Below are 56,600 nucleotides of genomic sequence, written 5' to 3' on the forward strand. Positions count from 1 at the left end.
CGCCAGAGCCGGCAGTTAATCAAATATCGGGAGAGTTTTGAGACGCTCTGCCTGATGTTCGCGGCCGGATACACCTCCATGGCGCGCCATGTCCGCCGGGCGGGTTCTACAGCTTCATCGGCCTGGGCTTCGGCCGGCGATGGGGCAATGCGGCTGCGATGGCGGCGATCGTTGGCTACAATGCCATGCAGATCGGGCTCTACGGTCTTTTCGGCGTGGCGGCCGCCTCGCTCGCCTCCGATCTTCTCGGCCTCGACCTGCCCTGGTGGCTGTGGTCCTTTCTCGCGCTCGCCAGCATCGCCTTCTTCGGCTACCGGCAGGTCGACCTGCCGGCCAAGGTGCTGGGGCTGGTCGTCGCCGGCGAATATCTCGTCGTGCTCCTGCTCGACCTCTTCATCCTGAAGGGCGCTCCGGCCGGAAACATCACCGCCGCGCCCTTCACCCTGTCGGCCCTGATGTCCGGGGCGCCGGCCATCGGCATCCTGTTCTGCTTCGCGAGCTTCGTGGGCTTCGAGGCCACCACGACTTATAGCGAAGAGGCGAAGAACCCCGAGCGCACCATTCCTCTGGCCACCTATGTCTCGGTGCTGCTGATCGGCGGGTTCTACGCCTTCTCGACCTGGTGCCTCGTCGTCGGCGCGGGCGCGAACGAAGTGGTGGACCGCATCGCCGCCCTGCCGGATCCGACGCTCTTCACCTTCGAACTGGCCGAGGATTTCGCGGGCCCCTGGGCGTGACTTCCTTCGCCGTGCTGCGCTTCTTCGCCCGTGTGCCTGACCCGGCGGTCGGCCCGCTGCGCCGCTCGGTGCTGCCGCTGGTGTCCGGCGTGGCGCTCGTGGCGGTCTTCGCGCTGGCGGTGGCGAGTTTCGACCTGCTGCTCGGCTCGGACGGGGCCCTGGCATGGATCCTGCCCGCGTTCATCCCGCTTGCCGCGCTGATCGGCTTCCTGCGGCCCGCCGAAAGCCTGCCCGACGCCCATGCTGCGCTGATCCCCGCCCCCCGAAATCCAACGACAGGAGCATCCCATGAACGTGACCAGAACCCGCATCAGCGACACGATGCGCAAGCTCGACTCTCGCAACTACTACACCGCCACCAAGAAATACGATCTCGCATTCCCGCGCCTGACGGAGGATCTCGACGCCGATGTCGTGGTGATCGGCGGCGGCTTTTCCGGCATCAACACCGCGCTGGAACTGGCCGAGAAAGGCATCACCAACATCGTCGTGCTTGAGGGCCGGCATCTGGGCTATGGCGGCACCGGCCGCAACGGCGGACAGGTGATGAGCGGCATCGGCCATGACATCGGGGCGATCTGCAGGCATGTCGGACCCGAGGGGCTGGAAATCATCTTCAAGATCGCCAACCTGGCCGCCGGGATCATCGCGGAGCGCGTGGCCCGCTACGGCATCGACGCCGACCTCTGCCACGGCTATGCTTACATGGCCTTCAACAAGCGCCAGGAAAAGACCCTGCGCCAGTGGGAGCAGGAGTTCCGCGCCGCCGCGCCCGAGGCGGAGATCGAGCTGCTGACCGGCCCCCGCGTGCGCGAGATCATCGGCTCGGACGCCTATTGCGCGGGGCTGAATACCATGGACGGCGGCCATGTCAATTCGCTGAACCTGCTGCTGGGCGAGGCGAAGGCGCTGGCGGGCCATGGCGGGCGGATCTTCGAAAACAGCCCCGTCATCTCTGTCGACTATGGCGAACGGATCACCGTGCGCACCAATGCGGGCAAGGTCACTGCCTCCAAGCTGCTCTGGGCCTGCGACAGTTTCCTCGCGGGGCTGGAGCCCGAGATCTATGGCCGCACGATCAACACCTTCGCCTTCCAGATCGCGACGGAGCCGCTGCCCGAGGATATGATCCGGCGGATAAGCCCGATCCGCGGTGCCTATTCCGACATCCACCCGGTCATCGACTATTACCGCGTGACGAACGAAAACCGGCTGCTCTTCGGTTCGGCCACCCGGATGGTGGATTACATCCCCGCCGATCTGGCGGGCTGGAACCGGGCGCTGATGCTGAAGATCTTTCCCTATCTCGGGGATGTGCGCATCGACATGGTCTGGGGCGGGCCGATGGCCTGTTCGGCCAATCTCTTCCCCCAGATCGGCACGCTCTCGAACCGGCCGAACGCCTTCTATGTGCAGGGCTATTCGGGCTTCGGCGTGACCCCCAGCCATATCGTGTGCAAGGTGCTGGCCGAGGGGATGAGCGAGGGCTCGGCTCGCTATGACCTCATGGCCTCGATCCCGCATGTCAACATTTTCGGTCGGGATCGACTGCGCGGCGGCGTGATGTCGGTGGCCAAGACCTGGCATCAGTTGTCGGGATATTTCAACGGCCGGCGCTGACGCAGACCCGGTGGGCGGAATCCCCAGATCGAAAACTGGAAGGGCCGTCCACCGGCGTCGATGACGTAACCGCCCGCCGGGATATGCCAGGTCGGCGCGTGCCCTGCCTTCTTGCCTGAGGATGCTTTTGGCCGATTTGGTCCAGACGAAGGGCTTTCGTTTGGTGTCGTGCAGGATCAGGCAGTCGTAGATCGCGCGGTTTACAGACCGCCCGGTCGATTCGGCGCAGGAAGGTCAGAAACTCCTTGGCCCGGTGTCGGGGCATGCAATCTTCGATCACCATGCCGGATTTCACGTCGAGCGCGGCGAACAGCGTGGACGTGATGGCTTGTGATCATGGGTCATGGCGGCCGCGCGGCCCTTCTTCAGCGGCAATCCGGGCTGGGTTCGGTCAAGCGCTTGTACTTGTGACTTTTCATCATCGCAGCGCACAACCGCCCGCTCGGGTGGATCGAGGTAAAGGCCGACGATCCCGGTGACTTTCTCCTAGGCGCGTCAGGCAGCCGGGGCGACGGCCACCGCCCGGCGATGGATCCTGCTTTTCGCCTTCACCGCATCAGTCTTTCCTTGACCATGGGTCCGACGGCGCCGAAATTCATCTGACCGGCATGGCGGTTGCGCAATTCGGCCATGACCCGCCCCATGTCGCGCACCGAAGCCGCGCCCAGTTCGGCCACCACCCTGTCCACGGCCTCTTGCGTCTCGGCCTCGGTCAACTGGCGCGGCAGATAGCCCTGGATCAGCAGGATCTCGTCCTGCTCGGCCTCGGCCAGTTCCAGCCGTCCGCCTTCCTCATAGGCACGGGCCGATTCCTGGCGCTGCTTGACCATTTTCGACAGGATCGCGGTCAGATCGGCGTCGCTCAGCGCCGCCTCCTCGCCCGCCTCGCCGCGCAGCGCGATCTCGCGGTCCTTGATCGCGGCGGAAATCAGCCGCAAGGTCGAAAGCCGAGCGCTGTCCCTGGCCTTCATCGCATCCTTGGTGTCGGCCGAGATCCGGGCGCGCAATCCCTGATTCTGAAGCATCTTGTCCTCGTGCATGGGTTCCGGGCCGCTTGAACCCGGCTTCGCGGCACAGGTCAACCCGGCACCGCGCCCAAGGTTCCCGGCTTGACCATCGCGGGCCATTTCCTTAGGTTCCCGCCGATTTACTCGGAGAAATGACCATGGCCCAGCATCCGGCGCCGCTTACGGCGCAGAAACCGACCGCATGTCTTGCGCTTGCGGACGGGACCGTGTTCTACGGCCATGGCTTCGGCGCGACCGGCGATGTGGTGGCCGAACTGGTCTTCAACACCGCGATGACCGGCTATCAGGAGATCATGACCGATCCCTCTTATGCCAGCCAGATCGTGACCTTCACCTTTCCCCATATCGGCAATACCGGCGTCACCACCCAGGATGACGAGGCCGCCGACCCGCATGCCTCGGGCATCGTGGTGAAATGGAACCCGACCGAGCCGTCGAGCTGGCGCGCGGCGGGCGATCTGGTCGAATGGATGCAGCGTCATGGCCGCGTCGGCATCGGCGGCATCGACACCCGCCGCCTGACCCGCGCGATCCGGCAGCAGGGCTCGCCCCATGTGGTGCTGGCCCATGACCCCGAGGGGCGCTTCGACATCGCCGCCATGGTGGCCCGCGCCCGCGAGTGGAAGGGCCTGGTCGGGCTGGACCTCGCCAAGGATGTCAGTTGCCGGCAAAGCTATCGCTGGGACGAGGGGCTGTGGTCCTGGCCGGGCGAGTTCGGCAAGGCCGATGAGACGAGGCCCTTCCGCGTGGTGGCGCTGGATTATGGCGCCAAGCGCAATATCCTGCGCTCGCTGGCGCAAAGCGGGGCCGAGGTGATCGTGCTGCCCGCCACCGCCACCGCCGACGAGGTGCTGGCGCATGAGCCCGAGGGGGTTTTCCTGTCGAACGGCCCCGGCGATCCGGCGGCGACCGGCGCCTATGCCGTGCCGATGATCCAGCAATTGCTGGACCACGACCTGCCGATCTTCGGCATCTGCCTGGGCCATCAGATGCTGGCGCTGGCGCTGGGGGCCAAGACGGTGAAGATGGGCCACGGCCATCACGGCGCGAACCATCCCGTGCGCGACGTAGAGACTGGCAAGGTCGAGATCACCTCGATGAACCACGGCTTCGCGGTCGATGCCCAGACCCTGCCCCATGGCGTGATCGAGACGCATGTGAGCCTGTTCGACGGCTCGAATTGCGGGTTGCGGATGCGGGATCGCCCGGTCTTCTCGGTCCAGCATCACCCCGAAGCCAGCCCCGGCCCGCAGGACAGCGCCTATCTGTTCCAGCGATTCACCGAGGCGATGCGCGCGCGTCGCTGACCCTGCCAGCCTGGTTAACCGCTTCTTAACCCTGCCATGCGATCAGGGACGAAAGAATGCGGGAATCGCCATGGCCGGACATGCTTTGCTGAAAACCCTTCCGGGCCGGTCCTTGCCGGCCCCCGCAACCCGTCCCAAGACACCGACCCAGGACAGCGTGATCACCGCGCGCGACAATCGGCAATTGGGCCAGATCCTGCTTGAGGATGGCGCGGTCGATCCGCGCAACCTTCTGAAAGCCATCGTGATGCGGCAGCGTCAATCGGCGCGCCTGGGCGAAATCCTGCTGGCCCAGGGCTGGGTTCAGGAGGATGCGCTGGTCCGCGCCCTCTCGCGGCAATGGCGCAGCAGCAGCATCGACCTGAAGGCCCTGCCCCCCGATCCCCGGCTGATCGACGCGCTTGGCGCCAGCTTCTGCCTGGCCGAGGGGCTGGTGCCCTGGCGCCGGGTCGGAGGCGTCACCTATATCGCCTGCGCCCGCCCCGATGCTTTCGATGGGCTGGCCGAACGCATGCCCCAAGAATACGGCACCCTGCGCATGCTCCTCTGCTCGGAAACGGACGCGCGCGAAGCGATCCTGAAGAACCGCCGCACCCACCTGATCCGCCAGGCCGAACTGCGCGTCCCCGCCGCCGAAAGCTGCCGCACCCGCAACGAACGCCGATTCGGCCGTATCGCCGTCGCAATGATGGCGGTGGCGGGACTGGGGGCGCTGCTGGCACCCCTGGGGGTGCTGGCGGTGCTGACGGCCTGGTCCGTGCTGACGCTTCTGGCCTCGATGCTGCTGAAATTGCTGTGCTTCCAGGCGATCCTGCGCAAGTCCGGGCAAGAGCGCGCATTAGAGCGCGCCATCGCCCAAGGCATCGTCGCCCGACCCGAGATGAAGGCGCCTCTGCCGGTGATCTCGGTCATGGTGCCGCTTTTCGCCGAGGCCGATATCGCGGACCGGCTGATCGGGCGCCTTTCGCGGTTGGACTACCCGCGCGAGTTGATGGACATCCTGCTTGTCGTCGAAGAAACCGATCGCATCACCTGCACGGCGCTTGAAGATACCCGCCTGCCGCGCTGGCTGCGCGTGATCAAGGTGCCGGAAGGCCCGATCCGCACCAAGCCCCGCGCGCTGAACTATGCGCTGAACTTCTGTCGCGGCGGCATCATCGGGGTCTGGGACGCCGAGGACCGGCCCGAGCCGGACCAGCTTCACAAGGTCGCGCGCGGCTTTCATTTCGCCGCCCCCGATGTGGCCTGCCTGCAAGGGGTTCTGGACTATTACAACCCGCGCACCAATTGGCTGGCCCGCGCCTTCACCATCGAATACGCGGCCTGGTTCCGGGGCACGCTGGCGGGCGCCGCCGCGCTGGACCTGGTGGTGCCGCTGGGCGGCACGACGCTGTTTTTCCGTCGCGACCTGCTGGAACAGGTCGGCGCCTGGGACGCCTGGAACGTGACCGAGGATTGCGACCTGGGCGTGCGCCTGACCCGGCGTGGCTATCGCACGCAGATGCTGGACACCGTCACCCATGAAGAGGCGAATTGCCGCCTGCTGCCCTGGATCAAGCAGCGTTCGCGCTGGCTCAAGGGCTTCGCCATGACCTGGGGCGTCCATATGCGCGATCCGCTGGGCCTGTGGCGCGACCTGGGCACACGGCGCTTCCTGGCGATGCAGGTGCAAATCGGGGTCTCGGTCTCGCAATATCTCCTGGCGCCGGTCCTGTGGAGCTTCTGGCTGTTGAGCCTGGGCTTGCCCCACCCCATGCGCGAAATGCTCGAAGGGCATCTGGGCGGCCATGCCATACCGGCGCTTTTCACGCTGTTTCTGGCCTCGGAATTCCTGAACTGGGCAATCGCCGCATGGACGGTGCGGGGGGCGGGCCATCGCCACCTCATGCCCTTCGTGCCCACGATGCACCTTTATTTCCCGCTGGGCTGCCTTGCGGCCTGGAAGGCGATCTACGAGGTCGTGGCCAAGCCCTTCTACTGGGACAAGACGCAGCATGGCCTGTTCGATCAGCAGGCCGAGAGCACCTTGCCCGAAACCGCGCCCGCAGCGGACGCCCCAGCCCTGCGCCAATTCCACGACCTTACCCCGGAAAAAGTCGATGAGACCGCGACGGTGCTCCGGGCATCTGAATAACCCCATGTTGCGTGGCCGCCTTCTTGGCTAATTTTGAGGCAAGGAGGGGCCATGACGGACGCAGGCCCTTTCACTGACGATCTCAAGCGCGCTGCTGTCGCGCAGATCACGCAACGGGGCTATGCGGCGAAGGAGGTTTCAAAGCGGCTCGGGGTAAGCACGCAGTCGCTTTATGCCTGGACGCGCAAGTTCGCGAAGGCGGTGTCGGGCAAGCGCGAGAAGGACGCCGAGATCCGGCGGCTGAAGCGGGAGTTGGCGCGGGCCTCCGAGGAACGTGACATCCTGAAAAAGGGCGAGCCATTTTCCGCCGTTGGTCCGAGGAACATGGCAAGCGCGTATTTCGCCAGGGATGCAAAGTGAGTGGAGCCATTGGAGCGCCATTGGTTCGAGCCCAATGGCGACGGCGTTTGTGGCCGAGCATCGGGGCCGGTTTTCGGTGCGGGCGATGTGGCGCCGCCTTCGCATCCAGCCGAGCGGATTTTAGCCCCTTCAGCACGGCGCTGATGTTCTGGCGCTTGAACTCGACCGATCCCCCGGGCCTTTCGTTCAAAAGCGGCAGAAGCCCGCGCCGGTGCTCGGCCTTGTTGTAGGGGCGGCCAGAAACGTCGTCTGCCAGCATCGCGAAGTAATCCGCGACGATGAGGTCGTTCTCATGATCTGTCCAAGGCCCGTTCGACATCGCGCCAGGCTATGGGCCGAAACTGCGTTTATTATCTTCGCGAACACCTCGCCCCAAAAGGCGACATCGTTGATGTTGGTTTGCACCATATGCAGGAAGAACGCGTTCTTCTCGCCGCCCCTCAGGCTTACCGCCGTGATCTTGGCCCGGTGGTGCAACTCTGCGCCCTTGCGAGCCAGGGCCTCCAGAGCGCAGATCTGTTCCTCATCATCCATGTCGTCACCTCGGAAATATCGGCCCGATCACGGGGCCAGGCAGAAAACGGCGACGAGAACCGCCGTCAGGCAAAAGCAAAGGGTGGCGAGGAAATCGCCCATGGCGCTGTCGTTCAGCCGGTCATGACCGGCCTTGAGCCGCTGCCAGCCCGCGCGAACCAAGGGGAGGCGGCGCGGGCTGGCGGGCTCACGCGCTGCAACGGTGGCAGCCGGAGCGCGGAGGCGGGAAAAAATGCGGGCGATCATGCTGCACCTTGGCGAACCGAGAAAATGCGCGCCCGCACAGCGTCCTGATCGCCGTAAACGGCCACCACCTCGTGCAGCGGGAATTTCTCGTCTATGATCTCCTGCATCCGCAGGCTGACCGCCGCGCGCACATTCGACAGGTGGTCGCGCGCATGCGGGCCGCGCAATTCGGTCAGGATTTCCGTCATGAAAGCGGCGCGCTTGCCCTCGGGCATGTCGTTCAGCGCCGAGCGGGCGATTTCAGCCAGGTCGAAGCGGGAATGCGGCATCATTACTTCCCCCCTTCGATCACCCGCAGGCCGGATCGCATCAGGCTGATTGCCGACTGGCTGCGACCCGTGACGCGCGAAATTTGCGCCAGAGACAGGCCCGCCCGGATCAACCGCAGGATTTTCTGCCGCTCTGGATCGGATATCGGCGTCACCGGCTTGCGCTTGCGCTTCGGCAGCGTCTGCTGTGTCCGCAAAAGCTGGTTTTCGGCCTGCAACAGTTCGATCAGGCGGTCGACGCTGATCTCATGCATCTGCGGCTCGCCGCCGGGCAACTCATAACGGCCGTGGCTGCGCAGGGCTGGCAGAACCTCGGCTGTCACCCATTTGCGGAACCGCTTGGCGGCGGGCTTCCGGCTGGTCAGGATCAGCGCATAGAGGCCGCTTTCGTTGATGACGTTGGTAGGGCGCCGGATACCCTCGATAGTATCGAGGGTGGTGTCGGCAATACCGACGCCACCTTTCCGGCTACCCTCATTAGTAATGAGGGTAACTTCGTCCTCGTCCAACCGCGCCAATGCTTGGCTGGGATTCCCGATTTCCAGAACCCGGCACACATCGGGGGCAACAAACCACGGCGCATCGTCGCGCATCACGATGCGGACGGCCTGCTCTTCGAAGTCAAAGGGGATGTTCGCGGTGGACATCAGGCGGCCTCTTTTGATTTTGGGGGACGGGGAATATCGCGCGGCCAGGCGAGGTCGGACGGCCAGCGGTCGGCGAGGAAGTCGATCAATCTCTTCGCGGTGCGGAGTGTGCAGCCGCCCCCCTTCTCGATCCGGTCGAAGAACTTCCCATCGTTCACGGCATATGCCGCGACGGTTGAAAGCTTGAGGCCAGAGTGGTCGGCGTAGGTCTTCGCCATCCCTGCGAGTTGATCAACGTCCATAGCACCCTCATTAGGCAATGTCCCAACACTATAATTAGGATATTTTCAATTTGTTAAGTTGGGTATTTTTGGGCAATCTCCCAACTTCAAGCAGGCAGGCCCATGGACTTCGCAGAGATTGTTCTTCGCCAACTGAAGGCGCTCAACCTGAACATAAATCAGGCTGAATTGAGCCGTGGCTTACCCCAAGGCTACATTCGCGGTGTCGTTCGAGATGATGACAAACGGGCTGTCCCGAATGTTCAGAAAGCAGAACAGATAGCGAGCGCACTAGGCATGGAATTCTACATCGGCCCACCGCGCGAGATAGGATCGGTCGTCACTACTGAGATCAGCGGGACGAACTACGTCGCCATCCCACGCTTCGATGCGCACCTGTCGGCAGGGTCCGGCATAGAAAATGGTGAAGCCCCTGCCATTGGCAGCATCGCGTTCCGGCGGGATTGGGTCGAGCGCGAGAACCTGTCCGCTTCGCAGACCATCGCCGTAAGCGTCCGGGGCGACAGCATGGAGCCCACGCTGTCAGATGGCGATCTGGTGTTGATCGACCAGCGCAAGCGAACACCGACGGGGCGACGGATCTACGCTCTCATCGGTCCCGAAGGTGAAGCTTTGGTGAAACGCCTGGAATACCTGCCGGGGGCCTTGCTCCTGCACTCGGACAACGCCTCGCACCCGACACAGATCATTACGCCAGCCGATGCCGAGCGGGTCAAAATCCTCGGCGAGGTCGTCTGGTGGGGGCATAAGGCAAAAGAGTAACCAACCTCTCCTGCAATCCTGCCAAGCTCGGTGCCAATAGTCCTCGCTGACTTCGCGTTGTGTTCCTGATATGTTCTTTCTATCCCGTTACGAACCACAGGAACCGCCATGCTCACCACCATCGCCCCGACCTCGCCTGTCGCCCCTTGGCTGGGCGGCAAGCGTAACCTCGCCAAGCGCATCTGACGCCACGCCCTGCGTCACATATGCCGAGCCCTTCGTGGGCATGGGCGGCATCTTCCTGCGCCGCTCGACCAGACCGCGCGCCGAGGTAATCAACGACCGGGGCCGCGACATCGCCAACCTGTTCCGGATCCTGTAACGCCACTATCCGCAGTTCCTCGACTGCCTGCGCTTCCAGCTGACCACCCGTGCCGAATTCGAGCGCCTGGTCCGCGTCGATCCCGAGCCCCTGACCGACCTCGAGCGCGCCGCGCGGTTCCTTTACCTCCAGCGCACCGCCTTTGGCGGCAAGGTCTCGGGCCGCAATTTCGGCGTGACGAAAGAGCGGCCGGGCCGGTTCAACCTGACCACGCTGGAACCGATGCTTGAGGATCTGCACATGCCGCGCGGCAGATCCTTCGGGATCGGCGCACCGGCTGCGGCGGTGTGACCGATTCCGAACGTCCACACTCCAACACCGTCGAGATAGGGGCCGGGCACGATGCCCTCATGCGCAACCAGAAAAGCTACGCCCTTGTCGGAAACCTGCATGATCACACCTCGAATTCATGGATTCCGGCCAGCAGGATCGAATCCTGTCCGGCGGTCAGCAGCACGCCCTGCGTGGTGGCGGTGACGGCATAGGCGCGCGCGCCCAGATCCAGCACGTCCAGCCCGGCGTCGAAGCCCAGGATGGTGTCGGCGCCGTGGCCCTCGCGGAAAATCAGCGTGTCCAGATCGCCGTCCCCCTCGGCCGCCGCGCCAGCCCACCAATCGCCGTTCGCGCTGATCAGATCGTTGCCCGCGCCGCCGGTGATGGTGTCGCGCCCCTCGCCCCCTTCCAGCGTGTCGTTCCCGCCGGTTCCGGTCAGCACGTCATCGCCCCAGCGAGTGTTCCAGACCATGCCGGTGGTGCCGATGACCTTCGCCCCGGCGCCGCTAACCGTGTCCTGGCCCTCATGCGTCCAGCCCATCTCGAAGCCCTGGAATCGCAGGGTGCTCTGCGCGCCGCCGATGTCGGTTTCCGCGCCGCCGACCATCGCCCCGTCCGCGCGGACCCGGTTGACATTGACCGCGACACCGCCAGAGTTTTCCCAGCCGTCCTTAATCCAGACGTTGATCAGGTCCGACCCGGCGCCGCCGAAAATGGTGTCGTTTCCGACGATCTCATCGAAATTTCCCTGGCCCCAGCGGATATTGTCGTTGCCCGCGCCGCCATAGATCAGGTCGTTGCCTGTCGAGCTTTGGACGAAATCATCGCCCAACCCGGCGCGGATCGTGTCGTTGCCGGAACCGCCGTCGATGAAATCCCCCGCGCGCGAGCCGATGATGTCGTCGTTCCCGCCTCCGGCCCAGATCGACAGGCCATAGCGGTCCACGGCGGCGGCACCGGCCCGGATCATGTCATTGCCGTCGCCCAGGTGGATACGCTCGGTCCCGTCGAAGACCAGCGTGCCGGATGCCGCCCGCGCCACGCCATCCTCGGTGCTGGCGAAGATGAGCTTCACGGCCTCGCTGATGATCAGCCGGTCGCCGCCGGTTTTGTCCATGTAGACGCTTTCATCATAGGATTCGTCGGTATCGCCGCCGTGGATCGTGGCCGAGCCGCCGGCCCAGGTGAACTCGTCGGCCCCGCCGAGGCCGAAGGTCTCGGTGCCGGGCGAGATGCTGATGATGTCGTCGGATTGCGTGGGCATGACCCCTCCTTTGCAATAAAAAAGGCCGCCCCGAGGGACGGCCTGCTAATTTTTGCATATACGTTATTGCCCCCGCCGGATAATTAACGTATATACATTCCATGATAATCGTATGGGACGAACCTAAGCGCCAAGCCAACCTGTCCAAGCACGGGATGGACTTCGCCGATCTGGACGTGGAGTTCTTCGCGACGGCAACCATCGTCACGGCGAAGAGCGATCGCTACGCCGCCATCGGCTATCTGGCGGACGGGACTGTCACCACGATTTTCGCAACCTTGGGCGCGGAAGCTGTTTCGATCATTTCGATGCGCCGGGCCAGCAAGAAGGAGAGGGCGACGCATGAGCAAAAGGTTTGACCCAAAACACGCCGCCGCGCACGGCTACACCCGCGCGGACTGGGACGCGGTGGAATCCCCGGAACTGACCGAAGACGAACTGTCCAAAGCCAGACCCTTCGCCGAGGTCTTCCCGGCTATTGCCGAAAAGATACGACAGGCAGGACGGCCCAAGTCCGACAATCCCAAGGTCGCGGTTTCGATCCGGCTGGATCAGGACGTTGTTGATGCCTTCAAGAAAGGTGGCCCCGGTTGGCAGTCCCGCATGAACGCGGCGCTGCGCGAGGCGGCTCACCTGTCGGCAACCTGATCACCCCCGCCTGCTAGGCAGCAACTGATAGGTGACGGTATCGGTTCGGTCGAAGATGTGCTTCCCGCCGCAATCGTATTCCAGCGCCAGATAAAGCTCGATCCGGCCCGGCTCCAAGCCTCCGGGCGCGGTCAGTTCGATGCGCAGCCGGGTGGCTTCCTCGCCGATTTGGCGCGTCGGCCGGACCTCTGATCCGGGCGTGGCAATTCCGTCCCTATCCGTGAACAGCGACTGCCCGATCACGAAGACGCAGCGTGCGCCAAGCGGCGTGCGCGACATGACCAGATTAAGAACCACCGGCGCGCCCACGCGCACCGGCTCGGCGACATGGGACAGTCCGGGCGGCTGGCGGATCACGCGGTTGTCACCCGTGGTCGTCGCCAGATCGCTGCGCAGCGCGGCCACCTGGACTTGCAGGTCGACAGCACCAGCGGCGCATGCCACACCGCCTTAGCCGTGTCCCAGAAGGGCGTGAAAATCGCCAGGAAGGTCGCCATGAAAATCGTCCCGACGAGCCAGAGCGCAATGCCCGTCAGCCAGATCCACAGGCGGTCCAGAAAGAACTGGCGGGTCGGCAGCAGGCGCTGGCCATTGCTCTCGATGGTCTGGGTCATTGTGGTTTCTGATCAGGCAGGGGCATGAAAAAGCCCGCCGTGGGGCGGGCTAATAGATCATTTCTTTAGAAATTTCCCTAGGCGGCTTCGGTGCGGTCATACAATTCAACGCGCATATTTTTAATCGACCCCGCATACAAAATACCGCAAACTGGCAACCGAACCTCGGCTCGTGTGGGGCGCCGCGCTCCGTGCTGAGGCATTTCTTTTATGTCCTGATCCACAGGCGCTTTTCCGGAAATTATTATAGATGAACCTGGCTTCGGTTCTGGAAGGCTTTCAAACGATATCATAGACAGAAGGAACTTGTATTTAGGCTCTTCCATCCCAGGCTGCATGGTGTTGGCTGAGAACCACGATCCATTGACCTTGACAAAACAGCGGCATATATCGCCAGTGCAAGCAAATTTTGCTGCCAGCAGGTTCCCGCCATCGACCTCGATTGAGATAAACCCCGCGCCAAGGTCGAATGCTGTCTCATCATAAAGGTAGTTCTTGAACCTCTCTTTTGGCAGATCTGGAATATCATCGGCCACAATAAGCTTAGAGTTCGCATAGTTATTAGGATCAATTTCCGCAGGCAATTCACTCGGACCAAGACGAGAAATAAGATAATCCTTTATCCTGTCAGCGATGATTTCCGCAGCCAGAGTCGTGAATATCGGGCGCTGATAGTGAGCATAGTCGCCATATGCGCCAGGAGACTCGAAAAAGTCTCTCCCAAATCTCTGAACCAGCGAGGCATTTACGTCAACCGGCGTGAGGCCATAGTAATTTGCCAAGTAATGAACTCCCCCGTGCAGTGGATTGATAGTAGATCTATGCATTCCCGTGCGAGTCGCAAAAATAACAGGTATGATCTTAATGGATGGATTTATCTGTCGAGCATAGCGTATCACCCCCTCCATCCCCCTTACCCATCGTGACAGACCCTCAATGGTTGACGAGAAAACGCTTGTATCGTTTAATGTGTACTCTATTATAAGTAAGTCGCTTGCTTTAATGGATTCGACATTCATCTTCAGGTTTATCAATCCCGTGAAAATCGTTGTATTACCCACAGCGAGATTGGAGGATATTTTAAGGTTGATACCATATTTTTTCAAACATCTCGGAAGTTCTGTCAGATAACCGGGACGCATGACAGTGTTCGATCCGCCGATTGCTACTGCCGTTACATTCTTCATATCTCTTCCTCAGATCTAGGTGCCACTACCCATTAACCTTAGAAAAGGCGTCTCTGCAATCATCGATTGCATCTCGAACATGCCTTTGCTGCCTTTAGCTTCATTTTCCCTGTCAACCCGCTGCCCGATCAGGCAGGGGAGGCATAGAACTGGCTACTCTCGCCGGAACCCGGCTCAATATAATAGTCGGTTCCGGTCCCCGCATCCAAGCCCAGCCCTTCATTGCGGCCTTGGCCACCACCAATGCCAATGCAGCCGATGAAGATGTTACGATCAGCGTGCAGCGTCACGGGGTCTCCGTTGACCCAGCGCCAGCTATGCAGACCGTCAGAAGCCACGCCGGAGGTATGGGTCGGCGGGATGGTGCCAAACGAGTTCACCGCCGATTCGTCCTCGGTCTGATACATGTTCAGGCCATATCGGCAGTAGCTCGATGACGGGAAGAGGTCGGATGCGCTGGCCCCCCATACCCGCAGGGTGCACTGCGCGTTAACGAATCCAGCATACCAATTGCCGATACCGATGCAGCCTGAGACCACGTTGTCTTTGGCTAGGCCGCCGGCCGAGGGAGACATGCCGACGGCGCGCTTGCAGCCGTTCGAGACGATGCCGCTGGCGCAGTTACGTGACTCGATAAAAGCCAGCGCGCTGCCCTCGCAGTTGATGGCACGGCCGCCGGTGATCGTGTTTTCATAGCCGGTCATGCTAAAACCGGCATCAGCGCCATCTTCGATGTAGTAGTCGACCACGGAGTTCCGGTAGCAGTCATACCGAATCCCCACGCATTCCAGCCCGAAGCGGCCCTTGGTAATATTGGTGGCATAGGTCTCCTGCTGCCACGCGGTCAGGGTCGAGAAGTCCACCCGTTTGCGAACCCTGCTGATGGTGTTGAACGCCGCCGCGTCTTGCAGATAGATCAGGAATGCCGGGATATTCTCGCCGTCGATGTCACTGATGTTGTTGTAGCGCCCGCCAGTAATGCGGATCCCAGCGCCGCGCGCGTTGACGATATCAATACGCGAGAGGCTGTTTCCAGATCCAGCTATATCAAACCCGCTGTTCCAGTTGGTCAGCAGCAGGTCGGAGACCCTGGCTTGCGTCGAGGTCAGCCGAAACTTGTAGACCGTGCTGGCGTGGTCCCCGAGCAACGTCAGCCCCTGCAGGACGAAGCCGGGATTGCTTACGACCGTCTGGGTCGCTCCGGCGAATCTCACTATCGGATGCCCGAACAGCCCCACCAGCCCGGCCCCTGCCGGAGGGTTGAGCCCTCCGGATATCAGTATCTGGCCGCCATTCGGAGGAATGCCAAGGACCGGCACGCGCCCGGCCGCAGCCAGGCTTGTCCATGCCGCACTAATAGCGGCGGTCGCATCGATCACCCCGGAGGGATCTACCCCATAATCAAAGATGGAAGGCAGTTCTCAGCCCTTGGCTGCCAGCGTTCGAGACACTGTAGTCCCCGGAGCCTGATAGCTCGCCAAGCCTGCGACTATATCACTAGTCGGATAATCATTAGCCGTTAGAATACGCATAGCGACACCTCAAGCGGTCAAGGCTGCGCCAACAGCATCCCATACAGGGGCCGGGCGAACCTCAATAGAAGACAAAGACCCATCAAAGCCGGATAGAGGGCCAAAGCGCCCAATCATGGCTTGAGTGATAACAGGCAGCCCCACAGTAATAGGGACAATCGGACCAGAAATTCCACCGGAAAATACCTGCATCTGCGATGCTATTCCAAGCAAACCCGACCTTGAAAGAAGTCCCTGCGGTAGGGGCGCTGAATGAAAGGAATGCTGACGCGTTTTCGACTGAATCAACAATGACCCTCACAGTCGCACTGGTAAAATCAGAGGCCATAACAAGACCTAGCAGATTAGCCTCTGTCCCATCGCCAAAGCTGGCAACCCCAGACAAGCCGGTTCCCGTAGACCATGAAGACAAGGTTGTGAAGACCGCGCCTTGCTTATTGCCTAGATGGCCTCCAAGGGTATTTACAGGGACTGTAATCAGATCCTGACCGCAGGTAGCCGGGCCCAGGCTAGTTACCTCTGGTAGAAATGGAGCGCTGAACGCCCCCTCATGGGAAAACTCTGGGCATGTGATTTCTATCGTGACATCGGGCTGGACGCCGACCACCCATCCCATGATAAGCCCAAACGTCGCGTCCACAACGCCAGTCCCCATCACCTGGGATTGCGTGACCTGCCACCAGGTTCCATCGAGCGTCTGAGAGGCCGGAACGTTGTTCACGACAGTAGCGGCGCTATTCCTCGACAGGATACGGCTGCGGACCGCACCCATGTTCTCGCGACACCGGGCATGGACGCCCACGGCAATTATGTTTCCCTGTCGCGTCACCGTGACGGCGTGGACCTGCATTACGGACGCGACGACTTCGCCGATCAGGACCGGCTTATCCGTACCCTGTCACACGACCGGGCAAAGGACATGGCGACGGATTACGAACGCGCCGACCCAGCCCAAAACTATGCCGAACGACGCCGATCACCTTTCGCGAGCGGATCGAGCGGGTTGTCGAGATCGTCAGGCAGTTTCCCGAAAAGGTGCGCGGCATGTTCGACGGTCTGCACCTGGCCGCAGACGGTGCGGCCAGTTCAGAAGCGGTTCGGCAGTCGGAAAGGAAGGTTGAGGAAGACCCGGAAGCCGTCTTGCGCCGCGCTCGCAGGCAGGCGCTTGTTCGCCATTCCTGCGCCGCAGGCATCCCCTTGCCGAGTTCGGTGAACAGCGCATGGCCCGGAACCAGCCCGAGGATGTTCCAGCGCGAGTCCGCGCCCATGCGGTCGGTCATGAAGTTGGACAGCCATTCGCCGAACACCTTGGGCGTGCGCTTCCAGTGCAGGTCGCCGATCATGCCCAGCGCGCGGCCCTTGGAGCGGGACAGTTGCTCCTTCAGTTCGGACAGGTCGCGCTGAAACAGTGGCGGATTACCCCGATTGAAATCCCCGACCACATCAGCTATTCTGTGATTGCGCTCCGGTGTTGGCTGGTCAGATGAGGCTTCGGCCAGGTCGCCAGAGGAACCGCCGGAGCGCTTTCCCATTTCATAGCCGAGAAGCTGGTAGGCCGCGCGCTTTGCCTCTCCATCCACGCGATACGAGAGCGAGACGCTGTAATCCTCCCCGCCGATCCGGGCCACGATAGCGGCATAGGCATAGCTGAGGTTGTCGCGGCCCTTGTCGTCGGCCTCGCGGCTGTAGACCACGGCGCTCTCAATCAGACGCGGCAGGTTTCGGATCGCGGCTTGCTTGATGGGATTGCCGGTGTTGGATGATGTCAGCTTTTTACTGATGCCGGAAATTCGGACTGGAACACCGTCGCTGGCGACGAACTCCTTGCCTTGCAGGTTCTCGCGCAGCCATTCGCGCTCGCCACGCCAGTCCACCGCGTCGGGAACGGCATCCTCTATCGTTACCACGGGAACGGCGGTGGTCGGATCGATCTGCACCGGCGCGGTCTGCACGCTCTGATACATGGTGAGGCTATTGGCGTCACCGCGCCCGGCGCCTGGGCCATCCGGCCCCCTGCCCCCGACCTCGCCCGAGGCGATACGATCCAGAACACGGGCCGCGTCCACGAATCCATCGCCGCGCAGCGCCGAGACGAGGGCGCGGAAGAACGACCGGATGCGTTCCAGAGCTTCGCGCACTGGTCCGGGCGGGTCGGCATCGCGGTCCCGCGCCCAATCCGCATACATCTCGGCAATCATTTCCTCGGTCTGACCGCGTGTCGAGAGATTGGGATAGGCCGTCTCTACCGCCTCGCGCAGCGCAGCGTTGCGGCGTGCGGCACGGGCCAGCGCCGTCCATTCGGCCTGCGTGAACAGGCCGTAGGGCCGGCCCCACAGCGCATCGTCCCGCAGGGCGTGGATGATCTCATGCCGCATGGTGTGGACCGGATCGACCGCGCCCGCGCCGACGCTGATCCGGCCCGCACTATACGAGCCGAACACCGGCACGCCCGAGGCGTCCAGCAGCACGCGCACGATCTTGGGCGAGATGGCGCGCGCGATTCCGTGATCCCGCAGCACCGCCTGCACGGTTCGCGTCAGGTCGCGCAGCGCCGAGGTCGGTATGAATGGCTTGATTTCGGCGTCCGCAAAGTCTAGATTCAGTTCAGCGAGGGCGCCTTCCAATGCCGAACTACGCAACTTGGCATCGCCATGCCGTAACGCGGTCTCTGACCGGCCCTCGCCATCAGCGGCACGCAGGATGCTCCGGGCTTCAGCTACTCGATCAGCAGTCTGCGTGGCAACATCCCCCGCCCGATCTTTAGACAGATCATAGTGGAATTTTCCGTCCCGCGTCTCGCGGATCGTGGCAATCAGGTTCATATCGCGGCCAGCAATGCGCACTTTTGCCGCGATCTTGTGAACGGCCTTTATGTCTGGCCGGCCCTTCGAGTCCGCTTCGGTTTCAACCAACTTTCCATGCCGCAGAATGTCGGGCAACGCGACAACTGCGCGATAAAGGTCTTCACCCTTGCGACCCCCGATCTTGCTGGCGCCTTTTTTATTGAACTCGATGGTCCAGCCGGTTTCGGCATTGGTGACGGTTACTGGTTCCCCTTCCGGTAGCAGGTTCTGCCGATACCAAGCGGTCGCCTTCTTGCCGAGTTGCCGAATATCCGCCCACTCGCCCAACTCGTCGCCGGTCAGCGTGGCAACCGGCTCGGACAGGTCGCGCTGATACATCTCGATGCCGGATTCCGTCTCGCGGGTCTGGATCGCATCGAACACGGCATCGAACGCCGGGCGGACGGTTTCGATCTCGTCGGGCTTCAGGTAGGGATAGCTGTCGCCAAGCCCGGAAAGCTCGGCCTGCATTTGCCAAGCCGTCCCCTCGACCACGTTGGCGAGGTAGTCATTGGAGATGCTCTGGTCTTGAAGCTTGGCGATGACATAGGATTCGAAGGCGCGGGCGTGCATCTCGATCCCGGTGGACCAGTATGCCTTGCTGCGGGTCTTGTCGATGTTCTCCGAGCGAGCCTTGAGCCCGGTCTTGCCGATGGCGTGGTGCAGAACGACCAGCGCATCCATGACCTCGGGCCGCACGCCGCCCACCCGTCCGTCGCGGCTGATTGCCCGATCCGTGATGAAGCCGCCCTTGTTGTCGGTCGCGGCCCGGGCGAAATAGTTGTCGAGGGCATGGAACCATTCATGCGCCAGCGAGCCGGCGCCGTTCATCTTGGTCAGGTTGATGACCACCTGATCGGGCTCGTAATGCGCCGCAGCCGGCGAGACGCCACCGGAACCGCGCGCACCGAAGGCCAGGCCCAGAGTGCCGTTCAACGAGAGGGCGCGAGGCGGAATATCCAGCACGCCAGCCAGATCCATCAGCGCGTCATAGGCGTCGTTCAGATCCTGCTGGCGGCGGTTGCCGCTCACCCAATTCCCGAACTGGACCCCGCGAAACCCAAAGGTCTCCCCGAACTGATCCGGGGTCGCGTCAGCGCCGCTGCGGTGGTCGATTCCCACGCGGGGCGCGTTCTCGGACCTCCGGTCGGCGGGGATGTCGCGCAGCCGGTCCAGTTGCTCCTGAAGCGCGTCCGATTCCTCGGCGACGATGCGGCGGGCCTCCTTCACGTCATCGACGCGGCGCAACTGGATATAGGTGCTGCCGATCTTGGTCCCGACCGAGAAATACTTGCGGCCGTCATGGCTGTAGACCAGCCATTTCCGGGCCTTCTGCGCCTTGGCCCTCTGCTCGTCCAGCCCGCCATAGGCCCGCTTGAACTGCTCGACGGCCTCGGCCTCGGTCTCGGCACGGGCAATGGTGTCCGGCATGTTCGAGAAGGACGCCGCTTTGGCCTTTTGCGAGACCTCCCAGAACACCTTGTGAGGCTGATAGCGCACCCCGGACAGCATGGAGTAACTGACCTCGCCGAACGACATGCCCTTTAGGCTCTTGCCGTGGCCGACAGCATCATAGAGCTTCATCTGCCCAAGAATTTCGCCAAGAGATCGCTTTCCGCCGCCCAACAGGGCCTGACGCAGCTTGTCCTGGTCGATATTGCCATCCATCACGTCCTGGGCCAGCCCGCGCATGCCCGTCACGGCATCAACCCAGCCGGACAGCCGCCAGGACTTCTGGGGCTTCGTGGGGATGGAATCGCGGGCCGCGCGCATGAACGACACCTTCCACGGCTCGACACCGGCCTCGATCAGCTTCTCGTAATCCGGGGCCGGCCATGACTTCGACAACGGCTCGGCCGACACATCGACCTCAGCCGCGCCCCTCATCTGGTCGGCATAGCTGGCCCAGACATCCTTGCGGGCGCCGGCGATCTTCTCGCCGAAGTCCTCGATCCTGGTTGCCTTGGAAGCCGGCGCTACGCCGTCGCGCTCGCCTTCGCCATCCGCTCCGCGTTCTTCCGCAGGCAACCGTCCAGAATCGCCACCCTTCGGTTCGCTTCCGCCCTCACGGCCTCGCTCCGGGCCGGGTCGTTCGCCGCTGTCAGCATCTCCGAACGGGATTTCTCCCAATCCGCTTTCCGTTGCTCGTAGATCGTCATCAATCGGCCTCTGGCTGGCAGTTTCGACCACGATGGCGTCGATATCACCGCCGTCTCGGATCAGGACTTCGATCATAGACACCACTGCGAAGCCGAGCCTGGTCGGGGCAATCAGGAACATCGCCATCATGATGTTAATTATCGGCATCGGGGTCGCGCTGGATAGCCCCGCGATGCAATGGCTTGGGTTCATCTTCATCCTGGTGACCCTGCTGAGCATAGGGATCATTAAGGTTAGCAATAGACGAGGATTGACCATCGAAGAGGCCCGCAAGGCTATGGACGAAATTGAGCGGGAGGGGGCCTGATATGCCTCTCGATAGCACGCTCCAACGCATCAGCCCCGCCATGCTGGCGTGGATCGAGCGCGCGCACCTGATCGTGGCGCGGGTCGTTGAAATCGACCCTTCCGCCTTGCCGATCTTCGAGCGATTGGATGCCGAGTTGGCCGCCGCGCAGGCCGTGGACGCGGCCCGGCACCTGGATGATCCCATTGCCCTCGCCCGCGCGCTGGCGCAGGCTAGGAAGGCGAATTGATGACCGATTTTTTTGACCAGTTGACGGCGATATGCTCACCGGAACTATTCGATGCGATAAAACACAAAGACCGTGATCGCCTCGCCGCCATGATAGAGGGCTTGGCAACCATGCTGGGGCGAACGGTCGCCAGAGCCACGGCAGGCGATGCTGTCGAGATAGAGAAAATGCTTGCGGCCTGCGAACACCACGCTGCGGCCGAGGCGGCCGGCATCATTAATCTGGCAGAGACGTTGCGCGGCCGCCAGGGCTAGAGCGCCAGCGGCAGAAGGATGCTGTGGACGTGTTCCATCGTGCCGCCCGCGCCGTATCGCTCGCGCTTGAGGCCATGTCCGAGAAGGTCACGTCTTAGCCGTTCGTCAACGCCGCCGGTCAGCATCCGATCCTCGAAAGCGTGCCGGAGGGAATAGAGCGAATGTTCCGGCGTTTCGAGAAGCCCGTTTTCAGCCAGGAACTTGTTGACCGTGGCGCTAAGGCTGGCGCTGTTCGAGGCATATCGCGGGAAACCACCCGGCATGGACTTGATTGCGTCGAGGCTGACGCCGGCCAGCGGGATATACCGCTCGCTGTGGCGGTTCTTCAGGTGTCGATTCACGTTGGGCTGGATCAGAATATGCGGGACTTTCGCCCCCAGCTTGATTTCCTCTGGCAGCAGACCGGCAATCTCGGATGGCCGGGCGCCAGTGTTGACCATGACCAGAAGGATGGTGCGCGCCTCAAGGTTCAGGCCATTCAGAGCGTCAAGGGCCAGCAGTTTTTCCTTGATCCATTTGTCGCTGAACGGTGGTCGCGTTGCTTTTTTGCCCTTGCTGGCAGAGAGGGAGAGTCCGTCCGTGTCGAACCGCAGCGGAACGCCCTTGGCCTGCGCCACGGCGCGCCACATCGCCCCGAGATAGATAAAGTCCTTGTTCGCCGATTCGGCCTTCACTTCCCCTTTCGCAACCCGCTCAAGCCATGACGCGCGAAAGGCAAACATGTCGTCTGTCGTGATCTCGGCCAGTTGCTTATTGCCCACCGACGCGATGAAGTTGTTCGTGGCCTTCAGGCGCGGCGCACGATGCCGCCGCAACTGGTCGGCGCTCTTTCCGACGATGCGATCCCCCGCCACCTCGTAAAACGCATCAAACGCCTGCGAGACGGTTAAGGTCGGCGCCGGAACGAGTCCAAGTGCCGCCTCGGCCTCTTTCATGTCGAGCCTGCCGCGCCTATCAACAACCGATTCGATGCGTTTGAGAATTTCTTCCAACGGCAACTTGGCCACTTCCGGCGCATCAAGGTAGCGGTAGCCGCGCCGCTGCGCGAGGTTGCGCGCAGCCTTCATCCGCGCGTCACCGTCAGCGTCATGGCCGTCAAGCTTAGCCTCCCACGCCTCGATCATCCGTGCCCAGACCTCGGGGGCCTTCCGACGCGCGACATCAAAACTGTCCGTCGCCAGCGATATGTGAACAAGCTCCTTCGGCTCGACCGGGGCGTAACGGATCGGCACCCGCTTCCGCAGGTAATAGGTGTCGCCGCGCAGGGATGGGGTGATCTTTTTCATGAGATCATATTGCTGACAGAGAGGGTGAAATCAAGATTGACGTGCGCCTATATGTGGTGCAAATTGTGATGCAATACCAGCTAATCTTAGCCCTTCCTGCGCTGATCAGGGAATAAGATTATTAATTTTCAGGATGTTAAATGGGTAGAATGAGGAAAAATTTGGCGGACGGTGAGGGATTCGAACCCTCGAGACGGTTCCCCGCCTACACACTTTCCAGGCGTGCGCCTTCGACCACTCGGCCAACCGTCCATGCGCGCACCGTCTAGCCCGAAGGCCGGACCGGCGCAAGTCGTCAAAGCTTGGAAATGCGCTTCTGCAACTCGGCAAGCTGGCGCCGGATCTCGTCCATGTCCTCGCCCTTGGCAGGCTTGCGGGAACCGCGCGTAGGGGCCTCGGCCTCCTCCTCCAACTCGGGACCGCTCGAACCGATCCAGCCCGAGGCCATCGCCTTCAGGAAAAGCTGCTGCTGACGCTGCAACGTCTCGAAGCCCGGCATCGTGGACATGGGATTGGGGAATGTCGCCAGATTCTCCATCATCTTGGACTGGCCCTCGCGCAGCATCTCGAAGCTTGCCGCCAGGAACTGCGGCACGACGGATTGCGCCTGCGTGGTGTAGCTGCGCACCAGGTCGGTCAGCACGTCCAGCGGCAACACATTCTCGCCCCGGCCCTCATGCTCGGCGATGATTTGCAGAAGATATTGCCGCGTCAGATCATCGCCGGTCTTCAGATCCACGATCTGGACCTGGCGCCCGGCGCGGATGAACCCGGCGATGTCCTCAAGCGTGACGTAATCGCTGGTTTCGGTGTTGTAGAGACGGCGGCTTGCGTAACGCTTGATCAAAAGCGGGGTGTTTTTATCGGGCTCTGCCATGACGCCTCCAAGAATGCATTTGCAGCATGATGGAAAAACAGCACGGCAAATGCAAAGAAAATCGCCTGCCTGCCCTTAGGCAGCGCAGAGAAAAGCCTGCCATAGGACGAAGGAAGGGGAGCAGTCGCCTGCCCCCCTTCGCATCTTCCGATCCCAAAAGGATCAAACTCTCGCCAATCCGTAAGGATCAGGCCTTGGTCGCCGCGGCAGCCGCTTTCTTCACGGCGGCCTGGGTCTCGGCGGTCGCTTTTTCAGCGGCTTTCTGCGTTTCGGTGGCCAGATCCTTGCCGGCGGTCAGCATCAGGTCAACGGTGTCCATCTGCACTTTTTTCGCGACTTCGGCGAAGGAGGCCATGTGCTCGGCAGCCATTTCGGCGGCAGCGGTGGCGAAGTCCTTGACCGCTTTGGCGTATTCGGCCGGCTCTTCCTTCGAAGAGGTCAGCTCGCCCATGCGCGCGATGGTGTCTTTCGCCCATTGCGAGGAAATCTCGGTCGAACGCTCGGCAGCTGCCAAGGTGATCTTGGCCAGTTTCTCGCCCAGAGCGGTCTGCGATTTGAACGCGTCCTGGAAGGACGAGGTGTCAACCGGGAATTTCGCCAGCATCTCTTGCACGGTCTTGGTGAAGTCGGGGGTCTTGGCCATTTGCTCTCTCCTTGGGGATGCGCGTCATTGCCGCGCCGTGATCATCTCTTCTGGGATAGAACATAGATGCTGCGCCGCAGCATTTCAACCTTTAATGCTGCGGCGCAGAATTTTTTTCAGGACCGTTCGTGAACATAGGTGCCGGGTGCCTCGCCCAAGCCCTCTTCAGGTTCGCGCGCCGGGACCATGCGGCTGCCAGAGTGCTCCTGCAACCAGGCATCCCAGCGCGGCCACCAGCTTCCGGCGTGGAACTGGGCCTTCTCTCGCCAATCGTCGAAACTGCCCGCGAAACCGCCATCCGAGACGTAATGACCGTATTTCTTCTTGCTGGGCGGGTTCACGATTCCCGCGATATGGCCCGATTCCGACAGGATGAAGGTCTTGTCGCGCGAACCCATCTGCGCCACGCCGCGCCAACTGTCGCGCGCCGGCGCGATATGGTCGGTCTCGCAGGCGATGGCGCAAAGCGGCACCTCCACCTGGCTGACATGCAGCTTGCGGCCGAACAGTTCGAACCCCTCGCCGACGAAGGCGTTGCCCTGGCAGAGGCCACGCAGATATTCCACCGCCATGCGTCCAGGCAGGTTGGTGCCGTCACCATTCCAGAAAAGCAGATCGAAGGCCGGCGGCGTCTCGCCCAGCATATAGCTGCGAATCGCCGGTCCCCAGACCAGATCGTTCGCGCGCAGAAAGCTGAAGGTTCGCGTCATCAGTTGCGAACTCAGCACCCCGGTCTTGTTCGCCTCTTCCTCGATCCCGGAAACGAAGTCGTTTTGCAGGAAGGCGGTGAACTCGCCCTGATCCGAGAAATCGGTCAGCGTGGTGAAGAAGGTGGCCGAGTTGACCCGGTTGTCGCCTCGTTGCTTCAACAGCGAAAGCGTCAGCGAAAGCGTCGTGCCGGCGATGCAATAGCCGACCACGTTCAGCTTCTTCTGCTTGGTAATGTCCAGAACCCAGTCCATCACCTCAAGATAGCAACTGACGTAATCGTCCATTCCGATGCCGCCGAAGCCGGGATCCGGGTTCTTCCAGGCCACCACGAACAGCGTATAACCCTGGTCCACGATCCATTTGATCAGGCTGTTCTGCGGCTTCAGGTCCAGGATATAGAACTTGTTGATCCATGGCGGAAAGATCACCAGCGGGATCTCATGGACCTGCTCGGTCGTGGGGCTATACTGGATCAGCTCGTAAAGGGCGGTGCGCGCGACGACGCGGCCCTTGCTGGTGCCGATATTCTCGCCCACGCGGAAGGCATCGCGATCAGCCAGCGAGACGATCATCTCGCCGCCATTGCTCTCGACATCGCGAACCAGGTTCTCCAGGCCCTTGACCAGGCTCTCACCCTCGGTCGCGACGGCCTTTTCCAGCGCGTCGGGGTTGGTGGCCAGGAAATTCGTCGGCGCCATCATATCGATCATCTGCCGGGTGAACCATTCGATCCGCCGCCGGTCGGACATTTTCGAGATGTCCAGATCGGATGCCGCCTTCAGCATGGCATCGGAGTTGATCTGATATTGCCGCTTGATGAAGTTGAAGAAGGGATGCGTCTTCCATAGCGGATTCGAAAAGCGGCGGTCGGCAGGCCCCTCGTCGGGCGGCGCGGACAGCGCCCCGCTCATCATCGCGGCCTGGGCATCGGCGAAGTGACGCAACGTCTCGCCCCAATAGCTGACCTGCTGCTCCATCACCCGCTCAGGCTGCTCCGAGAGCAGCTTGACCCATGCCGAGGCAGCGGTGGCGAACAGGTCCACGCCCGGCCCCTCGACGCCCGGCGCCTTGGGCTTGCGCTGCGAAAGCGCGCCGACCAGGCGCTGCGTCAGCGATTCGATGCGCTCGATATTCTGCACCAGGCGCTCGGGCAGGCGGCTTTCATGGCCGAAGGCTGCCTCGGCGAACGCCTCCATCCGGCGCGTCGCGGCATCGGCCATCTCAGGTTTGGGCGCGGGCGTGCCTTCGGCCGCACCCTGCGTGACAGGCCCGGCAGCGGCCATATCCTGCGGCGCGGCATCGGCGGTGGTGGCCCCGCCCTCGGCCTTGGCCGATTTCCGCGCGGGCTTGCGGTGCGTCACGGTCCGCGTATCGGTCCGGGCCGCCGCGCGGGCACGCTTGGGCGTGGCGCGCTCACCCCTTGATTGCGCGGTTTTTTTCTTGACAGCCCCCTGCTCCGGCCCGGTGTTTCCGGCGCCGTCCGCGGTCGCGGCCTCGACCTCGGCCACCGTCGTGGCCTTCGCGGACCCGCGCGGCTTTTTCACCGCCGGCGCCTCCCCGCCATCACCGGCCTTGTCCGCGGTGCCGCGGCTGCCCGATTCCGCCAAGGCGCGCGTTTCCGCGCCGGCCTGCGGCTTGTCGTCCTTATCAGCCATAATTGACATTCCCTCCCTGACCGTAAAAGCATTATGCCTGTCCCGTAACGCAGGTAAAGCCGCGTCCTGATTTTTTGGCCCGGCGAGATCCATGAAGGTGGCCCCCGATGACGACTTACAAAGGCCTTAAGGGCATTGTCTCATATGACGCGATGGAGACGATCCGAAACACCAACGAATGGCTGGGCGCCAGTGCCCGCGCCCTTGGCTCCTATCCGGCCTTCGCGCTGATCCCGCATCCTGCGTTCAAGCTTCTCTCCGCCTGGGGCCGCGTGACCGAGCGCAGCTTCTCGCGCATGGTGATCAAGCCCGACTGGGAGCTTCCGCCCATCGTCTCGGGCACCGGGCAGGACCACATCGTCTATGTCGAGCCGGTGCTGAAGCGCGACTTCGGCGATCTGGTGCATTTCCGCGTCGCCCGACGCGAGCCGATGGCCCGCAAGGTGCTGCTGGTCGCGCCCATGTCGGGCCATTACGCGACGCTGCTGCGCAGCACGGTCGTCTCGCTCCTGCCCGATTGCGAGGTCTATGTCACCGACTGGCACAATGCCCGCGACATTCCGGTCAGCGCCGGCAAATTCGACGTTGAGGATTATACGCAGTATCTGGTGGATTTCATCCGCCATCTCGGCCCGGAAACGAACGTCCTCGCCGTCTGCCAGCCGGCGCCCCTGGCCCTCGCCGCGACCGCGATCCTGGCCGAGGAGGACCCCAAGGCGCAGCCGAAATCGCTGATCCTGATCGGCGGCCCCATCGATCCCGACGCCGCCGCAACCGAAGTGACCGATTTCGGCAACCGCATGACCATGGGCGAACTGGATTACATGATGATCCAGCAGGTCGGCTTCAAATATCGCGGCGCCGGACGCATGGTCTATCCGGGCCTGGCACAGCTCAGTTCATTCATCGCCATGAATGCCGATACCCATGCCCGCGCCTTCGTGGACAAGGTCTTCGCCGAAGCCCGCGGCGAAGGCTCCGAGGGTGACAGGCACAACAAGTTCTACGACGAATATCTGGCCGTCATGGACATGACCGCCGAGTTCTATCTGTCGACTGTCGAACGCATCTTCAAGGATTGCGAGATCGCACGGAACCGCTTCACTGTGAACGGCAAAACCGTGGATATCAGCAAGATCACCGATGTCGCGATCATGACGGTCGAGGGGGCGAACGACGACATCTCGGCGCCGGGCCAATGCGTCGCGGCGCTGAAGCTCTGCTCGGGCGTGCCCGCGAACCGCAAGCAGCAGCATCTCGAACCCAATGCCGGCCATTACGGCATCTTCGCGGGCAAAAGCTGGCGCCTGAACATCCGCCCCCTTGTGCTCGATTTCATCGACGAGGCACTCAGCCCCGCCGAAGGCCCCAAGCAGCGCCGCCGCGCCTCCCAGCCCATCGATTGCGGCCGCAGCAGCAGCAACGACTTCGACGGCAAGATCGCGGTCTGACCGCACGGCCGCACAGGCATCGAAAGGGGCGCGGGTCCGCAATGGCCGCGCCCCTTTTCACGCACCTTCCTTCAAGACCGCAAACGATCCAGCACCTCCTGAACCGCCTGCCCCATCATGGCCAGGCAGTCCGGGCTGGAAAAACGGTGATCGGCACCCTTGACCAGCGAAAGGCGCATATCCTCGCCCTCGGCATGGTCCAGCAGGTCCAGCGCCCAGGCGAGGGGCACGTCCGCATCCGCCGCGCCTTGCAGGAAACGCACCGGAAAGGGCAGGATCAAGGCTCGGTCCAGAACGGATTGCGCCCGGCCATCCTCGATCAGGCGGCGGGTAATGACATAGGGATCCCCGTATTCGCTGGGCCGCGGCACCTGTCCCACGCGCATCAATTCGGCACGCTGCGCCGCGTCCATCTCGGGCCAGAAACCACGCTCGGTGAAATCCGGCGCGGCGGCCACGGTGACCAGCCCCGCGACGCGGCCCGCCATCTCCCGCGCCAGAAGCAGGCTGATCCAGCCGCCCATGCTGGACCCCACCAGCACCACCGGCCCCTCGGTCAGCGCCAGGATCGCCGCCTCGGCATCCGCGCGCCAATCGCCGATGCAGCCATCCTCGAACCGTCCCGCCGACTGCCCATGCCCGGAATAATCAAAGCGCAGGAACGCCCGCCCCCGCTCCCTTGCCCATTCCTCCAGCCAGATCGCCTTGGTTCCCCCCATGTCCGAGCGGAACCCGCCCAGAAACACGATCCAGGGGCCTTTCCCCTCGCTCCGGTTATAGGCGATGCGCCGCCCCTGCGGCCCCTCGAAAAACTCAGTCATTCTTCCTTGTCCAAATATCCTGCGGGGGAGTCGCGGCACGCGACGGGGGCGCAAAGCCCCCCTGCCCCCCTTACCACATTGACAAGCCCCGGCAATCGCGCGACATCACGCGCCACATAACCCGCAACCGGGCGTTCCGTGGGCGCCAAACCGACGAGGAGGACATATGTCCCAGATCTCCCTCACCTTCCCCGATGGCAATGCGCGCGACTATCCCGCCGGGATCACCGCCGCCGAGGTCGCGGCCTCGATCGCCCCCAGCCTGGCGAAAAACGCCATCTCGGCCAACCTTGACGGCCGACACATCGACCTTCAATGGCCGATCACGGCCTCGGGCAAGATCTCCATCAACACGATGAAGGACAGCGAACCGGCGCTGGAACTCATCCGCCATGACCTCGCCCATATCATGGCCCGCGCGGTGCAAGAGCTTTGGCCCGACGTGAAGGTCACCATCGGCCCGGTCCGCGACCAGGGCTGGTTTTACGACTTCGACCGCGCTGATCCCTTCACCCCCGAGGATCTGGGCGCCATCGAGGCGCGGATGAAGCAGATCATCGCCGCCCGCGAGCCCGTCCGCACCGAACTCTGGGACCGCGCCCGCGCGCTGGCCTATTACGAGGAGCGGGGCGAGCCCTTCAAGGTCGAACTGGTCGACCGCATCCCCGAGGGCGAGGATCTGCGGATGTATTGGCATGGCGACTGGCAGGACCTCTGCCGCGGCCCGCATCTGCAATCGACCGGCCAGGTGCCGGCCGACGCCTTCAAGCTGACCCATGTGGCGGGCGCCTATTGGCTGGGCGACGCCTCGCGCCCGATGCTGCAACGCATCTACGGCGTGGCCTTCCGCAACCGCGACGACCTCAAGGCCCATATGACCATGCTGGAAGAGGCGGCCAAGCGCGACCACCGCAAGCTGGGCCGCGAAATGGCGCTGTTCCACTTCCAGGAGGAAGCGCCCGGCATGGTCTTCTGGCACCCTAACGGCTGGACCATCTATCGCGAATTGGAAGCCTATATGCGCCGCCGCCTGATCCGCGCCGGCTACAAGGAAATCAAGACGCCCCAGGTGGTGGACCGCATCCTGTGGGAGAAGTCCGGCCATTGGGAAGCTTACCGCGAGAACATGTTCATCGTCGAGGTGGACGAGGAAGGCGCCAAGGAAAAGCGCATCAACGCGCTGAAACCGATGAACTGCCCCTGCCATGTCCAGGTCTACAACCAGGGATTGAAATCCTATCGCGACCTGCCGTTGCGGCTGGCCGAATTCGGCTCGTGCCACCGCTACGAATCCTCGGGCTCGATGCACGGGCTGATGCGGGTGCGCGGCTTCGTGCAGGACGACGCGCATATCTTCTGCACCGAGGACCAGATCGAGGACGAATGCGCGGGCTTCATCGGCCTGCTCTCCTCGGTCTATCAGGATCTGGGCTTCCAGAAATTCGACATCAAGCTTTCGACCCGCCCCGATGTGCGCGTCGGCTCGGACGAGATATGGGACAAGGCCGAGGCCGCGCTGAAAGGCGCCATCGAGCATCTGGGCCTGCCCTATGAGGTGAATCCCGGCGACGGCGCCTTCTATGGCCCGAAGCTGGATTTCAAGCTGACCGACGCCATCGGCCGCGAATGGCAATGCGGCACCTTCCAATGCGACTTCAACCTGCCGCAGCGCCTCGATGCCGAATATGTCGGAGAGGACGGCGCAAAGCACATGCCGGTCATGCTGCACCGCGCCGTGCTGGGCAGTTTCGAACGCTTCATCGGCATCCTGATCGAGAACTATTCGGGCAAGATGCCGCTCTGGCTGGCGCCGCGCCAGGTCGTTGTCGCCTCGATCGTCTCGGGCGCGGACGATTATGTGCATCAGGTCGTGGCCGCGCTGCGCGACGCCGGCATCCGCGCCGAGGCCGATACTCGCAACGAAAAGATCAATTACAAGGTCCGCGAGCATTCCGTCGGCAAGGTTCCCGTCATCATGGCGATCGGCATGAAAGAGGTCGAGGAAGGCTCGGTCTCGATCCGCCGCCTCGACAGACAGGGCAGCGAAAGCCTCTCTCTGGACCAGGCGGTTCACCTGCTGCGCGAGGAAGCAGCGCCCCCGGACCTGCACCGGATCAAGCGGCATTGATCAGCGGCAAACTGCCGAATCCGTCCGAAGGCGCGCGTCCCGGCCCGCGCTCTCGGCGCTTTCCCGCTTGCCTTTTCATGCGAATCGTTCATCCTCTCAATCGCGTGAGCATGACTTTCTACCGCTCCCTCGTCACGGGGCAGCCGGACTTTACGGGAAAGGGCTGCACGGCCCGGGCGCAATCTCGCCCCGGGAGGACTTGAAGGAGAGACGGTAATGGCAACCGGCACCGTGAAATGGTTCAACGCCACCAAAGGCTATGGTTTCATCGCGCCCGATGACGGCGGCAAGGATGTCTTCGTGCATATCTCGGCGGTCGAGCGCGCCGGACTGACCGGCCTGAACGACAACCAGAAGATCAGCTACGAACTGATGTCCGGTCGCGACGGCCGCAGTTCGGCGGGCGACCTGAAACTGCTCTAGGCGGCAGGAACAGACATTCGGACCGGCCCGCCCCCGAAGCGGGCCGTTTCCCATTTTCGACCGCCCCCCCCGGCTTCTTTCTTGTCGAAATATCCTGGGGGAACGCTCTGGCGACCCCATCGAGGGGTCGCCAGAGCGTGGGGGCAAAGCCCCCGGCCCCCGCCCATCCCCCAGCCCCCGCAAGCCTCCATGGAAGCGCCTTTCGAGCTACGGCACGGGCTTGCGCCCGTGGCCCAAGCACGCCAAGAAGAAAGCTTCCTCGCAACACCGCACCCATCATCGTAGGGATAAAGGCATGACCGACCCGCTGCCCGGCCAGATCCGTCTGGACATCTTCGCCGATCCGGTCTGTCCCTGGTGCCTGATCGGCAAGGCCGAACTGGACCGGGCGCTGGAAGGTCGCCCCGGCCACCCCTTCGCCATCACCTGGCAGCCCTTTCGCCTGGACCCGCAAATGCCCCAGGCCGGGATGGACCACGTCGCCTATATGAAGATGAAATTCGGCGATGAGAAGGGCATCCTGGCCGCGATGCAGCCGGTGATACAGGCCAGCGAGCGGCTGGGCCTCTGGATCAATCCCAGCCTGATCGAACGCGTCCCCAACACGCTGAACGCCCATCGTCTTCTTCATTGGGCGAGGTTGGAAGGGACACAAACCGAAGTCATGTCCGAATTGATGCGCGCCTATTGGCGCCAGGGCCGCAATATCGGCGATCCCGAGGTGCTGGCGCAGATCGGCGCGGGGGCAGGGATGAACGCCGGCATGATCAGCCGTCTGCTTGCAACGACCGAGGACCGCGACGAAATCGCCGCGCGCGAGATCCACGCCCGCCAGCGCGGCATAAACTCGGTCCCCACCTTCATCATCGCCGACAGCCACGTCGTAACCGGGGCACAGCCGGCGAGCCTGTGGATGCAGGTCATCGACGAGTTGACCGGCCAGAATTAAAAGGCCGCAGCGGCTTGCCGGGCGCTTTGGGACGGACGGAGCGGGGGCTCTGCCCCCACGCGCTGGCGCCCCCTCGATGGGGTTGACGGCTGACAGAAGGTTTGATACCTGGCCGAATTTTGTCACAATTAAATCAATTGCTTACAGGAATATTTATCACGGGGTTTGATACCATGGGGCCGAAATCGGCTGATTTCGTGAAAATGGCGAAAATCCAGTGACGGGAAATCAATGGGTTAGCAGCGAAGCTGTGGGCTGTTTTGCCCACACCCCACGGCTCATTCTTCAGAAACTTTCCCGAGGTCGGACAGGTTTTTTCGCACGCTGGCGACGGCTTTGGAATCTTCTTGCAACTCGGCATGCAACAGCAGCGCGAAAGCCGAGCGGACTTCCTTGTTTCCCGCATCCATCTGGTTCACCAGATCACGGCGGGCCGTGGACATGACTTCCCAGAAATAAGCCCAAGCCCCACCGAAAGCCTGCATGGTGACTCGAAATTCGCCCGCCGCAGTCTCGGGAAGCAAAGCGCGGGCCATGCGGAACATTGCCAGATCGAATGCGGCGCGCTCGTGTTCATCCCAGCGCGCTGGAGGGGTCATGACGCTTTGCGGGTCGCCGCCCTGCGCAATGCTCTGATACCTCGCCGGGACCGCACCCCGCGCGCGCCATGCTGATACGGTGCGCTTGTCGATCATCAGCTTCCTAGCCAGATCAACGTCTTTCTCGACTCCGAAGTGCTCTTTCAGCTTCTCTAGCTGCGCTTCAACAACATCGCTCATCATACCCCTTGACCGTTTCAGGCGGCCTGCATAATGTCTACATGCAGACAAATAGGACTGCATGAGCATCGCGCATCAACATACACCGTCAGACGATCCGTTCAAAGCCGTTCGGGCCCGCCTCATCTTGCGTGGCCTGTCTTTCGCTGGCTACTGCCGGGAACGAGGGTTGGCCCGGCAGAACGCCACCTCGGCCATTCGTGGCATCTGGCGCGGTAAGAAGGCGTCGGCGCTGGTGAACGAAATTGTGGCGGATCTGGGGCTGGTGGAATGACGATCCCTGTCAAAGCTCTCTGCGGCATCGCATGCATTCCGACCGACAGGACGGCTGCTTCCCAATGGCTTCGGCGCAACGCTGTTCCTCTCCATATCGGCAACGGCAATGGCGGGCGCTTCGAATATGTCCTTGCGCATGACCTCCCCACCGACATCCGCCGGGCCTATGAGCTGCGCGAGATCGAGGCCGCGGGGCTTCCGGCCGGGGCATACGACGACGACGCGCATGATCGCCTTGCCGAGGCCACGCCGGCCATGCAGGCCACGGCGCTGCGCAAGGCCGAGATCGCTCGCTTCCTAGTGAAAGGCGGTGCCGGAGCCAAGGGCTTGCCCGGGCTGCTGTGCGATGCCGCGCGCGAGGCGTTCGGCCCGGACGGCACCGACAAGATGACCCTGCGGCGCATCATGCGCGCGGTCGAAGGCGTCGATCCGGTGAACTTTGCGCCGGCGCTGCTGCCTGCCTATGCGCGCGAGACCCCGGCCGCAGAGGTATCGCCCGAAGCCTGGGCCTTCTTCATGACCGCGATCCAGAAGGCCGCGCCCTGGTATCCCCTGGCGCAAGCTTGGCAGAAGGCGCGCGATGTGGCCAAGATGCGCAGCTGGCAATGGCCAACGTATCGCACGGTCATACGGCGCTGGGACGCCTTGACCGAAGCGCAAAAGCTCGATGCGCGGCACGGGCGCGCGGAAGCGGTGGCCGCGCTGGAGATGCCGATCAAGCGCGACAAGACCAGCCTGAAACCTCTGCAAATGGTCTCGCTCGACGGCCGCACACAAGATTCCTGGGTGGATTTCGGCGATGGCAAGCCGGTGCGGCCGGTCATGCTGGCCCTGGTCGATGCTGCATCGAACCATGTCCTGGGCTATGAGATCGCCCGCTCGGAAAACGCCGTGGTGACCGCCAGATTGATCCGCGAACCCTGCAAGCAGCATGGCATCTTCGACCTGATCTATACCGACAACGGCTCAGCATTCTCCGGGCATCTTGTCGCGGGCGGCGCGAAGTTCAAATGGCGCGGCAAGGGCAAGGGGCAAGGTGGCGTCAAGCCCCTGGCCGTCTGCTTTCACCTGGGCATTGAACTGACCTTCGCCATTCCGAAGAACGCCAAGGCAAAGATCGCGGAACGCACCTTCGCCGCCCTGTCCCGTGCGCTGGATGATCGTCCCGAGTTTGCGGGCGCCCATGCCGGCCATGCCCCCGGCGCATCGCCCGGCAAGGGCGTTGTCCCCGTTCCCCTGGCATTGGCCGAAGGGGTCATTGCCCGCGAGATTGCCCGGCATAATGCCGAGCCGGGCCGCAGGGGCCAAGGTGCCCGTGGGCGCTCCTATGCCCAGATATTCCAGGACGGGCTGGCGGAACGGATCGTTCGCAAGCCGACCGCCAGGCAGATTTATCTTGCCAGCCTAGTCTATACCCCCGCGTCGGTTGATCGCTGGGGCCGGGTGCAGATCGACAATCTGGACCTATGGCGGGCCGGAAACGCAACAGGAACTGCTTGCCTGGCACGGCAAGGGACAGATTCTGATCGGCCGCGATCCCGACGATTTCAGCGCCCCGGCCATTGCCTTCGATTCCCAGGGCAAGCTGATCTGCAAGGGGATCGCCCCTGTTAAAGGGCATGTTTACGACAGCGTGAACGGTGCCCGCGAAGCGGCAAGGAACCGGAAAGCTGCGCGGGACGCCATCAACCAAGCCGAGGCCGCGAACAAATACCTGGATGACATGGCGTTCGGCGCGACGCTGGCCGATCTGCCGATGCCGGATGCGCCGCCGCCCGGGAAACCCGCCAAGGTGGTTGGCGGCAAGTTCGGCGGCTTGCAGCCCAAGCGGCAGGCGGTGGCCCCGCAGCCGGAAGCGGAAACCCGGCCGCGCCGGAAGTCCTACCTGACGCCGGAAATGCTCGAAAATCTGGACCAGGCGATTGGCTTCGATGCCGCGCAAGGTGCCGGGCAGTAGTCCGATGGGTGCGGGAACACCCACCGGACCATTCAACGCGGGCCAGGCCCGCTCTCGTGAACGGAGGAAAGAATGGCAGAGATAGTCGAATCTGCCAAGCCGGAGGTGCAGGCGCAAGCACAGGCAACAGGCGGCTTCGTGATGACCGAAAGCGCGCGGGACATGCTGCGGTCGCTGCAACTGGTGCGGGTGGCAGGGAACGCGATGACCCTGATCGCGGCGGCGCCCGGCACAGGCAAGACGGAGGTGCTCAAGCACTTTGCTGTCGTCCAGAATGGGCACAAGTTCGGCTCATATACCCCCTATGTGCGGGACGAGGTTTTCTTGCATACCGCCGTTGCGGGCGAAGGAACACCTTGGGGCCTGGCGTGCCAGCTGATGCAAATGTGGGGATTGGGCGAGCCGAACAGCCGCCGTCTGACCGAAACCCACAAGATGATCGGCGCTTGCATCGGGCGCGGAAATCTTCTGATGATCGACGAAGCCCAATATCTGGTGCAGCGCAATGCGCGCGGCAAGGACACCTGGGATTCGCTCGAATGGCTGCGGGCCATGGCCGAGGAAGGCGAGTTCTCGGTGGCCTATTGCGGCGATCTGGCGCTGCTGGACACCGCCAACCACTTGCCGCAGCTCTGGCGCCAGATGCGGCGGCGGGTGGTGATCCGGCATGTGTCGAAACAGGACGTGGCCGCGCTGGCCGCGCATCGCGGCATTGCCGAGCCGTCGCTTGTCGAGGTGCTTTTCCGGGTTGCCCGGCGTGGCGGCGGCCTGGGCGACGTGGACAATGCCCTTGCCCATGCCCGGCTGCTGTCGCGGCAAGAGGTTCCGGGCGCGGCCTTCATCATGGCCGCATTGGAAGACCTGCACCTGCTGACCCGGGAGAATCGGGAATGACCCAGCCCATGAAAATCGACCGTCGCGCCATCCTTGCGGCCGACCCGAAATCCTTCAACGACCCGCTGGATTTCTTCGAGGCTTATGCCACCGGCCTTTGCGCGCCGCTCGACACCGCCTGCAACCTGATCCGCGAGCAGCTGAACTATCACGGTGGCGACATCTTCGGGCATATCCGCGGCGTTTCCCATGTTTCGCTGGACCTGGTCGAACAGCTCAAGAAAATCCGGGCACACCACAACATGGGCCGGACGGTCTCGCTGTCCCTCTTGTCTGCCGCCATGCGACGTGCCGGTGACTGAGCATCGCCGCGAACACCGCGCGGGTCGCGTCCCCAAGATCGACACCGACCCCGAACTGCCCGCCTTCATCCTCGCCCGGCTGGACCGGCTGACCTATCGCCAGATCGCGGCCGCGATCGCGGCACACTTCCCGCCCGAGCGCCACGTCCACCCCACCACCGTCCACCGCTGGGCACAGCGTCACCGGGCATCTGCAAAGACCCGCGACCTTCTCCGATAACCGCGAGACCTATGTGGGTCTTCGCAGATCAAACCTACTGACACACCGGTATCAAACCTCGTGACAGACAACAGGGGTCGCCAGCGCGTTCCCCCGGGATATTTGGCAAGGAAGAGACCGAGAAGAGAGTATCGGCAGGAGGGCCGAGAGCGGCCACGCCCGGGAACGTGGCAGCACATATCGCAACAAGACGGTCGTGGGGCTTTCATTAACCCGACTCCTGCTAATCTGCTATTCTGAGGCTCAAGCCCCCTCTTGGGACGCCGTGCGTGAGGATGTCGATGACCCGTTTTGCCGCGCCTATCGCCGAACAGATCTGGGACATGAAATACCGGCTGAAGGCGGCGGACGGCACGCCGATCGATCTGTCGGTCGAGGATAGCTGGCGCCGCGTCGCCCGCGATCTGGCCGCCGTCGAAAAGGACCGAGTTCTGTGGGAGGACCGCTTTTACACCTCGCTCGAGGATTTCCGCTTCCTTCCCGCCGGGCGCATCCTGGCAGGCGCGGGCACCGGGCGCGATGTCACGCTGTTCAACTGCTTCGTCATGGGCACCATCCCCGACAGCATGGAGGGCATCTTCCAGGCACTGAAAGAGGCTGCGCTGACCATGCAGCAAGGCGGCGGCATCGGCTATGACTTCAGCACCATCCGCCCCAGAGGCGCAGAGGTGAGGGGGGTGGCGGCGGATGCCTCGGGACCGCTGAGCTTCATGGATGTCTGGGACGCGATGTGCCGCACCATCATGTCGGCGGGCTCGCGCCGGGGCGCGATGATGGCCACCATGCGCTGCGACCACCCCGATATCGAGACGTTCATCCAAGCCAAGCAGGACAGCGCCCGGCTGCGGATGTTCAACCTATCGGTCCTGGTCAGCGACGCCTTCATGCAGGCGGTCAAGACGGACGGGGCCTGGGATCTGCAATTCCAGGGCAGGGTCTTTCGCACCCTGCCTGCGCGCGACCTGTGGAACCGGATCATGCACGCGACCTATGATTACGCCGAGCCGGGGGTGATCTTCATCGACCGCATCAACCAGTCGAACAACCTGAGCTATGCCGAGACCATCGCCGCCACCAACCCCTGCGGCGAGCAGCCCCTGCCGCCCTATGGCGCCTGCCTTCTGGGCAGCATCAACCTGGCGCGGCTGGTCGAGGCGCCCTTTACGCCCGAGGCGCGCCTGAACGCCAATGCGTTAAGAGATCTGACTTCGCTCGCCGTGCGGATGATGGACAATGTGGTCGATGCCAGCCGATTCCCCCTGCCGCAGCAGGAGGCCGAGGCGGAGGCCAAGCGCCGCATCGGACTGGGCGTCACCGGGCTCGCCGATGCCCTGATGATGCTGGGGCTGCGCTATGGCGCCCCGGAGGCGATCAAGACCACCAGCGCCTGGATGTGGTTGATTGCCCGTTCGGCCTATCTGGCCAGCGCCGATCTTGCGCTGGAGAAAGGCCCATTCCCGCTGTTCGATGCCGACGAATTCCTAAAATCCGGCTTCATGCAGCGCATGGACCCGGACGTGCGCCAGATCATCGCCAAGCAAGGCATCCGCAACGCCCTGCTGACCAGCATCGCGCCGACCGGCACTATCAGCCTTTATGCCGGCAATGTCAGTTCGGGGATCGAGCCGGTCTTTGCCCATGCCTATACCCGCAAGGTGCTGCAAAAGGACGGCTCGCGGACCGAGGAAGAGGTGGTCGATTACGCCGTGGCGCTGTGGCGCGACCAGCATGGCGACGGCCTGCCCCCGGCTTTCACCGATGCGCAAAGCCTGTCGCCTCTGGACCATGTGGCGATGCAGGCGGCGGCGCAGGAATGGGTGGACAGCTCGATCTCCAAGACCATCAACTGCCCGCAGGACATTTCCTTCGAGGCATTCAAGGATGTCTATCTGGCCGCCTGGGATCGGGGCTGCAAGGGCTGCACCACCTATCGCCCGAACGAGGTGACCGGCTCGGTCCTGTCGGTTGCGGAAACCCCGCCGCCAAAGGCCGGCGAAGCGGTCTATCTGACAGAGCCGCTGGACCGCCCCGCCGCGCTGGAGGGCGCGACCTACAAGCTGAAATTCCCCGGCAGCGAGCATGCGATCTATATCACCATCAACGACATCGTGCAGGGCGGGCACCGGCGCCCCTTCGAGGTCTTCATCAACTCGAAGAACATGGAGCATTACGCCTGGACCGTGGCGCTGACGCGAATGATCAGCGCCGTGTTCCGGCGCGGCGGCGACGTGAGCTTCGTGGTCGAGGAGTTGAAGGCCGTGTTCGACCCGCGCGGCGGCGCCTGGATCGGCGGGCGCTACGTCCCCTCGATCCTGGCGGCCATCGGCGGCGTGATCGAGCGGCACATGATCGCGACGGGTTTTCTGGCCGGCGAGGGCATGGCGCTGAAATCCGACCCCAAGGCACAGGTGGCGATGGGGGACGTGCCGCGCGGCCCCGCCTGTCCCTCATGCGGGCAATATGGCATGCAGATGATCGAGGGATGCATGACCTGTCCGCATTGCGGTCATTCGAAATGCGGCTGACAATGCGCTGGCGGGGCTTTGGACGGGACCTACAGAGCGACACCCTGACCCTGGCGCGGGGTTCCGTGGCGATCATGGGCGACTTGGTGACACCGCGGCAGGGTGGCGCAACCCTTGGGTCAGCCCCGCCCTTCGTCAAGGGCGAAGCGCGTCACGCCGCCAACCGTGGCCGTCGCCTTAGGCCAGCCCCTCGCAAAAGCGGCGGATACGGTCGCAAGCATCCGCCAGCACGGCGTCCGAAGTCGCATAGCTGATGCGGAAATGCGGCGAAAGGCCGAAGGCCGCGCCAAAAACCACGGCAACGCCCGTCTCATCCAGAAGCGCGGTCGCGAAGGCTTCGTCATCCGCGATCAGGGTGCCGCCCGCCGATGTCTTGCCGATCAGCGCCCGAATCGAGGGATAGACGTAGAAGGCCCCCTCGGGCACCGGGCATTCGATCCCCGGACAGGCGTTCAGCCCCCGCACCACCAGATCGCGGCGGCGCTGGAACACGGCGCGGCTTTCGGCGATGTAATCCTGCGGCCCCTCCAGCGCGGCCAGCGCCGCGTATTGGCTGATCGAGCAGGGATTCGAGGTGGATTGCGATTGCAGCGTGCCCATCGCCCTGATCAGCGCGACAGGTCCCGCGCCATAGCCGATGCGCCAGCCGGTCATGGCATAGGCTTTGCTGACGCCGTTCATGGTCAGGGTGCGGTCCTTCAAACCCGGCTCGATCTGGGCCGGGGTGACGAAGGTGAAATCGTCAAAGACCAGATGCTCATAGATGTCATCGGCCAGCACCCAGACATGGGGATGACGCAGCAGCACATCGGTCAGGCCGCGCATATGCCCGGCCCCGTAGCCCGCCCCCGTGGGATTCGACGGCGAATTCAGGATCACCCATTTCGTCCGGGGCGTGATCGCGGCCTCCAGTTGCTCGGGACTGATGCGGTAGCCGTTGGCCATGGTGCCCTCGACGATGACCGGGGTGCCGCCCGCCAACAGCACCATATCGGGATAGCTGACCCAATAGGGCGCCGGAATGATCACCTCATCCCCCGGATTCAGCGTGGCCATCAATGCGTTATAGAGGATCTGCTTGCCTCCGGTGCCGACGGTGACATTGGCCGGCCCGTAATCAAGACCGTTCTCGCGTGCGAACTTGGCGCAGATGGCGCGCTTCAACTCGGGGGTGCCGTCCACTGCGGTATAGCGGGTATGGCCGGCGTCGATCGCGGCCTTGCCCGCCTCGCGGATATGTTCGGGCGTGTCGAAATCCGGCTCTCCGGCGGACAGGCCGATGATGTCGCGCCCCTCCGCCGCAAGTTCGCGGGCACGGCCGGTGATGGCGATGGTAGGCGAGGGTTTGACGCGGGCGAGCGTCTGGGACAAAAGGCTCATCGTATTCATCCTGCTGGGGCGAGGTTTTCTTAGGTCCACCCCGGCGACAAGGCAAGTGAGGCCGAGAAACCATCATGGACGAGCGGGAAGCACGGTTGAAGCGGCTGCGCATGCGAAGCTGGCGGCGCGGCATCAAGGAGATGGACCTGATCCTCGGCCCATTCTCGGACAGCGAACTGACCGGCCTGTCGGAACCGGAGCTTGAGCTTTACGAGGTGCTTCTGGCCGAGAACGATCAGGATCTGTATCCTTGGATCACCGCGCGGATGAAGGGCGAAAGCCCTGGACCGCAGGCGCTGGTCCCGCTTCTGGACCGGATTGCCGGCTTCGCCGCCCGAAGGTTGGGACGAAAAACCTGACAAATTTACCAATCTGCTCGGAAAGTCTCGCGAGTTAACCGAAGATTCGGGATTCTGCGTCATGGTGCCTTGTAACCAGATCATGAACGGAACCGACCATGCCCCAGCACAGTCCCAGCCCTCTCCGTCCGATGCCGTCTCTGCGGTCGGTGTCTCGGCCAGAGGCGCGCGCGGATGCCTATCTGGAAAGCCTGCAAATCCTTGAGCGGCTGCACCGCCTTCTTCTGGACCTGGTAAAGGACGAGTTCGAGCGGCTGGGCCGCTCGGACCTGACGCCGGTGCAGGCGCTGCTGATCTATAACCTGGGCGCGGCCGAGGTGACGGCCGGAGAGCTACGCTCGCGCGGGATGTATCAGGGCTCGAATGTCAGCTACAATCTGAAGAAACTGGTTGAACTGGGCTATGTCCACCACGAACGCTGCGAGGTGGACCGCCGCTCGGTCCGGGTGCGGCTGACACCCGAAGGCCAGGATGTCCGCGACCGGGTGACCGCGCTTTTCATCCGCCATGCCGAGGGGCTTGAGCTATCCGGCATCCTGGACGATCCGGCGGTCGAGGCGGTGAACCTGCAATGGCGCCGTATCGAACGCTACTGGATCGAGCAGATCCGCTATATCTACTGAAAGTTGGATGCCACCCGGATCTCATTGTCGAAAGCCAGCCGCACGGCACGCTCGCGCACTTCCGGGGAAAGCCTGTTCGTGGTCTGGCTCATGATGCTCTATCCTTCAAGAATTGAAACCTCCGGGAAACCGGCGCGGTTCAGAGCGTGATGTCAGCGCGCCGAGTGAGGCACCGGTCGATCTGCATGCCGGGCTGAAGCGGCTACGACGGGAGAACGCGGTCCTGAAGCATTTGAGCCGGATCAGCAAACAGTCCAGTGGACTGTTTGCCCGGCGAATGGCGACATCCTAAAAAAGCCGCGGCCTTCTTCGCGAGAGAGGGAGGTCGATGACCTTCGGCTTCATCGAGGCGGAGAAGGCCAGCTTCCCGATCCGCCGGATGTGCTGTGTTCTGGGTGCCAGCGAGAGCGGCTTCTTCGCCTGGCAGGAACGTCCGGCCTGTCGTCGCCAGCAGCAGGACATGGTCTATCCGGCCCATATCCGCACGGCCTTCGCTCTGTCGAACGGCACCTGCGGCAGCCCGCGCATGCACCGCGATCTCGTCGATGAGGGCCATGAGATCGGGCGGCATCGCACGGCGCGGCTGATGCGACAGAACCAGTTGACCGCGCGGTCCGACGCGGCGCTTCAAGCGGACGACGGACCGCGAACATGCCTGGCCCGTCGCGCCCAATCTGGTGGCGCAGGACTTCTCGGCGGATGGCCCGGACAGGAAATGGAGGGCTGACATTTCCTGCATCTGGACGGCAGAGGGCTGGCTTTACCTCGCGGTCGCCCTGGATCGCGTCGCGTCGTCGGCCGGGCCAGGGGTGACCGCCTGAAGCGCGATCTCGCCGTCGAAGGCTGCGCCGTGCTCTGGCGGCTCGCAACCCCGCGCCGGGGCTGGTTCACCATTCCGACCGTGGATCGCAATACTGCTCTGCCGATTATCAGGCGCCGCTTCGGAAACGCGGCATCCTGATCTCGATGAGCGGGCGCGGGAACTGCCACGATCACTCGATGGTGGAAACGTTCTTCAAGACCATCAAGTCGGGGCTGATCTGGCCGGTCGCCTGGCAATCCCGCCAGCAGGCCGAAAACGCCGTCGCCAGATACATCGACGGGTTCTATAATCCCGTCAGACGGCATTCATCGCTCGGCTCCCACAGCCCCATCGCCTTCGAGCGAAAGGCACGAAAGGTGAGCTGAATGCTCTCCACAAAAATCGGGCAAGTCCAAAGGAGAGCATGGTCTCATCCGGGTGAAGCGGAACGGTGACGGGCAGAGGCATGCTGTCTCTCAAAGCGGGGTGCGAGAGACAGCATAGGGCGGCAAGGCTTTGGCGGTAAATTGAAAAAGGCGCAGTTGCGATCCGAAGCCGCGCCTTCTCCGGTCAGTCCCGAGCTATGTGCGTAAACGCAGGTCTTGACGGGGCATCGGCACGGTTATGGGTGAAACCGGCACTCTTATGCTCCACTGACAAGGGTGGGCGACATCAGCTACAGCCGCTTGTGCCGCCGCAGGTATTGCATTTCATGCATGTGCCGTTCCTGACCAGCGTATAATTGCCGCATTCTCCACAGGGATCGCCCTCATAGCCCTGCATTCGCGCCTTGGCACGTGGATCCAGCGCCACCCCCTCGCCCGAGGCCATCGCCAGGGTCGAGACGCCCGCTTGCAGCCCCATCAGATCCTGTGGCAAGCGCTTGCGCAAATAACCAGTCGAACTGATCTGCTTCAGCATCTCAAGCGAACGGGTGGCGCCGGTGGCGGCGGGCGCCGGCTGGCTCTCGCGTTCGCCGCCGCCCAGATCGTCGAAGCGCGCGCCCTGGGGCGCCACATGCGCCAGATCGGTGCGATCCAGATAGGACACGGCCAGTTCGCGGAAGACATAGTCCAGGATCGAGGTCGCATTCTTGATGCTGTCATTGCCCTGCACCATCCCCGCCGGCTCGAAGCGGGTGAAGGTGAAGGCGTCCACGAATTCCTCAAGCGGCACGCCATATTGCAGGCCCACGGACACGGCGATGGCGAAATTGTTCATCATCGCCCGGAAGCCCGCGCCTTCCTTGTGCATGTCGATGAAGATCTCGCCCAGGGCACCGTCGTCATATTCGCCGGTGCGCAGATAGACCTTGTGGCCACCGACCATGGCCTTCTGGGTATAGCCCTTGCGGCGCTGGGGCAGCTTCTCGCGATGGCTGCGCACGACCTCCTTGACGATGATCTTCTCGACGATCTTTTCGGCGATGACGGCGGCCTTTTCCTGGGCGCTGCCATTGACCAGCGCCTCTTCGGCCTCATCGTCATCCTCGACCAGGGCCGAGGCCAGCGGCTGGGACAGCTTGGAGCCGTCGCGGTAAAGCGCGTTGGCCTTGATCCCCAGCGACCAGCTCAGCTCATAGGCCGCCAGCGCGTCGGCGATGCTGGCGCCGTTCGGCATATTGATGGTCTTGGAAATCGCGCCCGAAATGAAGCTCTGCGCCGCCGCCATCATGCGGATATGGCTTTCGACTGACAGATAGCGCCGCCCCTTCTTGCCGCAGGCATTGGCGCAGTCGAAGACGGGATAATGCGCGGGATCCAGATGCGGCGCGCCCTCCAGCGTCATCGTGCCGCAGACATGATCGTTCGCGGCCTCGATCTGGGCGCGGTCGAAGCCCAGATGGCGCAGCAGGTCGAAGCCGGGATCGACCAGACGGGCGGCGGGAATGCCCAAGGTCTTGCGGCAGAAATCCTCGCCCAGGGTCCATTGATTGAAGACGAAGCGGATATCGAAGGCTTGCTCAAGTGCCGCCTCGACCCGTTCCAATTCGCGCGGGCCGAAGCCATGGCCGACCAGGCTGGAATGGTTGATGAAGGGCGCATTGCCAAGGCTGCCATGGCCCACGGCATAGGCGCTGATTTCCTCGATCTGGGCGGGGGCATAGCCCAAGGCCTCAAGCGCGGCGGGAACCGAGCGGTTGATGATCTTGAAATAGCCGCCCCCCGCCAGTTTCTTGAACTTGACCAAAGCGAAATCCGGCTCGATCCCGGTGGTGTCGCAATCCATGACCAGCCCGATCGTGCCGGTGGGCGCGATCACGGTGGCCTGGGCGTTGCGATAGCCATGCGCCTGACCCAGGGCCAGCGCCTCGTCCCAGGCGCCCCGCGCCAGCGCGACAAGGCGCGGATCGGGGCAGTTCGCCCCATCCAATGCCACCGCCGGAACGTTCACGCCCTCGTAGCCGCCGCCATGGGCCGCGGCGCGGTGGTTGCGGATGACGCGCAGCATGTGCTCGGCGTTGCGGGCATAGCCTGGGAACGGCCCCAGTTCCGCCGCCATCTCGGCCGAGGTGGCATAGGCGGTGCCCGTCATCAGCGCCGTCAGCGCCGCGCAAAGCGCCCGGCCCCGGTCGCTGTCATAGCCCAGCCCCATGGACATCAAAAGCCCGCCGATATTGGCGTAACCCAGGCCCAGGGTGCGGAAATCATGGCTGCGCTGAGCGATCTCGCGACTGGGGAACTGCGCCATCAGCACGCTGATCTCAAGCGTCAGGGTCCAGAGACGGGTGGCGTGGACATAGCCCTCGGCATCGAACCCGGTCCCGTTCCAGAAGGTCAAAAGGTTCAGCGAGGCGAGGTTGCAGGCGGTATCGTCCAGGAACATGTATTCGCTGCACGGGTTGCTGCCGCGAATGGCGCCGTCCTCGGGGCAGGTATGCCAGGCGTTCACCGTGTCGTGGAACTGGATGCCGGGATCGGCGCAGGCCCAGGCGGCATGCCCGATCTGATCCCAAAGCGCGCGTGCGGAAACGGTCTTGGCGACGCCGCCGTCGGTGCGGCGGATCAACTCCCAGGGCGCATCCTCGCGCACGGCGCGCAGGAAAGCGTCCGTCACCCGCACCGAATTGTTCGAGTTCTGCCCCGAGACCGAGGCATAGGCATCGGAATCCCAATCCGTATCATAGGTCGGAAACTCAATAGAATCAAATCCCTGCCGGGCATATTGCAGAACCCGGTTGATATAGGTCTCGGGGATCTGGCTGCGTTTCGCCGCCCGGATCGCCGATTTCAACGCCGCGTTCCGGGCGGGATCGGTGGCATCCTCGATGCTGCCTTCCCAATCCCGGATCGCGGCGAAGATCTCGTTCAGCTTCTGTTCGTGCATCTTGGAGCCAGCCACCAGGGCGGCGACCTTCTGCTCCTCGATGACCTTCCAGTTGATGAACTGCTCGATGTCGGGGTGATCCGTGTCGCAGATCACCATCTTTGCCGCGCGTCGGGTCGTGCCGCCCGATTTGATCGCCCCGGCTGCGCGGTCTCCGATCTTCAGAAAGCCCATCAGGCCCGAAGACTTGCCGCCCCCCGACAGTTTCTCGCCCGCTCCACGCAGGGACGAAAAATTGGTGCCCGTTCCCGAGCCGTATTTGAAAAGCCGCGCCTCGCGCAGCCACAGATCCATGATGCCGCCCTCGTTCACCAGGTCGTCGCTGACAGACTGGATGAAGCAGGCATGCGGCTGGGGATGCTCATAGGCGCTTTCCGAACGCGTGAGCTTGCCGGTCATGTGATCGACATAGAAATGCCCCTGGGACGGGCCGTCGATGCCATAGGCCCAGTGCAGGCCGGTGTTGAACCATTGCGGGCTGTTCGGCGCCGCCATCTGGCGGGCCAGCATGTGCCGCATCTCGTCCAGATAGGCGCGGGCGTCATCTTCGCTTGAAAAATACCCACCCTTCCAACCCCAATAGGTCCAGGCCCCCGCCAGCCGGTCGAATACCTGCCGGGCCGAGCTTTCGCCGATATGGCGCACCTCTTCGGGCAGTTCGGCCAGCGCCGCCTCATCCGCGACCGAACGCCAAAGAAACTCCGGCACGCCCTTTTCCTTGACGCGCTTAAGCCGCGCGGGCACGCCCGCCTTGCGGAAATATTTCTGCGCGATCACGTCCGAGGCGACCTGGCTCCAGCCCTCGGGCACCTCGATCGCCTCGTTGCAAAAGACCACGCTGCCGTCGGGATTGCGGATCTCGCTGGCGGTGGTGGTAAAGGCGATACCGCCATAGGCTTCGCTCTGCTCGGTGGTGAAGCGTCGTTTGATGCGCATGTCCTGCCCCCCTGTCGCCGCGCCGCAAAGGGGTTCCGAAGGGCCGGAGAATGCCCCAACCTTCACCGCCCGTCCTGGCGCCGTTTCCTGCCTGTTGGTCCCCGCAGCGACCGGATCCTTACAAGATCTGGTGTCAGCATCGGTTCTGGCCACAAACTGCCTAGGGCTTTAACCTGATTCAACGGAAAAATTTGACATATCGGGCGCCCCCCTTTCTTGACAGGGGACTGTTGGGACGGGCGGCCAGATTCGGACCCAGGACGCTGTTAACAAGCGGGCGCTTCGAGCCGGCGGCAAAAAATCAAGTGTTCCGATTTGGTTCCACTTGCCTGTTCAGAGGTTTTCCACAGGTTTTCCCACAGAAATCCCCTCTTTCCGTTGCGGTTTTGTTCACGCGCCGGTTGTATCAGATTTTTTTTCGTCCAGATGCAGGATTTCGCGGTCGGTGACGATCAGATCCAGCGGCTGGTCGGTCGATTCAACGGGAATCGCGCGAATCTCTTGCACGGCATAGGCGAAGCCGATGGCCGTCACCGGACCCAGGGCACGCAGCCTTTCCAGCGTCCGGTCATAAAAGCCGCCGCCATAGCCCAGCCGGTTTCCGGCCCGGTCGAAGCCCGCAAGCGGCACGATCAGCACTTGCGGCCGCAGTTCCGGGCATTCAGCGGGGGGATGGCGGGTGCCGAAGCGGCCCGGCTCAAGCCGGCCATCATATCGGCGAAAGGTCAGCGGCCGCGCCGGCCCCGTCACCACGGGCAGGCAAACCGGCCCGGCATGGGCCTGCATGGCGGGTCGGGGATCGGCCTCGTCCCGCATCGGCCAATAACCGGCCAGCACATGACCGGCATAGGGGGTCAGAACACGCAGAAGATGATCGGTCAGCCTGGATTCGTCCCCACCCTGCCCCCGCGCGGCCAAGGCCAGCCGGCGCAGTTCGGGTTTCAGATCAGAATCCACGAGGCCAGCCCCAGAAACGCGAAAAAGCCCATCATGTCCGTCATCGTGGTCACGAACGTGCCCGAGGCCAGCGCCGGGTCCAGCCCCAGTCGGCTAAGGCCCAAAGGCACCAGCACGCCCCCGGTCGCGGCGACGATCTGGTTGGCGATCATCGCCATGCCAAGGACCGCGCCGACCATGGGCGCCCCCAGGATCACGCTGCCCGCCAGGAACAGGATCACCGCAAGGCCCAGCCCGTTCAAAAGCCCCGCCGCCAATTCGCGCAGGACCACGCGGCGGGCATTGTTGCTGGTCAGTTCACGCGTGGCCAGGGCCCGCACCGCCACCGCCAGCGATTGCGTGCCCGCGATCCCGCCGGTCGAGGCGACGATGGGCATCAGCGCGGCCAGGATCACCATATGCGTCAGCGTCGCCTCGAAGCGCGAGATGACCAGCGCCGACATCGAGGCCGTGACCAGGTTCATCATCAGCCAAGGCAGGCGCTGCCGGGCGGTCTGGAAGGGCCCGTCCGAGACGTGACTCTCGTCCGAGACGCGGGCCATGCGCAGGAAATCCTCCTCATGCTCCTCGTCCAGCACGGCCATGGCATCGTCGATGGTGATGACGCCCACCAGCCGGTCGTGATCGTCCACCACCGGAGCCGAGATCAGGTGGTATTTGTTGAAGGCGAAGGCCACGTCCCCCTCGTCCTCGCGGGCCTTGATGGTGCGGAAACTGTCCTCGGTGATGTCGCGCAGCGCCATATGTCGACGCGACGCCAGCAGCTTGCCCAGCGTCACATAGCCGGTGGGATGACGGCGCGGGTCGGTCAGGATGACGTGATAGAACTGGTCCGGCAGCCATTCCTCGTGCCGCAGGAAATCGATGGCCTCGCCCACGGTCCAGTGCTCGGGGGCGGTGACGACCTCGGACTGCATCAGGCGGCCGGCGGAATATTCGGGATAGGTCAGCGACTGTTCGACCGCGGCCCGGTCGCTGTCGTCCAGCGCGGCCAGGATCGCCTGCTGCTCGGGCGCCTCCATGTCCTCGATCAGATCGACCACGTCGTCGCTGTCCATCTCACGCACGGCCTCGGCCAGAACCTCGTGCGGCAGCGCCTCGATCACCTCGTCGCGGATCGATTCGTCGATCTCGGTCAGGATCTCGCCGTCGATCTCGCCGGAATAAAGCGCCAGGAATTGCCGCCGCTGCGGCGTGGTCAACTGCTCGATCAGGTCGGCGACATCGGCGGCGTGCATCGGTTCCAGCAGGCGGTCCAGCTCCGCGCCGTCACCCGCCTCGATCGCGGCCAGGATCGGTTGCAGGTCACGGCCCGCCTCGAATTCCTGATCGGCGGGTTCCGGCTGGGCTGGGCGAGGCTCGGTCATGCTGGGTCCTTCCGGGCGCGGGTCTTGGCGCGCACCATAAGCCCGCGCCTGGAAAGGCTCAATCCGCCGAGGCGGTTCCCACCAGAAGTTCCAGCGCCTGTGCATGAAGTTCGGGCGATGCGGCGGCAAGGATGCGCCCGCCGTGATGCGCGGGGCGGCCCTGCCAGTCGGTCACGATGCCGCCGGCCGCCTGAACGACGGCGATGGGGGCAACAACGTCATAGGCTTGCAGCCCGGCCTCGATCACCAGATCGACATGGCCCGCCGCCAAAAGCGCATAGGCATAGCAATCAAGGCCATAGCGGGTCAACCGCACCCGGTCCACCACGCGACGGAAGGCCGCCTGCTCCTCGGCATCGCCGATCTCAGGATAGGTGCTCATCAGCGTGGCCTGGGCCAGATCGACCCCTTGCCGCGCCGCCAGGGACCGGCGGCCCTGGCGCTCATGCAGCAGGGCCTGGCCAAAGCCCCCCTCGAACCGCTCGCCCAGATGCGGCTGGTCAACGATACCATAGACAGGGCCATCGGCGTCGGTGACGCCGATCAGCACGCCCCAGCTTGGCGCGCCCGCCATGAAGGCGCGGGTGCCGTCGATCGGGTCCAGCACCCAGGTCAGACCGGATGTGCCCGGCTGAAAACCGTATTCCTCGCCCAGGATGGCGTCCTGGGGCCGCGCCTCGGCCAGAATCGCCCGCATCGCGCGCTCACTGGCCCGGTCGGCCTCGGTCACGGGATCGAAACCCTGCCCGGCCTTGTTGTCGGGCCGCAGGTCCGGGCTGCGAAACAGGCGCAAGGTTTCCACGCGCGCCGCGTCGGCCAGGCGATGCGCCGTGCCCACGATTTCCCGCATCCCTGCCCCGTCCAGGGCAAGACTGCTGCGGACCGCATTCTGTTCATGGACTTCGCGCATCTTGCCCCTCGCATATCGACAGAGGCAGGATTAGCCCGACCGGACAGCAAGCAAAAGTCCCGAAGGGATCCGATCCGCCGTCAGGCCGCGTCCGAAAGCACGCGGGCCAGTTCGAAGATCTGCCGGCGCTGAGCCTCGGGCATGGCGTAATAGGCCCTGACCAGTTGCAGCGCCTCTTTGTCGGCCAGGATATCGCCTTCCACCGCGCTTTGCAGTTGCTGCTCGTCCAGCCCCTCGAAGAAGAAGCTCACGGGAACGTCCACTGCCTGGGCAATGTCCCACAGACGCGAGGCCGAGACCCGATTCATCCCGGTTTCATACTTCTGGATCTGTTGGAACTTGATGCCGACCTTCTCGGCCAGTTGCTGCTGCGTCATGCCGATCATCCAGCGGCGATGACGGACGCGCTTACCGACGTGGACATCTACGTTATGCTTCATCGTAACACCTCACTCAATCAAAACGGACATTATCCAACAGCATCGCAACTATCGAGCGAAAGAAAGCAAACTTGACGAAAAAGACAATTCCCGCTCTGCTTGCATGGCACTTGCTCGATTATGCTGCTCTTGGCCAACCTCGCAGGGAATATGACAGGGAGAAGAATGGCTGAATACTGGAAAATGATGAGGTTGTCTGAAAAGGCAGTTTCGCCCCTTTTGAGCGAGTCGCCCATCCGCCCGCCTGAGGCGAGCGAAGTGGTGGTCGCAATCCATGCCGCGGCCTTGAATTTTGCGGATTTGCTTATGCTGGACGGCACTTACCAGGATACGCCGCCCCGCCCCTTCATCCCCGGCCTCGAAGGCGCGGGCGAGGTGCTGGCGGCGGGCGCCGAGGCGGGGCTGGCGCCCGGCACACGCGTCGCCGTCTACAGCCAGGGCACCATGGCCCAGGCGAATGTCTTTCCCGCCGCGCATTGCGTGCCCATCCCCGACGAGATGAGCTATCAGGCGGCGGCGGGCTTTCTGATCGCCTATGGCACGAGCCACCTGGCCCTGACCGCCCGCGCCGGCCTGCGCGCGGGGGAAACGCTGGCGGTGCTGGGCGCGGCGGGGGGCGTCGGCCTGACGGCGGTCGAGATCGGCGCGGCACTGGGCGCCCGCGTCATCGCCATCGCGCGCGGCGCAGACAAATTGCGCACGGCCCAGGCGGCGGGCGCCGTCCACGGCATCGACAGCGGGGCCGAACCCGACCTCAGGCGGGCGCTGCGCGATCTTGGCGGGGCGGACGTGATCTATGACCCCGTGGGCGACGCGCCGGGCGAGGCGGCCTTTCGCGCGCTGCGCCAGGGCGGGCGCTATCTGGCCATCGGCTTTGCGGGCGGCAGGCCCCCCGCCCTGCCCCTGAACCACGCCCTGGTCAAGAACATCGCCATCCACGGGGTTTACTGGGGCGGCTATCGCACGCTGGATCCCGACCTGCTGCGCGGCAGCCTGAACCAGTTGATGACCCTGTTCGGGCAGGGAAAACTGCATCCCCATATCGGCACCTTGCTTCCGCTGGAACGCCTGGACGAGGGTTATGAGCTGCTGCGCTCGCGCCGCTCGGTCGGCAAGGTGATCGTCACGATCTGAATTTTCTGTCATATCGACCTTAATCCGCGCCTGGAGCGATTGAAAATTTCGCTGGCGCTGCCAATATGTTGGACGATGGTGGGCCAAGATGGCCGCACCGCGATTTTCGACCGGGGAGTATCCATGCAAAACTACAATACGATCCGCACGGCCGGGACCGCGACGCGCTCGGCCGCCGTGGATGAAGGGCTGCGCGCCTATATGAACAAGGTCTACGGCCTGATGGCAGTCGGCATGCTGGTGACGGCCGGCGCCGCCTGGGGCATGGCCGGCCTGGCCCTGTCCGACACGCCCACGCAATGGGCTCTGGGCAACGGCCATTACCTGACCGAGTTCGGCAAGACCCTTTACCTGTCGCCCCTGAAATGGGCGGTGATGTTCGCGCCGCTGCTGATGGTCTTTGCCTTCGGCGCCGCGCTGAACCGGCTTTCGGTGCAGGGCGCGACCACGCTCTTTTACGTCTTCGCCGCGGTGATGGGCGTCTCGATCAGCTGGATCTTCGCCGCCTATACCTCGTTCTCGATCATCCAGACCTTCCTTGTCACGGCCATCGCCTTCGCGGGCCTGTCGCTTTGGGGCTACACGACCAAGCGCGACCTGTCCGGCATGGGCACCTTCCTGATGATGGGCGTGATCGGGCTGATCGTCGCCTCGATCGTGAACATCTTCCTGCAATCGGGCGCGATGCAGTTCGCCATCTCGGCGCTGGGCGTGCTGATCTTTGCCGGCCTGACCGCCTTCGACACGCAGAACATCAAGAACACCTATCTGCAACTGGCGAATTCGGACCGCGACTTCCTGGGCAAGTCCGCGATCATGGGTGCCTTGCAGCTTTACCTGGACTTCCTGAACCTGTTCATGTTCCTGCTGCAATTCATGGGCAACCGCGACTAAACGCCGCCGATATACCAGACAAGTTCGATCAGGCCGGGCCATGCGCCCGGCCTTTTCGCATGCGCCCTGCCCCCTTCGGCCCATCGCGGCACAGCTTGCTGAAAATTTCCGAAGTTTCAATTAGTCATGTTGCACAAATATCACATGGAAACCTGCCTAAATTCCAATCTGATAGAGAGATAAATATTAGCTAACTAACTAAAATAGCACAATTTTATACCGAATAGTTTAAAAATACATGTTGCATGACAAATAAGTCAAAATAGTTAAGACCCGTCGGTCGCGGGACCGATGCCGTTCGACGCCACAGCCATCCCTCTCTTACCCGAGCCTTTGGTTCTGGTCGCGTGCCCTTGGAAACACGAACCGAGAAGGCGTGCCCTGTCGACCTGATCAATCAACCGAACGTGCCGATCCAAGCGGCGCGCCTGAAAGCGAGCGTATGATGAACTCCAAAGCTGAAAAGTCCGGCACACCCGGCGATCATGGCAAAGACCTGCACGGACATAAGCATGAGCACGGACACGGCGGTCATGGGCATGGCGGGCATGGGCATGGCGGACACGGGCATGGCGGGCATGGGCATGGCGGGCACGGACATGGTGGGCATTCGTCGGGCTGCTGCTGCCATCAATGCTGTCCGCCGCCCTGCTTTACTCGCGGCACGCTGATCCAGACCGAGCACGGCGAGTTGGCGATCGAAGATCTGACCCCCGGCATCCGCGTGATGACCGCCGATCGCGGGCTGCAAGAGCTGCGTTGGACCGGCAGCCGCCGCCTCGATACCGAAACGCTGACCCAAGCGCCGCAATTCCTGCCGATCCGCATCCGCGCCGGCGCGCTGGGCGACGGCATGCCCAGGCGCGATCTTCTGGTTTCTCCGCAGCACCGCATCTTGATCCGCTCGCAGATCGCGGAGCGCATGTTCGGCACCCGCGAGATCCTGGTCGCCGCCAAGCAGCTCTTGCAGATCGAGGGCATCGACATCGCCACCGAACTGACCGAGGTGGAGTATTTCCACCTGCTGTTCGACCAGCATGAAGTGCTGCTCTCGGAAGGGGCGCTCAGCGAGTCGCTCTATACCGGCCCCGAGGCCCTGAAATGCGTGGGCGAGGCCGCCCGCGATGAGATTTTCTCACTTTTCCCCGAACTGCGCGACACGAACCCCGATCACCCGCCGCAAGGCGCCCGGATGCTGGCCTCGGGCCGGCAGGGCCGCAAGCTTGCGGTGCGCCATGCCCAGCATCAGAAGGCGCTGGTGCAGTAGGACGGGGCAAGCCCTCGTCACCTCGCGGCCATGCCCTTGCGCATGGCCGCTTTTTCTGTCCGAGGCAGCATTTTCAAAGGGATGCATCGGGCAGGATCCTTTCGCCGCGAACCAGCCAGGCTCACCGGGCTGATCGCCTGGCGCAGGCCTGTCCCGATCAGGTCCGTCCCGATATGGAAGGCTGCGGATTTCAACCACCCCCGTCCTGATCGACTGGATGGGCCGAAGGGATCCATCGCCCCCCTTCGGAACGGCGCGCCCCCGCACTTCGCGGCCACCACAAGCCCGTGCCGGCTGGCAGGCGTAATCATGGGCCAGGAAGGGCAGCATCACGGAAACCCCGAATGAGTTCTCCGGTTGCTGCGACGAGGCGCGCGATCACCCCCCTATGAATGGGGCCAGTTCAAGCGTAAACCGGCGATGCATCCGGGAAGGGCTTGATCACCTGGGAAAACACCCTCCGCAAGCAGGCTGTCAGGTTCCTGAGTGCCTTGAGCGGTTTTCGACCATTTTGAATCGCTTTGGGCCTCCCACCGGCGCGGATTTCCGATTCAGAATCCGTGCTGGTGAAAAAATGCCGGCATGGATGGGTCACCCTCTTTCGATGGACTTACTAACGCTTTCGGCGGCGATTGATGCCGGAATAAGCTGCCGCGCCGCCGCACCAGTCAACGGTAAGCGGCGGGGCTTTACCCAACGCGCGTTCCGCTTGCCGGTTTGCAGTTCCAGGACAGGAGGTCGTCGATCTTCGCCTGTGGGCGGCCGGCTGCATGTCACCCCCCTGCTGCAATGGCGCGACAGTCGCAAATCGGTGCCGGGGGATAGCCCCTGAAGGCTTTCGGGGGCCGGTCTTCCAGGGGCTCACGGCCGGCGCGGCCATGCACGATACTTCCGCCATTGCCATAAACGCCACCACCCAGCAGCGCTATCCGGTCGTTCCCGTCGCCCCCGTCGAAACACCGACTGACCCGCCTTGGGCAGGGCATATCCGCTGACCCTGAAAATGCGACAACTCTACTCCACGTCGCAGGAATATTGTTCCGGCGCGGGGCTTGATCCGGGACTGCCCCGTGATCACGGCGAGACTATAGCGGGCCGGGACGGCGTTCCTCGGACAGCATGACGTTCGCCTCGACCTGGCCCACGCTCGGCAGGGTCATGATGCGGCGGCGCAGGATGCGCTCGAAATCGGCGATGTCGCGGGCATGGATGCGCAGCCGATAATCGAACTGGCCCAGGACATGCTGGACCACCTGCACCTCGGGGATGGCGGTTACGGCACGCTCGAAATCCTCAAGGCCGACGCGGCCCTTCGCGGCCAGGCGGATGCCCAGAAAGACGGTGACGCCGAACCCCAGGGCGGCGGCGTCCACATCGACGCGGCGGCCCGCGATCACGCCCGCCTCGGTCAGGCGCCTGATGCGGCGCCAGGTCGCTGGCTGGGTCAGGCCAAGCGCGCGCCCGATTTCGGCCGCGCCCTGGGTGGCGTCGCGCGACAGCAGCCGCAGAATGGCCAGGTCGGTGGCGTCGGGGACAAAGACCGCATTCACAGCGGCAGCTCCTGCACGTCCTTGATATTGCTGACCAGCATCAGCGCATCGGAATCGGCCACATGCGGAAGGCGCAGGATCTTGTCGCGATAGATCTCTTGCCAATGCGCCATGTCGCGGGCGATGACCGACAGCCGCAGATCGACCGAGCCAAGGAAGGTCTGAATCTCGACCACCTCGGGCACCTGCCGGGCGGCGGCGGTGAAATCGTCGAAGGCGCGCGGCGCGGTCTTGTCCAGGGTGAAGCGCAGACTGACCTGCACCTCATAGCCCAGGCGGCGCCAGTCGATCCGCGCCTCGATCCCGCGAATGACGCCGCCCTGACGCAGCCGCTCCATCCGTCGCCACAGGCTGGCAGTCGTCACCCCAGCCCGTTCGGCCAGTTCGGCATTGCCGATCATCGGATCGGCCAGAAGCTGACGCAGAATGCGTCGATCGGTCGCATCAGGCATGATTTTTTCATTCATTTGCATATTATGGCATGTTTATTATAAGATTTCCAGAAATACCGCGAAAAATGCACAAATTTCGTCGCAAGTCCCTGCTAGAACCACCGCATCGGAATAGGAGAGACTCTGATGCGCGTTTACTATGATCGCGATTGCGACGTGAACCTGATCAAGGACAAGAAGATCGCCATGCTTGGCTATGGCAGCCAAGGCCATGCCCATGCGCTGAACCTGCGCGATTCGGGGGCGAAGAACGTCGTCGTCGCGCTGCGCGAAGGCTCGCCCTCGGCCAAGAAGGCCGAAGCGGAAGGGCTGAAGGTCATGGGCATCGCCGAGGCTGCCGCCTGGGCAGACCTGATCATGTTCACCATGCCCGACGAATTGCAGGCCGAGACCTATAAGAAATACGTCCATGACAACCTGCGCGAAGGTTCGGCCATCGCCTTCGCCCACGGCCTGAACGTGCATTTCGGCCTGATCGAGCCGAAACCCGGCGTCGATGTGATCATGATGGCGCCGAAAGGCCCCGGCCACACCGTGCGCGGCGAATACACCAAGGGCGGCGGCGTGCCCTGCCTGTTCGCGATCCACAAGGACGCCACCGGCAAGGCGCAGGATCTGGCGCTGTCCTATTGCTCGGCCATCGGCGGCGGCCGCTCGGGCATCATCGAGACCAATTTCCGTCAGGAATGCGAGACCGACCTGTTCGGCGAGCAAGCCGTGCTGTGCGGCGGATTGGTCGAATTGATCCGCATGGGCTTCGAAACCCTGGTCGAAGCCGGCTATGAG

General features: G+C 63.2%; 53 protein-coding genes, 1 tRNA gene and 5 pseudogenes (1 of these 59 running past the window's edge). 30 read left to right on the forward strand and 29 right to left on the reverse strand.

Annotated elements, in window-relative coordinates; genetic code table 11:
- Positions 1–68: 68 nt before the first annotated feature.
- Together QM682_RS06265 and QM682_RS06270 are read left to right on the forward strand one after the other, a co-directional pair.
- Entirely contained in the window at positions 69–737 is a 669-nt protein-coding gene (locus QM682_RS06265; RefSeq protein ID WP_415128191.1) for an APC family permease, read from the forward strand.
- A gap of 288 nt (positions 738–1,025) precedes the next feature.
- Positions 1,026–2,357: an NAD(P)/FAD-dependent oxidoreductase gene (locus tag QM682_RS06270; protein ID WP_415128088.1), complete on the forward strand. Its 1,332-nt coding sequence runs from the start codon at positions 1,026–1,028 to the stop codon at positions 2,355–2,357.
- A gap of 181 nt (positions 2,358–2,538) precedes the next feature.
- On the opposite strand, the pseudogene QM682_RS06275 reads toward QM682_RS06270, so the two are convergent.
- Both QM682_RS06275 and QM682_RS06280 read right to left on the reverse strand, forming a co-directional pair.
- Positions 2,539–2,843 (reverse strand): annotated as a pseudogene (locus QM682_RS06275) (IS630 family transposase); the annotation flags it as partial.
- A 62-nt stretch (positions 2,844–2,905) separates the two neighbouring features.
- Complete coding sequence (locus QM682_RS06280; protein ID WP_415128089.1) at positions 2,906–3,382, reverse strand: GatB/YqeY domain-containing protein; 477 nt, start codon at positions 3,380–3,382, stop codon at positions 2,906–2,908.
- Positions 3,383–3,522: 140 nt separating this feature from the next.
- Here QM682_RS06280 and carA point away from each other — a divergent pair, with 140 nt between their 5' ends.
- The 3 genes and pseudogenes from carA to QM682_RS06295 all read left to right on the forward strand — a co-directional run.
- The gene (gene carA / locus QM682_RS06285; RefSeq protein WP_415128090.1) at positions 3,523–4,692 is read left to right on the forward strand and encodes a glutamine-hydrolyzing carbamoyl-phosphate synthase small subunit; all 1,170 of its coding nucleotides are present in this window, start codon (positions 3,523–3,525) and stop codon (positions 4,690–4,692) included.
- A gap of 70 nt (positions 4,693–4,762) precedes the next feature.
- A complete protein-coding gene (locus QM682_RS06290) occupies positions 4,763–6,826 on the forward strand; it encodes a glycosyltransferase (RefSeq protein WP_415128091.1) in 2,064 nt (687 codons plus the stop codon).
- Between the two features lie 51 nt (positions 6,827–6,877).
- A pseudogene (locus tag QM682_RS06295) lies at positions 6,878–7,307 on the forward strand (transposase); the annotation flags it as partial.
- Here QM682_RS06295 and QM682_RS06300 read toward each other — a convergent pair.
- From QM682_RS06300 to QM682_RS06320, 5 genes and pseudogenes are all read right to left on the reverse strand, one after another.
- Positions 7,308–7,505, reverse strand: a pseudogene (locus tag QM682_RS06300) (hypothetical protein); the annotation flags it as partial.
- A 242-nt stretch (positions 7,506–7,747) separates the two neighbouring features.
- On the reverse strand, positions 7,748–7,966 hold the full coding sequence (locus QM682_RS06305) for a hypothetical protein (RefSeq protein ID WP_415128092.1): 219 nt from the start codon (positions 7,964–7,966) through the stop codon (positions 7,748–7,750).
- On the reverse strand, positions 7,963–8,238 hold the full coding sequence (locus QM682_RS06310; RefSeq protein ID WP_415128093.1) for a hypothetical protein: 276 nt from the start codon (positions 8,236–8,238) through the stop codon (positions 7,963–7,965). Before QM682_RS06310 ends, QM682_RS06305 begins: the two co-directional genes overlap by 4 nt.
- Positions 8,238–8,882: a BRO family protein gene (locus QM682_RS06315; protein WP_415128094.1), complete on the reverse strand. Its 645-nt coding sequence runs from the start codon at positions 8,880–8,882 to the stop codon at positions 8,238–8,240. The genes QM682_RS06310 and QM682_RS06315 overlap by 1 nt, the downstream gene beginning before the upstream one ends.
- Positions 8,882–9,124, reverse strand: coding sequence for a hypothetical protein (locus QM682_RS06320; RefSeq protein WP_415128095.1), 243 nt, complete (start codon positions 9,122–9,124; stop codon positions 8,882–8,884). Before QM682_RS06320 ends, QM682_RS06315 begins: the two co-directional genes overlap by 1 nt.
- Positions 9,125–9,226: 102 nt before the next feature.
- On the opposite strand from QM682_RS06320, the gene QM682_RS06325 reads away from it, so the two are divergent.
- Positions 9,227–9,886 (forward strand): S24 family peptidase, encoded by a 660-nt coding sequence (locus QM682_RS06325; RefSeq protein WP_415128096.1) that lies wholly within the window; start codon positions 9,227–9,229, stop codon positions 9,884–9,886.
- A 108-nt stretch (positions 9,887–9,994) separates the two neighbouring features.
- Positions 9,995–10,448, forward strand: a pseudogene (locus QM682_RS06330) (DNA adenine methylase); the annotation flags it as partial.
- Here QM682_RS06330 and QM682_RS06335 read toward each other — a convergent pair.
- Positions 10,331–10,600 carry a hypothetical protein gene (locus tag QM682_RS06335; protein WP_415128195.1) on the reverse strand — a complete coding sequence of 90 codons (270 nt, stop codon included), beginning with the start codon at positions 10,598–10,600 and terminating at the stop codon, positions 10,331–10,333. The pseudogene QM682_RS06330 and the gene QM682_RS06335 sit on opposite strands and share 118 nt — an antisense overlap.
- 2 nt (positions 10,601–10,602) lie before the next feature.
- On the reverse strand, positions 10,603–11,745 hold the full coding sequence (locus tag QM682_RS06340) for a calcium-binding protein (protein WP_415128097.1): 1,143 nt from the start codon (positions 11,743–11,745) through the stop codon (positions 10,603–10,605).
- Positions 11,746–11,846: 101 nt separating this feature from the next.
- On the opposite strand from QM682_RS06340, the gene QM682_RS06345 reads away from it, so the two are divergent.
- Together QM682_RS06345 and QM682_RS06350 are read left to right on the forward strand one after the other, a co-directional pair.
- Complete coding sequence (locus tag QM682_RS06345) at positions 11,847–12,104, forward strand: BrnT family toxin (protein ID WP_415128098.1); 258 nt, start codon at positions 11,847–11,849, stop codon at positions 12,102–12,104.
- Positions 12,088–12,393 carry a BrnA antitoxin family protein gene (locus QM682_RS06350; RefSeq protein WP_415128099.1) on the forward strand — a complete coding sequence of 102 codons (306 nt, stop codon included), beginning with the start codon at positions 12,088–12,090 and terminating at the stop codon, positions 12,391–12,393. The genes QM682_RS06345 and QM682_RS06350 overlap by 17 nt, the downstream gene beginning before the upstream one ends.
- Here the strand turns inward: QM682_RS06350 and QM682_RS06355 are convergent, their stop codons facing one another.
- The 5 genes from QM682_RS06355 to QM682_RS06375 all read right to left on the reverse strand — a co-directional run bounded on the left by QM682_RS06355 (position 12,394) and on the right by QM682_RS06375 (position 20,987).
- Entirely contained in the window at positions 12,394–12,798 is a 405-nt protein-coding gene (locus QM682_RS06355) for a hypothetical protein (RefSeq protein ID WP_415128100.1), read from the reverse strand.
- On the reverse strand, positions 12,747–13,007 hold the full coding sequence (locus QM682_RS06360) for a hypothetical protein (protein WP_415128101.1): 261 nt from the start codon (positions 13,005–13,007) through the stop codon (positions 12,747–12,749). Before QM682_RS06360 ends, QM682_RS06355 begins: the two co-directional genes overlap by 52 nt.
- Before the next feature lie 77 nt (positions 13,008–13,084).
- Positions 13,085–14,194, reverse strand: a complete 1,110-nt coding sequence (locus QM682_RS06365) for an SGNH/GDSL hydrolase family protein (protein ID WP_415128102.1) — start codon at positions 14,192–14,194, stop codon at positions 13,085–13,087.
- Between the two features lie 128 nt (positions 14,195–14,322).
- Entirely contained in the window at positions 14,323–15,573 is a 1,251-nt protein-coding gene (locus QM682_RS06370; protein WP_415128103.1) for a hypothetical protein, read from the reverse strand.
- 1,037 nt (positions 15,574–16,610) lie between these two features.
- The gene (locus QM682_RS06375; protein WP_415128104.1) at positions 16,611–20,987 is read right to left on the reverse strand and encodes an LPD5 domain-containing protein; all 4,377 of its coding nucleotides are present in this window, start codon (positions 20,985–20,987) and stop codon (positions 16,611–16,613) included.
- A gap of 89 nt (positions 20,988–21,076) precedes the next feature.
- On the opposite strand from QM682_RS06375, the gene QM682_RS06380 reads away from it, so the two are divergent.
- On the forward strand, positions 21,077–21,265 hold the full coding sequence (locus tag QM682_RS06380) for a hypothetical protein (protein ID WP_415128105.1): 189 nt from the start codon (positions 21,077–21,079) through the stop codon (positions 21,263–21,265).
- Entirely contained in the window at positions 21,265–21,519 is a 255-nt protein-coding gene (locus QM682_RS06385; RefSeq protein ID WP_415128106.1) for a hypothetical protein, read from the forward strand. The genes QM682_RS06380 and QM682_RS06385 overlap by 1 nt, the downstream gene beginning before the upstream one ends.
- Here the strand turns inward: QM682_RS06385 and QM682_RS06390 are convergent.
- The 5 genes from QM682_RS06390 to phaC all read right to left on the reverse strand — a co-directional run bounded on the left by QM682_RS06390 (position 21,516) and on the right by phaC (position 26,691).
- The gene (locus QM682_RS06390) at positions 21,516–22,805 is read right to left on the reverse strand and encodes a tyrosine-type recombinase/integrase (RefSeq protein WP_415128107.1); all 1,290 of its coding nucleotides are present in this window, start codon (positions 22,803–22,805) and stop codon (positions 21,516–21,518) included. The genes QM682_RS06385 and QM682_RS06390 overlap by 4 nt on opposite strands.
- 162 nt (positions 22,806–22,967) lie before the next feature.
- A tRNA-Ser gene (locus QM682_RS06395) sits at positions 22,968–23,057 on the reverse strand.
- 43 nt (positions 23,058–23,100) lie between these two features.
- Positions 23,101–23,682, reverse strand: a complete 582-nt coding sequence (gene phaR, locus QM682_RS06400; RefSeq protein WP_415128108.1) for a polyhydroxyalkanoate synthesis repressor PhaR — start codon at positions 23,680–23,682, stop codon at positions 23,101–23,103.
- 187 nt (positions 23,683–23,869) lie between these two features.
- Positions 23,870–24,325, reverse strand: coding sequence for a phasin family protein (locus tag QM682_RS06405; protein ID WP_415128109.1), 456 nt, complete (start codon positions 24,323–24,325; stop codon positions 23,870–23,872).
- 116 nt (positions 24,326–24,441) lie between these two features.
- Entirely contained in the window at positions 24,442–26,691 is a 2,250-nt protein-coding gene (gene phaC / locus QM682_RS06410) for a class I poly(R)-hydroxyalkanoic acid synthase (RefSeq protein WP_415128110.1), read from the reverse strand.
- Positions 26,692–26,798: 107 nt separating this feature from the next.
- Here phaC and phaZ point away from each other — a divergent pair, with 107 nt between their 5' ends.
- Positions 26,799–28,142, forward strand: a complete 1,344-nt coding sequence (gene phaZ, locus QM682_RS06415) for a polyhydroxyalkanoate depolymerase (protein WP_415128111.1) — start codon at positions 26,799–26,801, stop codon at positions 28,140–28,142.
- 71 nt (positions 28,143–28,213) lie between these two features.
- Here the strand turns inward: phaZ and QM682_RS06420 are convergent, their stop codons facing one another.
- On the reverse strand, positions 28,214–28,963 hold the full coding sequence (locus QM682_RS06420) for an alpha/beta fold hydrolase (protein WP_415128112.1): 750 nt from the start codon (positions 28,961–28,963) through the stop codon (positions 28,214–28,216).
- Between the two features lie 166 nt (positions 28,964–29,129).
- Here QM682_RS06420 and thrS point away from each other — a divergent pair, with 166 nt between their 5' ends.
- From thrS to QM682_RS06435, 3 genes are all read left to right on the forward strand, one after another.
- The gene (gene thrS, locus QM682_RS06425; protein WP_415128113.1) at positions 29,130–31,091 is read left to right on the forward strand and encodes a threonine--tRNA ligase; all 1,962 of its coding nucleotides are present in this window, start codon (positions 29,130–29,132) and stop codon (positions 31,089–31,091) included.
- 216 nt (positions 31,092–31,307) lie between these two features.
- The gene (locus QM682_RS06430) at positions 31,308–31,514 is read left to right on the forward strand and encodes a cold-shock protein (protein ID WP_415128114.1); all 207 of its coding nucleotides are present in this window, start codon (positions 31,308–31,310) and stop codon (positions 31,512–31,514) included.
- A gap of 295 nt (positions 31,515–31,809) precedes the next feature.
- Complete coding sequence (locus QM682_RS06435) at positions 31,810–32,463, forward strand: DsbA family oxidoreductase (protein ID WP_415128115.1); 654 nt, start codon at positions 31,810–31,812, stop codon at positions 32,461–32,463.
- A gap of 278 nt (positions 32,464–32,741) precedes the next feature.
- On the opposite strand, the gene QM682_RS06440 is transcribed toward QM682_RS06435, so the two are convergent.
- Positions 32,742–33,242, reverse strand: coding sequence for a helix-turn-helix domain-containing protein (locus QM682_RS06440; RefSeq protein WP_415128116.1), 501 nt, complete (start codon positions 33,240–33,242; stop codon positions 32,742–32,744).
- 61 nt (positions 33,243–33,303) lie between these two features.
- On the opposite strand from QM682_RS06440, the gene QM682_RS06445 reads away from it, so the two are divergent.
- From QM682_RS06445 to QM682_RS06475, 7 genes are all read left to right on the forward strand, one after another.
- The gene (locus QM682_RS06445; protein ID WP_415128117.1) at positions 33,304–33,516 is read left to right on the forward strand and encodes a hypothetical protein; all 213 of its coding nucleotides are present in this window, start codon (positions 33,304–33,306) and stop codon (positions 33,514–33,516) included.
- On the forward strand, positions 33,513–35,132 hold the full coding sequence (locus tag QM682_RS06450; RefSeq protein ID WP_415128118.1) for a transposase domain-containing protein: 1,620 nt from the start codon (positions 33,513–33,515) through the stop codon (positions 35,130–35,132). The genes QM682_RS06445 and QM682_RS06450 overlap by 4 nt, the downstream gene beginning before the upstream one ends.
- Before the next feature lie 19 nt (positions 35,133–35,151).
- A complete protein-coding gene (locus tag QM682_RS06455) occupies positions 35,152–35,475 on the forward strand; it encodes a hypothetical protein (RefSeq protein ID WP_415128119.1) in 324 nt (107 codons plus the stop codon).
- Positions 35,476–35,547: 72 nt separating this feature from the next.
- Complete coding sequence (locus tag QM682_RS06460) at positions 35,548–36,369, forward strand: AAA family ATPase (protein ID WP_415128120.1); 822 nt, start codon at positions 35,548–35,550, stop codon at positions 36,367–36,369.
- 8 nt (positions 36,370–36,377) lie between these two features.
- Positions 36,378–36,671, forward strand: a complete 294-nt coding sequence (locus tag QM682_RS06465; protein ID WP_415128121.1) for a hypothetical protein — start codon at positions 36,378–36,380, stop codon at positions 36,669–36,671.
- Positions 36,664–36,891, forward strand: a complete 228-nt coding sequence (locus tag QM682_RS06470) for a hypothetical protein (RefSeq protein ID WP_415128122.1) — start codon at positions 36,664–36,666, stop codon at positions 36,889–36,891. The genes QM682_RS06465 and QM682_RS06470 overlap by 8 nt, the downstream gene beginning before the upstream one ends.
- A gap of 281 nt (positions 36,892–37,172) precedes the next feature.
- A complete protein-coding gene (locus QM682_RS06475; RefSeq protein WP_415128123.1) occupies positions 37,173–39,416 on the forward strand; it encodes an adenosylcobalamin-dependent ribonucleoside-diphosphate reductase in 2,244 nt (747 codons plus the stop codon).
- 177 nt (positions 39,417–39,593) lie between these two features.
- Here the strand turns inward: QM682_RS06475 and QM682_RS06480 are convergent, their stop codons facing one another.
- The gene (locus QM682_RS06480) at positions 39,594–40,796 is read right to left on the reverse strand and encodes a pyridoxal phosphate-dependent aminotransferase (protein WP_415128124.1); all 1,203 of its coding nucleotides are present in this window, start codon (positions 40,794–40,796) and stop codon (positions 39,594–39,596) included.
- A 74-nt stretch (positions 40,797–40,870) separates the two neighbouring features.
- Between QM682_RS06480 and QM682_RS06485 the strand changes: the two genes are divergently transcribed.
- The 3 genes and pseudogenes from QM682_RS06485 to QM682_RS06495 form a co-directional block, all read left to right on the forward strand.
- A complete protein-coding gene (locus QM682_RS06485) occupies positions 40,871–41,155 on the forward strand; it encodes a succinate dehydrogenase assembly factor 2 (RefSeq protein ID WP_415128125.1) in 285 nt (94 codons plus the stop codon).
- Between the two features lie 131 nt (positions 41,156–41,286).
- Positions 41,287–41,778, forward strand: coding sequence for a MarR family winged helix-turn-helix transcriptional regulator (locus QM682_RS06490; RefSeq protein ID WP_415128192.1), 492 nt, complete (start codon positions 41,287–41,289; stop codon positions 41,776–41,778).
- Positions 41,779–42,088: 310 nt separating this feature from the next.
- Positions 42,089–42,966: pseudogene (locus tag QM682_RS06495) on the forward strand (IS3 family transposase); the annotation flags it as partial.
- 286 nt (positions 42,967–43,252) lie between these two features.
- Here QM682_RS06495 and QM682_RS06500 read toward each other — a convergent pair.
- From QM682_RS06500 to QM682_RS06520, 5 genes are all read right to left on the reverse strand, one after another.
- Positions 43,253–46,843, reverse strand: coding sequence for a vitamin B12-dependent ribonucleotide reductase (locus QM682_RS06500; protein WP_415128126.1), 3,591 nt, complete (start codon positions 46,841–46,843; stop codon positions 43,253–43,255).
- A 390-nt stretch (positions 46,844–47,233) separates the two neighbouring features.
- Positions 47,234–47,800: a 5-formyltetrahydrofolate cyclo-ligase gene (locus tag QM682_RS06505; protein ID WP_415128127.1), complete on the reverse strand. Its 567-nt coding sequence runs from the start codon at positions 47,798–47,800 to the stop codon at positions 47,234–47,236.
- Positions 47,785–49,167 (reverse strand): magnesium transporter, encoded by a 1,383-nt coding sequence (gene mgtE / locus QM682_RS06510; protein WP_415128128.1) that lies wholly within the window; start codon positions 49,165–49,167, stop codon positions 47,785–47,787. Before mgtE ends, QM682_RS06505 begins: the two co-directional genes overlap by 16 nt.
- Before the next feature lie 58 nt (positions 49,168–49,225).
- Complete coding sequence (gene hisN / locus QM682_RS06515) at positions 49,226–50,017, reverse strand: histidinol-phosphatase (protein WP_415128193.1); 792 nt, start codon at positions 50,015–50,017, stop codon at positions 49,226–49,228.
- A 140-nt stretch (positions 50,018–50,157) separates the two neighbouring features.
- Positions 50,158–50,517 (reverse strand): helix-turn-helix domain-containing protein, encoded by a 360-nt coding sequence (locus tag QM682_RS06520; protein ID WP_415128129.1) that lies wholly within the window; start codon positions 50,515–50,517, stop codon positions 50,158–50,160.
- A 186-nt stretch (positions 50,518–50,703) separates the two neighbouring features.
- Between QM682_RS06520 and QM682_RS06525 the strand changes: the two genes are divergently transcribed.
- The 4 genes from QM682_RS06525 to QM682_RS06540 all read left to right on the forward strand — a co-directional run bounded on the left by QM682_RS06525 (position 50,704) and on the right by QM682_RS06540 (position 53,812).
- Positions 50,704–51,651 carry an NADPH:quinone oxidoreductase family protein gene (locus tag QM682_RS06525; protein WP_415128130.1) on the forward strand — a complete coding sequence of 316 codons (948 nt, stop codon included), beginning with the start codon at positions 50,704–50,706 and terminating at the stop codon, positions 51,649–51,651.
- Positions 51,652–51,774: 123 nt separating this feature from the next.
- Positions 51,775–52,545, forward strand: a complete 771-nt coding sequence (locus QM682_RS06530; protein WP_415128131.1) for a Bax inhibitor-1 family protein — start codon at positions 51,775–51,777, stop codon at positions 52,543–52,545.
- Positions 52,546–53,057: 512 nt separating this feature from the next.
- Positions 53,058–53,216: a hypothetical protein gene (locus QM682_RS06535; RefSeq protein ID WP_415128132.1), complete on the forward strand. Its 159-nt coding sequence runs from the start codon at positions 53,058–53,060 to the stop codon at positions 53,214–53,216.
- A 20-nt stretch (positions 53,217–53,236) separates the two neighbouring features.
- Positions 53,237–53,812, forward strand: coding sequence for a Hint domain-containing protein (locus QM682_RS06540; protein ID WP_415128133.1), 576 nt, complete (start codon positions 53,237–53,239; stop codon positions 53,810–53,812).
- A gap of 1,085 nt (positions 53,813–54,897) precedes the next feature.
- On the opposite strand, the gene QM682_RS06545 is transcribed toward QM682_RS06540, so the two are convergent.
- Entirely contained in the window at positions 54,898–55,362 is a 465-nt protein-coding gene (locus tag QM682_RS06545) for an Lrp/AsnC family transcriptional regulator (protein ID WP_415128134.1), read from the reverse strand.
- Entirely contained in the window at positions 55,359–55,814 is a 456-nt protein-coding gene (locus QM682_RS06550; RefSeq protein ID WP_415128135.1) for an Lrp/AsnC family transcriptional regulator, read from the reverse strand. The genes QM682_RS06545 and QM682_RS06550 overlap by 4 nt, the downstream gene beginning before the upstream one ends.
- Before the next feature lie 126 nt (positions 55,815–55,940).
- Between QM682_RS06550 and ilvC the strand changes: the two genes are divergently transcribed.
- Positions 55,941–56,600: the 5' portion of a ketol-acid reductoisomerase gene (ilvC, locus tag QM682_RS06555; protein WP_415128136.1), read on the forward strand. Its footprint extends 363 nt past the window's final position; 660 of the gene's 1,023 nt are visible here — the first part of the coding sequence; it begins with the start codon at positions 55,941–55,943; its stop codon lies off the right edge, out of view.

The organism is Paracoccus sp. (in: a-proteobacteria) (genome assembly GCF_047605025.1).
Classification (GTDB): Bacteria; Pseudomonadota; Alphaproteobacteria; order Rhodobacterales; family Rhodobacteraceae; genus Paracoccus.

Coding starts and splice junctions, on each gene's coding strand:
- QM682_RS06350 (WP_415128099.1), top strand. CDS start 12,088: ATGAGCAAAAGGTTTGACCCAAAACACGCCGCCGCGCACGGCTACACC.
- QM682_RS06310 (WP_415128093.1), bottom strand. CDS start 8,238: ATGATGCCGCATTCCCGCTTCGACCTGGCTGAAATCGCCCGCTCGGCG.
- QM682_RS06445 (WP_415128117.1), top strand. CDS start 33,304: ATGAGCATCGCGCATCAACATACACCGTCAGACGATCCGTTCAAAGCC.
- QM682_RS06475 (WP_415128123.1), top strand. CDS start 37,173: ATGACCCGTTTTGCCGCGCCTATCGCCGAACAGATCTGGGACATGAAA.
- QM682_RS06435 (WP_415128115.1), top strand. CDS start 31,810: ATGACCGACCCGCTGCCCGGCCAGATCCGTCTGGACATCTTCGCCGAT.
- QM682_RS06335 (WP_415128195.1), bottom strand. CDS start 10,600: ATGCAGGTTTCCGACAAGGGCGTAGCTTTTCTGGTTGCGCATGAGGGC.
- QM682_RS06440 (WP_415128116.1), bottom strand. CDS start 33,242: ATGAGCGATGTTGTTGAAGCGCAGCTAGAGAAGCTGAAAGAGCACTTC.
- QM682_RS06530 (WP_415128131.1), top strand. CDS start 51,775: ATGCAAAACTACAATACGATCCGCACGGCCGGGACCGCGACGCGCTCG.
- QM682_RS06390 (WP_415128107.1), bottom strand. CDS start 22,805: ATGAAAAAGATCACCCCATCCCTGCGCGGCGACACCTATTACCTGCGG.
- phaC (WP_415128110.1), bottom strand. CDS start 26,691: ATGGCTGATAAGGACGACAAGCCGCAGGCCGGCGCGGAAACGCGCGCC.
- QM682_RS06345 (WP_415128098.1), top strand. CDS start 11,847: ATGATAATCGTATGGGACGAACCTAAGCGCCAAGCCAACCTGTCCAAG.
- QM682_RS06465 (WP_415128121.1), top strand. CDS start 36,378: ATGAAAATCGACCGTCGCGCCATCCTTGCGGCCGACCCGAAATCCTTC.
- carA (WP_415128090.1), top strand. CDS start 3,523: ATGGCCCAGCATCCGGCGCCGCTTACGGCGCAGAAACCGACCGCATGT.
- QM682_RS06305 (WP_415128092.1), bottom strand. CDS start 7,966: ATGATCGCCCGCATTTTTTCCCGCCTCCGCGCTCCGGCTGCCACCGTT.
- QM682_RS06320 (WP_415128095.1), bottom strand. CDS start 9,124: ATGGACGTTGATCAACTCGCAGGGATGGCGAAGACCTACGCCGACCAC.
- QM682_RS06490 (WP_415128192.1), top strand. CDS start 41,287: ATGCCGTCTCTGCGGTCGGTGTCTCGGCCAGAGGCGCGCGCGGATGCC.
- QM682_RS06315 (WP_415128094.1), bottom strand. CDS start 8,882: ATGTCCACCGCGAACATCCCCTTTGACTTCGAAGAGCAGGCCGTCCGC.
- QM682_RS06430 (WP_415128114.1), top strand. CDS start 31,308: ATGGCAACCGGCACCGTGAAATGGTTCAACGCCACCAAAGGCTATGGT.
- phaZ (WP_415128111.1), top strand. CDS start 26,799: ATGACGACTTACAAAGGCCTTAAGGGCATTGTCTCATATGACGCGATG.
- QM682_RS06380 (WP_415128105.1), top strand. CDS start 21,077: ATGCTGGCGTGGATCGAGCGCGCGCACCTGATCGTGGCGCGGGTCGTT.
- mgtE (WP_415128128.1), bottom strand. CDS start 49,167: ATGACCGAGCCTCGCCCAGCCCAGCCGGAACCCGCCGATCAGGAATTC.
- QM682_RS06290 (WP_415128091.1), top strand. CDS start 4,763: ATGGCCGGACATGCTTTGCTGAAAACCCTTCCGGGCCGGTCCTTGCCG.
- QM682_RS06365 (WP_415128102.1), bottom strand. CDS start 14,194: ATGAAGAATGTAACGGCAGTAGCAATCGGCGGATCGAACACTGTCATG.
- QM682_RS06405 (WP_415128109.1), bottom strand. CDS start 24,325: ATGGCCAAGACCCCCGACTTCACCAAGACCGTGCAAGAGATGCTGGCG.
- QM682_RS06525 (WP_415128130.1), top strand. CDS start 50,704: ATGAGGTTGTCTGAAAAGGCAGTTTCGCCCCTTTTGAGCGAGTCGCCC.
- QM682_RS06485 (WP_415128125.1), top strand. CDS start 40,871: ATGGACGAGCGGGAAGCACGGTTGAAGCGGCTGCGCATGCGAAGCTGG.
- thrS (WP_415128113.1), top strand. CDS start 29,130: ATGTCCCAGATCTCCCTCACCTTCCCCGATGGCAATGCGCGCGACTAT.
- QM682_RS06385 (WP_415128106.1), top strand. CDS start 21,265: ATGACCGATTTTTTTGACCAGTTGACGGCGATATGCTCACCGGAACTA.
- QM682_RS06340 (WP_415128097.1), bottom strand. CDS start 11,745: ATGCCCACGCAATCCGACGACATCATCAGCATCTCGCCCGGCACCGAG.
- QM682_RS06420 (WP_415128112.1), bottom strand. CDS start 28,963: ATGACTGAGTTTTTCGAGGGGCCGCAGGGGCGGCGCATCGCCTATAAC.
- hisN (WP_415128193.1), bottom strand. CDS start 50,017: ATGCGGGAAATCGTGGGCACGGCGCATCGCCTGGCCGACGCGGCGCGC.
- QM682_RS06450 (WP_415128118.1), top strand. CDS start 33,513: ATGACGATCCCTGTCAAAGCTCTCTGCGGCATCGCATGCATTCCGACC.
- QM682_RS06270 (WP_415128088.1), top strand. CDS start 1,026: ATGAACGTGACCAGAACCCGCATCAGCGACACGATGCGCAAGCTCGAC.
- QM682_RS06280 (WP_415128089.1), bottom strand. CDS start 3,382: ATGCTTCAGAATCAGGGATTGCGCGCCCGGATCTCGGCCGACACCAAG.
- QM682_RS06460 (WP_415128120.1), top strand. CDS start 35,548: ATGGCAGAGATAGTCGAATCTGCCAAGCCGGAGGTGCAGGCGCAAGCA.
- QM682_RS06480 (WP_415128124.1), bottom strand. CDS start 40,796: ATGAGCCTTTTGTCCCAGACGCTCGCCCGCGTCAAACCCTCGCCTACC.
- QM682_RS06520 (WP_415128129.1), bottom strand. CDS start 50,517: ATGAAGCATAACGTAGATGTCCACGTCGGTAAGCGCGTCCGTCATCGC.
- QM682_RS06325 (WP_415128096.1), top strand. CDS start 9,227: ATGGACTTCGCAGAGATTGTTCTTCGCCAACTGAAGGCGCTCAACCTG.
- QM682_RS06500 (WP_415128126.1), bottom strand. CDS start 46,843: ATGCGCATCAAACGACGCTTCACCACCGAGCAGAGCGAAGCCTATGGC.
- QM682_RS06535 (WP_415128132.1), top strand. CDS start 53,058: ATGAGCACGGACACGGCGGTCATGGGCATGGCGGGCATGGGCATGGCG.
- phaR (WP_415128108.1), bottom strand. CDS start 23,682: ATGGCAGAGCCCGATAAAAACACCCCGCTTTTGATCAAGCGTTACGCA.
- QM682_RS06550 (WP_415128135.1), bottom strand. CDS start 55,814: ATGCCTGATGCGACCGATCGACGCATTCTGCGTCAGCTTCTGGCCGAT.
- QM682_RS06375 (WP_415128104.1), bottom strand. CDS start 20,987: ATGGTCAATCCTCGTCTATTGCTAACCTTAATGATCCCTATGCTCAGC.
- QM682_RS06360 (WP_415128101.1), bottom strand. CDS start 13,007: ATGACCCAGACCATCGAGAGCAATGGCCAGCGCCTGCTGCCGACCCGC.